Source organism: Streptomyces sp. NPDC057900, from assembly GCF_042887885.1.
Lineage (GTDB): Bacteria > Actinomycetota > Actinomycetes > Streptomycetales > Streptomycetaceae > Streptomyces.
Genome location: NZ_JBHVOI010000002.1, coordinates 830369 through 886634, shown reverse-complemented (window position 1 = coordinate 886634; position 56266 = coordinate 830369). Strand labels below are relative to the sequence as shown.

Annotated in this window: 52 protein-coding genes (2 of these 52 cut by a window edge); 19 read left to right on the top strand and 33 right to left on the bottom strand. The window is 70.1% G+C overall.

Translation table 11 applies throughout. The features are described 5' to 3' along the window. Positions 1 to 619, top strand: the 3' portion of a protein-coding gene (locus ACFVQ0_RS11380; RefSeq protein ID WP_390086782.1) for an SAM-dependent methyltransferase. Its footprint begins 197 nt before the window's first position; 619 of the gene's 816 nt are visible here — the last part of the coding sequence; its start codon lies off the left edge, out of view; its stop codon occupies positions 617 to 619. Between the two features lie 559 nt (positions 620 to 1178). Here ACFVQ0_RS11380 and ACFVQ0_RS11375 read toward each other — a convergent pair. Both ACFVQ0_RS11375 and ACFVQ0_RS11370 read right to left on the bottom strand, forming a co-directional pair. Continuing rightward, positions 1179 to 1535, bottom strand: a complete 357-nt coding sequence (locus ACFVQ0_RS11375; protein ID WP_390086780.1) for a hypothetical protein — start codon at positions 1533 to 1535, stop codon at positions 1179 to 1181. Positions 1536 to 1545: 10 nt separating this feature from the next. Beyond that, entirely contained in the window at positions 1546 to 1854 is a 309-nt protein-coding gene (locus ACFVQ0_RS11370; protein ID WP_390086778.1) for a hypothetical protein, read from the bottom strand. Between the two features lie 327 nt (positions 1855 to 2181). On the opposite strand from ACFVQ0_RS11370, the gene ACFVQ0_RS11365 reads away from it, so the two are divergent. After that, positions 2182 to 3858, top strand: a complete 1677-nt coding sequence (locus tag ACFVQ0_RS11365) for an Eco57I restriction-modification methylase domain-containing protein (RefSeq protein ID WP_390086776.1) — start codon at positions 2182 to 2184, stop codon at positions 3856 to 3858. 13 nt (positions 3859 to 3871) lie between these two features. Then, a complete protein-coding gene (locus ACFVQ0_RS11360) occupies positions 3872 to 4615 on the top strand; it encodes a PaeR7I family type II restriction endonuclease (RefSeq protein WP_390086774.1) in 744 nt (247 codons plus the stop codon). A gap of 68 nt (positions 4616 to 4683) precedes the next feature. Here the strand turns inward: ACFVQ0_RS11360 and ACFVQ0_RS11355 are convergent, their stop codons facing one another. Continuing rightward, positions 4684 to 4983, bottom strand: coding sequence for a hypothetical protein (locus ACFVQ0_RS11355; protein ID WP_390086772.1), 300 nt, complete (start codon positions 4981 to 4983; stop codon positions 4684 to 4686). A gap of 662 nt (positions 4984 to 5645) precedes the next feature. On the opposite strand from ACFVQ0_RS11355, the gene ACFVQ0_RS11350 reads away from it, so the two are divergent. From ACFVQ0_RS11350 to ACFVQ0_RS11340, 3 genes are all read left to right on the top strand, one after another. Continuing rightward, on the top strand, positions 5646 to 5786 hold the full coding sequence (locus ACFVQ0_RS11350; RefSeq protein WP_390086770.1) for a hypothetical protein: 141 nt from the start codon (positions 5646 to 5648) through the stop codon (positions 5784 to 5786). Between the two features lie 245 nt (positions 5787 to 6031). Continuing rightward, on the top strand, positions 6032 to 7015 hold the full coding sequence (locus tag ACFVQ0_RS11345) for an ArsR family transcriptional regulator (RefSeq protein WP_390086768.1): 984 nt from the start codon (positions 6032 to 6034) through the stop codon (positions 7013 to 7015). 143 nt (positions 7016 to 7158) lie between these two features. Beyond that, complete coding sequence (locus tag ACFVQ0_RS11340) at positions 7159 to 7620, top strand: hypothetical protein (protein ID WP_390086766.1); 462 nt, start codon at positions 7159 to 7161, stop codon at positions 7618 to 7620. Positions 7621 to 7715: 95 nt separating this feature from the next. Here ACFVQ0_RS11340 and ACFVQ0_RS11335 read toward each other — a convergent pair whose 3' ends face one another. The 14 genes from ACFVQ0_RS11335 to ACFVQ0_RS11270 form a co-directional block, all read right to left on the bottom strand. Further along, the gene (locus tag ACFVQ0_RS11335) at positions 7716 to 8363 is read right to left on the bottom strand and encodes an OmpA family protein (RefSeq protein ID WP_390086764.1); all 648 of its coding nucleotides are present in this window, start codon (positions 8361 to 8363) and stop codon (positions 7716 to 7718) included. An 8-nt stretch (positions 8364 to 8371) separates the two neighbouring features. After that, positions 8372 to 8986 carry a hypothetical protein gene (locus ACFVQ0_RS11330; protein ID WP_390086762.1) on the bottom strand — a complete coding sequence of 205 codons (615 nt, stop codon included), beginning with the start codon at positions 8984 to 8986 and terminating at the stop codon, positions 8372 to 8374. A gap of 39 nt (positions 8987 to 9025) precedes the next feature. Beyond that, positions 9026 to 9640, bottom strand: a complete 615-nt coding sequence (locus tag ACFVQ0_RS11325) for a pilus assembly protein TadG-related protein (RefSeq protein WP_390087765.1) — start codon at positions 9638 to 9640, stop codon at positions 9026 to 9028. A gap of 53 nt (positions 9641 to 9693) precedes the next feature. Then, positions 9694 to 9924, bottom strand: coding sequence for a hypothetical protein (locus ACFVQ0_RS11320; protein ID WP_390086761.1), 231 nt, complete (start codon positions 9922 to 9924; stop codon positions 9694 to 9696). A 210-nt stretch (positions 9925 to 10134) separates the two neighbouring features. Further along, positions 10135 to 11205 carry a response regulator gene (locus tag ACFVQ0_RS11315; protein ID WP_390086759.1) on the bottom strand — a complete coding sequence of 357 codons (1071 nt, stop codon included), beginning with the start codon at positions 11203 to 11205 and terminating at the stop codon, positions 10135 to 10137. A gap of 14 nt (positions 11206 to 11219) precedes the next feature. Beyond that, entirely contained in the window at positions 11220 to 12575 is a 1356-nt protein-coding gene (locus tag ACFVQ0_RS11310) for a sensor histidine kinase (protein WP_390086757.1), read from the bottom strand. Between the two features lie 50 nt (positions 12576 to 12625). Next, the gene (locus ACFVQ0_RS11305; protein ID WP_390086756.1) at positions 12626 to 13510 is read right to left on the bottom strand and encodes a DUF5936 domain-containing protein; all 885 of its coding nucleotides are present in this window, start codon (positions 13508 to 13510) and stop codon (positions 12626 to 12628) included. A gap of 16 nt (positions 13511 to 13526) precedes the next feature. Next, positions 13527 to 14465 (bottom strand): type II secretion system F family protein, encoded by a 939-nt coding sequence (locus ACFVQ0_RS11300; RefSeq protein ID WP_390086754.1) that lies wholly within the window; start codon positions 14463 to 14465, stop codon positions 13527 to 13529. A gap of 10 nt (positions 14466 to 14475) precedes the next feature. Beyond that, entirely contained in the window at positions 14476 to 15813 is a 1338-nt protein-coding gene (locus ACFVQ0_RS11295; RefSeq protein ID WP_390086753.1) for a CpaF family protein, read from the bottom strand. A gap of 45 nt (positions 15814 to 15858) precedes the next feature. Further along, positions 15859 to 16230 (bottom strand): TadE/TadG family type IV pilus assembly protein, encoded by a 372-nt coding sequence (locus ACFVQ0_RS11290; protein ID WP_390086751.1) that lies wholly within the window; start codon positions 16228 to 16230, stop codon positions 15859 to 15861. A 3-nt stretch (positions 16231 to 16233) separates the two neighbouring features. Beyond that, positions 16234 to 16695, bottom strand: coding sequence for a TadE/TadG family type IV pilus assembly protein (locus tag ACFVQ0_RS11285; RefSeq protein ID WP_390086749.1), 462 nt, complete (start codon positions 16693 to 16695; stop codon positions 16234 to 16236). 15 nt (positions 16696 to 16710) lie between these two features. Then, positions 16711 to 17982: a CpaE family protein gene (locus ACFVQ0_RS11280; protein WP_390086747.1), complete on the bottom strand. Its 1272-nt coding sequence runs from the start codon at positions 17980 to 17982 to the stop codon at positions 16711 to 16713. A gap of 7 nt (positions 17983 to 17989) precedes the next feature. After that, a complete protein-coding gene (gene cpaB, locus ACFVQ0_RS11275) occupies positions 17990 to 18697 on the bottom strand; it encodes a Flp pilus assembly protein CpaB (protein ID WP_390086745.1) in 708 nt (235 codons plus the stop codon). A gap of 122 nt (positions 18698 to 18819) precedes the next feature. Then, positions 18820 to 19686, bottom strand: a complete 867-nt coding sequence (locus ACFVQ0_RS11270; protein WP_390086743.1) for a hypothetical protein — start codon at positions 19684 to 19686, stop codon at positions 18820 to 18822. A gap of 602 nt (positions 19687 to 20288) precedes the next feature. Here ACFVQ0_RS11270 and ACFVQ0_RS11265 point away from each other — a divergent pair. After that, on the top strand, positions 20289 to 22022 hold the full coding sequence (locus ACFVQ0_RS11265) for a chitinase (RefSeq protein ID WP_390086741.1): 1734 nt from the start codon (positions 20289 to 20291) through the stop codon (positions 22020 to 22022). A gap of 75 nt (positions 22023 to 22097) precedes the next feature. Here the strand turns inward: ACFVQ0_RS11265 and ACFVQ0_RS11260 are convergent, their stop codons facing one another. Genes ACFVQ0_RS11260 through ACFVQ0_RS11250 form a run of 3 tightly spaced genes read right to left on the bottom strand, consistent with a single transcriptional unit; the run spans position 22098 to position 25740 of the window. Beyond that, on the bottom strand, positions 22098 to 22985 hold the full coding sequence (locus tag ACFVQ0_RS11260; protein ID WP_390086739.1) for an ATP-binding cassette domain-containing protein: 888 nt from the start codon (positions 22983 to 22985) through the stop codon (positions 22098 to 22100). Next, complete coding sequence (locus ACFVQ0_RS11255) at positions 22982 to 24802, bottom strand: dipeptide/oligopeptide/nickel ABC transporter permease/ATP-binding protein (RefSeq protein WP_390086737.1); 1821 nt, start codon at positions 24800 to 24802, stop codon at positions 22982 to 22984. Before ACFVQ0_RS11255 ends, ACFVQ0_RS11260 begins: the two co-directional genes overlap by 4 nt. Beyond that, positions 24799 to 25740 (bottom strand): ABC transporter permease, encoded by a 942-nt coding sequence (locus tag ACFVQ0_RS11250; protein WP_390086735.1) that lies wholly within the window; start codon positions 25738 to 25740, stop codon positions 24799 to 24801. Before ACFVQ0_RS11250 ends, ACFVQ0_RS11255 begins: the two co-directional genes overlap by 4 nt. A 258-nt stretch (positions 25741 to 25998) precedes the next feature. Between ACFVQ0_RS11250 and ACFVQ0_RS11245 the strand changes: the two genes are divergently transcribed. Further along, positions 25999 to 26652, top strand: coding sequence for a TetR/AcrR family transcriptional regulator (locus tag ACFVQ0_RS11245; protein ID WP_390086733.1), 654 nt, complete (start codon positions 25999 to 26001; stop codon positions 26650 to 26652). On the opposite strand, the gene ACFVQ0_RS11240 is transcribed toward ACFVQ0_RS11245, so the two are convergent. Further along, the gene (locus tag ACFVQ0_RS11240; RefSeq protein ID WP_390086731.1) at positions 26642 to 27565 is read right to left on the bottom strand and encodes an SGNH/GDSL hydrolase family protein; all 924 of its coding nucleotides are present in this window, start codon (positions 27563 to 27565) and stop codon (positions 26642 to 26644) included. The two genes, ACFVQ0_RS11245 and ACFVQ0_RS11240, sit on opposite strands and share 11 nt — an antisense overlap. A gap of 259 nt (positions 27566 to 27824) precedes the next feature. Here ACFVQ0_RS11240 and ACFVQ0_RS11235 point away from each other — a divergent pair, with 259 nt between their 5' ends. Continuing rightward, a complete protein-coding gene (locus tag ACFVQ0_RS11235; RefSeq protein ID WP_390086729.1) occupies positions 27825 to 30149 on the top strand; it encodes a glycoside hydrolase family 3 C-terminal domain-containing protein in 2325 nt (774 codons plus the stop codon). Further along, complete coding sequence (locus tag ACFVQ0_RS11230; protein ID WP_390086727.1) at positions 30142 to 31359, top strand: serine hydrolase domain-containing protein; 1218 nt, start codon at positions 30142 to 30144, stop codon at positions 31357 to 31359. The genes ACFVQ0_RS11235 and ACFVQ0_RS11230 overlap by 8 nt, the downstream gene beginning before the upstream one ends. A 93-nt stretch (positions 31360 to 31452) precedes the next feature. Here ACFVQ0_RS11230 and ACFVQ0_RS11225 read toward each other — a convergent pair whose 3' ends face one another. After that, positions 31453 to 32031, bottom strand: coding sequence for a TetR/AcrR family transcriptional regulator (locus ACFVQ0_RS11225; protein ID WP_390086725.1), 579 nt, complete (start codon positions 32029 to 32031; stop codon positions 31453 to 31455). A 4-nt stretch (positions 32032 to 32035) separates the two neighbouring features. Beyond that, the gene (locus tag ACFVQ0_RS11220) at positions 32036 to 33310 is read right to left on the bottom strand and encodes a glycoside hydrolase family 1 protein (protein WP_390086723.1); all 1275 of its coding nucleotides are present in this window, start codon (positions 33308 to 33310) and stop codon (positions 32036 to 32038) included. Positions 33311 to 33502: 192 nt separating this feature from the next. Between ACFVQ0_RS11220 and ACFVQ0_RS11215 the strand changes: the two genes are divergently transcribed. Beyond that, on the top strand, positions 33503 to 35113 hold the full coding sequence (locus ACFVQ0_RS11215; protein WP_390086721.1) for a family 20 glycosylhydrolase: 1611 nt from the start codon (positions 33503 to 33505) through the stop codon (positions 35111 to 35113). A gap of 81 nt (positions 35114 to 35194) precedes the next feature. On the opposite strand, the gene ACFVQ0_RS11210 is transcribed toward ACFVQ0_RS11215, so the two are convergent. The 5 genes from ACFVQ0_RS11210 to ACFVQ0_RS11190 form a co-directional block, all read right to left on the bottom strand. Continuing rightward, positions 35195 to 36724 (bottom strand): ABC transporter substrate-binding protein, encoded by a 1530-nt coding sequence (locus ACFVQ0_RS11210; protein WP_390086719.1) that lies wholly within the window; start codon positions 36722 to 36724, stop codon positions 35195 to 35197. 370 nt (positions 36725 to 37094) lie between these two features. Further along, positions 37095 to 38570 (bottom strand): GntP family permease, encoded by a 1476-nt coding sequence (locus tag ACFVQ0_RS11205; protein ID WP_390086717.1) that lies wholly within the window; start codon positions 38568 to 38570, stop codon positions 37095 to 37097. A gap of 125 nt (positions 38571 to 38695) precedes the next feature. After that, a complete protein-coding gene (locus ACFVQ0_RS11200; protein WP_390086715.1) occupies positions 38696 to 39106 on the bottom strand; it encodes a RidA family protein in 411 nt (136 codons plus the stop codon). 6 nt (positions 39107 to 39112) lie between these two features. Continuing rightward, complete coding sequence (locus ACFVQ0_RS11195) at positions 39113 to 39871, bottom strand: IclR family transcriptional regulator (RefSeq protein WP_390086713.1); 759 nt, start codon at positions 39869 to 39871, stop codon at positions 39113 to 39115. Then, positions 39868 to 40908: a sugar kinase gene (locus tag ACFVQ0_RS11190; RefSeq protein WP_390086711.1), complete on the bottom strand. Its 1041-nt coding sequence runs from the start codon at positions 40906 to 40908 to the stop codon at positions 39868 to 39870. Before ACFVQ0_RS11190 ends, ACFVQ0_RS11195 begins: the two co-directional genes overlap by 4 nt. A gap of 160 nt (positions 40909 to 41068) precedes the next feature. Here ACFVQ0_RS11190 and ACFVQ0_RS11185 point away from each other — a divergent pair, with 160 nt between their 5' ends. Next, a complete protein-coding gene (locus ACFVQ0_RS11185; protein WP_390086709.1) occupies positions 41069 to 42403 on the top strand; it encodes an amino acid deaminase in 1335 nt (444 codons plus the stop codon). A gap of 138 nt (positions 42404 to 42541) precedes the next feature. Then, the gene (locus ACFVQ0_RS11180) at positions 42542 to 44152 is read left to right on the top strand and encodes an amidohydrolase family protein (protein ID WP_390086707.1); all 1611 of its coding nucleotides are present in this window, start codon (positions 42542 to 42544) and stop codon (positions 44150 to 44152) included. Here the strand turns inward: ACFVQ0_RS11180 and ACFVQ0_RS11175 are convergent. Further along, positions 44149 to 44991: a siderophore-interacting protein gene (locus tag ACFVQ0_RS11175; protein ID WP_390087763.1), complete on the bottom strand. Its 843-nt coding sequence runs from the start codon at positions 44989 to 44991 to the stop codon at positions 44149 to 44151. The genes ACFVQ0_RS11180 and ACFVQ0_RS11175 overlap by 4 nt on opposite strands. 91 nt (positions 44992 to 45082) lie before the next feature. Here ACFVQ0_RS11175 and ACFVQ0_RS11170 point away from each other — a divergent pair, with 91 nt between their 5' ends. After that, positions 45083 to 45913 (top strand): TetR/AcrR family transcriptional regulator, encoded by an 831-nt coding sequence (locus tag ACFVQ0_RS11170; protein ID WP_390086706.1) that lies wholly within the window; start codon positions 45083 to 45085, stop codon positions 45911 to 45913. Positions 45914 to 45923: 10 nt separating this feature from the next. Here ACFVQ0_RS11170 and ACFVQ0_RS11165 read toward each other — a convergent pair whose 3' ends face one another. Then, positions 45924 to 46091 carry a DUF5670 family protein gene (locus ACFVQ0_RS11165; RefSeq protein WP_024494983.1) on the bottom strand — a complete coding sequence of 56 codons (168 nt, stop codon included), beginning with the start codon at positions 46089 to 46091 and terminating at the stop codon, positions 45924 to 45926. A gap of 120 nt (positions 46092 to 46211) precedes the next feature. Here ACFVQ0_RS11165 and ACFVQ0_RS11160 point away from each other — a divergent pair, with 120 nt between their 5' ends. After that, the gene (locus tag ACFVQ0_RS11160) at positions 46212 to 47057 is read left to right on the top strand and encodes a DUF1206 domain-containing protein (RefSeq protein WP_390086705.1); all 846 of its coding nucleotides are present in this window, start codon (positions 46212 to 46214) and stop codon (positions 47055 to 47057) included. A 102-nt stretch (positions 47058 to 47159) separates the two neighbouring features. On the opposite strand, the gene ACFVQ0_RS11155 is transcribed toward ACFVQ0_RS11160, so the two are convergent. Beyond that, the gene (locus ACFVQ0_RS11155; protein ID WP_390086704.1) at positions 47160 to 48053 is read right to left on the bottom strand and encodes a serine protease; all 894 of its coding nucleotides are present in this window, start codon (positions 48051 to 48053) and stop codon (positions 47160 to 47162) included. A gap of 615 nt (positions 48054 to 48668) precedes the next feature. Between ACFVQ0_RS11155 and ACFVQ0_RS11150 the strand changes: the two genes are divergently transcribed. After that, entirely contained in the window at positions 48669 to 49880 is a 1212-nt protein-coding gene (locus tag ACFVQ0_RS11150) for a pyridoxal phosphate-dependent aminotransferase (RefSeq protein WP_390086702.1), read from the top strand. A 104-nt stretch (positions 49881 to 49984) separates the two neighbouring features. Then, positions 49985 to 50377 (top strand): hypothetical protein, encoded by a 393-nt coding sequence (locus ACFVQ0_RS11145; RefSeq protein ID WP_390086700.1) that lies wholly within the window; start codon positions 49985 to 49987, stop codon positions 50375 to 50377. A gap of 67 nt (positions 50378 to 50444) precedes the next feature. Here the strand turns inward: ACFVQ0_RS11145 and ACFVQ0_RS11140 are convergent, their stop codons facing one another. Next, complete coding sequence (locus ACFVQ0_RS11140) at positions 50445 to 52544, bottom strand: hypothetical protein (RefSeq protein WP_390086698.1); 2100 nt, start codon at positions 52542 to 52544, stop codon at positions 50445 to 50447. 184 nt (positions 52545 to 52728) lie between these two features. Then, on the bottom strand, positions 52729 to 54555 hold the full coding sequence (locus ACFVQ0_RS11135) for a phosphoenolpyruvate carboxykinase (GTP) (protein WP_390086697.1): 1827 nt from the start codon (positions 54553 to 54555) through the stop codon (positions 52729 to 52731). A gap of 211 nt (positions 54556 to 54766) precedes the next feature. On the opposite strand from ACFVQ0_RS11135, the gene ACFVQ0_RS11130 reads away from it, so the two are divergent. Both ACFVQ0_RS11130 and ACFVQ0_RS11125 read left to right on the top strand, forming a co-directional pair. Further along, a complete protein-coding gene (locus tag ACFVQ0_RS11130; RefSeq protein ID WP_390086695.1) occupies positions 54767 to 55468 on the top strand; it encodes a hemolysin III family protein in 702 nt (233 codons plus the stop codon). A 154-nt stretch (positions 55469 to 55622) separates the two neighbouring features. Then, positions 55623 to 56266 carry the beginning of an MFS transporter gene (locus ACFVQ0_RS11125; RefSeq protein WP_390086693.1) on the top strand. The gene runs 874 nt beyond the window's last position, so the window shows 644 of its 1518 coding nt (coding positions 1–644); the start codon lies at positions 55623 to 55625; its stop codon lies beyond the right edge, outside the window.

Here is a 56266-nt window from a genome sequence, read left to right as displayed (position 1 = left end):
GGCCCAGGAACACGGCATCCGCCAGTGGCTCGACATCGGCACCGGCATCCCGACCGAGCCCAACCTGCACCAGGTCGCCCAGTCGGTGGTGCCCGAGGCCCGCGTCGTCTACGCGGACAACGACCCGCTCGTCCTCAAGTACGCGGAACGCCTGATGCGCAGCACGGCGCAGGGACGCACGACCTATATCGAGGCCAACGTCAAGGACCCCGACGCGTTGATGGACGCGGTGCGGGAGTCGGAGGTCCTGGACTTCGAGCGACCCATCGCCCTCTCCCTCAACGCGCTCATGCACTTCATCACCGAGCCGAACGACCCGTACGACATCGTCCGCCGGCTGCTCAGCTCCCTGCCGGTCGGCAGCGCGCTCGCGATGAACCACTGCACGCCCGACTTCGACCCCGTCACCTGGAACAAGGTCGCGGAGGTCTACACCGGCTCCGGGACACCTGTGCAGTTCCGCTCACGCAAGGACATCAGCCGCTTCTTCGACGGGCTCGACGTGATCGAACCCGGCCTCTGCTGCTGCCACCGCTGGCGTCCCGCCGGACCGGCCGACGGGACGGAGCCCAAGGACGCCGAGATCGGCCTGCTGGCGGGCGTGGGCATAAAGCGCTGACGGCACCGTGGGCCGGCCCGCCAGCCCGGTCCGTCCTGGGTCACGGGGGTGTCCAGGACGGAAGGTCGGCTGGGGCAGTCACGTCATGCGTCACGCCGATGGCGACCGGGAGGACGGCGAGGCGGGAGCGGCGTCCGCGGAGGGCTCCCGCCGCTTGTCAGCCGGGAATCGACGTCGTCAGGTACCACTGCTGGTCGGGATTGCCGGGGCCGTACTGATTCAGGTACGCGTTCCCCTGAGTGTCCGAATCCAGCGCGTTGCCTCCCGGGCTGAAAGACGGACCGTGCCGGACTCGAATACCTCGTCCCAGAAGTCTTTCCGCAGGGCCGGGTCTCCACATAGAGGGAGAAGGCGTTCTGCGGCCGCAGGCATCGGGCCATGCTCATGTTCTTGAGCTGGATCTTCCCGTTGACGACCTTGTGGTCCCGACGCTGGCTGGCTGCGGTGATCGAACAGGACGCGAACTTCGCACGCATACGCATGTGACCTCTTTCTTCGGCGAATGAAAGATGATGCAGCAAGTTAATTCCCTACACTGGCCCCTGGCGCTAACGTTTCACTAATGCCTCCCGGATACGAAAGAATGGGACCGGCGATACCCATGCCCGAATTGCGGGCACTGTCTCGAAATCATCTTTCCTTGGGCGCCGCTCCTCAGATCCAGCCGCGCTCGCGGGGCGCGAAGCGCAGCCTGGAAGCGGTTGTCGGCATCGAGTCTGCCAATGAGCCGGGCCACGTACTTGCGGTAGGTCCGCAGCGCCATGTTGAGCCGACGGACCCCTGTCTCGTCCTTGTCGACGAGATACAGGGTCCGGAGGATCTGCCGCTCGATCTCGGTGAGGGAGGGAAGCGCCTCATCGGGAAGTTCCTGCGAGGCCGCCCACATCAGCTCGAAGAGCAAGACCACAGTGCTCACCAGGCCGGGCTCACGCGTCAGGAGCGCCCGCGAGCCGTGTGGTGGGGGTCGATCGGGGGAGGGCCACGGCCCTATCGCAGATGATCACGCGCTCAATGGGGTACGCGGAGACGCGGATCTCCGCGCCACGGACCATGAGCTCCCTCAGATACGCGAGGGTCGTCTCGTCCTGCAGGCAGGCCGAAGCCATCAGTGTCCGCATCTGCACTCCCCGGCGCAGGATCCGCAGATCGACCGGACGCGAGATCTCGATCGACTCCGGGGAGAGGACGCCTACCGGGTTGGTCGTCAGGTTCTCGGTACGCGCGAAGAAGGTCACCTCGTCGATGGCACTCCGTACGGCTTCCAGGCCCTCGACCTACTGGGCCGCCGGACCGCCCTGCCCTGACACGTACGGGGAGACATCTGCCGTGGAACGTCCGTCAGGATGCTCTGGTTGAGGCTCAGGTCCTGGATCAGCCGTCGACAGAGACCCACCCTCCGCCCCTACCGGCCGACTGCGGATCTCGCAGTGGCCGCCTCGTGCACCCGGCGCTAGTGCCGGCTGAGGGCGAACGCCGCTCTGCGCTCCGAAAGAACTTGCCCCACCACGTACAGCTGCCCTGACGGAACCTGTGGCCGGAATCCTCCCTAGTAGGCTCGGAACGTGGCTACCCCTCTGTTCCTCGACACGGACCTACATAACCTTCCCAACCTCCCCGTGGAGGCCGTGGAACACGGTGAGGTCTTCACACGACGCTGGGTGGTCGACCTTGCCCTCGACCTCCTCGGTTACACCGCGGACAAGGACCTCACCGAGGTGAGGCTTGTCGAGCCCGCCTGTGGTGCTGGTGCATTCCTGGTCGCGATCGCTTCGAGGATCAGTTCGTCCTGCCGCGCGCATAACCGCCCCATCACGGATGCGCTCGCCGCAGTTCGCGCCCTGGACCTGTTGGACCGCAACGTGCTGCGGAGCCGCGCGACTGTCGAAACTCAGTTGGTGGCCGAGGGATGGCCGGCAGAGGAGTCACGGAAGGTGGCTGCAGCCTGGGTCGAACAAGGTGACTACCTACTACAAGCCGACGTCGGCAATCGAGCTGACTACGTAGTCGGCAACCCTCCATACATCCGCCTCGAAGATGTTCCCGATGCCCGGATGGCTGCATACCGTCAAGCCTGTACCACAATGGGTGGCCGAGCAGATATCTACGTCGGCTTCTACGAAGTTGCGCTACGGAGCCTCACCCCCGGGGGACGGCTCGGATTCATCTGTGCGGACCGCTGGATGCGGAACCAGTACGGTCGTAGCCTCCGGCAGATGGTGCGCAGCCGCTTCAGCATGGACGTGGCGCTAGTTATGCATGACGTAGACGCCTTCGAGGATCAAGTTTCGGCCTATCCGGCCATCACCATCATCTCCAACCGGACTCAAGGCCACGCAGTGGCAGCAGACACCACCCGGGAATTCGGCAGCGCGCAGGCCCCAGACTTTGTTTCCTGGTGTGCACAGAACTCCTCGGAGTCGATCACCACAACGGCATTCCGAGCAGCCCGCATGCCTAACTGGTTTCCGGATGAGGGTTCCTGGCCAGCCGCCTCCCCCTCCAGGCTGGCGGTACTCGAGGAACTCACAGAACGCTTCCGACTACTGGAAGACGGCAAGACCGGCACTCGGGTCGGCATCGGCATTGCCACCGGCGCCGACAAGGTCTTCCTCACGGCAGACAAGGGGCTCATCGAGAGCGACCGACTCCTCCCCATGGCCATGGTCCGCGATACGACTAGCGGTGTCCTCGACTGGCACGGCACATATCTGGTCAATCCATGGACAGCCGAGGGCCGTCTCGTCGATCTTGCCGCGTATCCCCGCCTCGCCTCGTACTTCGAGGAGCATGGAACCGCGCTACGGAAGCGCTACATCGCGACCAAGCAACCTGATCGCTGGTACAAGACGATCGACAAGGTCGATCACCGCCTGATTGGCCGTCCAAAGCTGCTGTTGCCGGACATGAAACTGACGATCCATCCGGTCCTCGATGAAGGCGGACTATACCCTCACCACAACCTGTATTTCATCGTCTCAGAAACCTGGGACATGCACGTTCTCGGCGGTCTGTTGCTGTCGAAAGTTGCCGAGGCTTTCGTAGAGGCGTACGCAGTCAAGATGCGGGGGGGGACGATCCGCTTCCAGGCTCAGTACCTCCGCAAGATCCGCGTGCCCGATCCGCTGGCGATCAGCGAGAGCGACCAGGTCGCACTCAGGGAAGCCTTCAACAAGCGCGATGTACAGGCTGCCACTGAAGCTGCTCTGCGTGTCTATGGGCTCGCCGAACTGCCTGACTAGAAAGGAACGGATCTTGACGGTCACCCGCCAAGACTTCGAGGACGCCATAGCTGCGTACTGGGATGCCAAGAAAACTCAGAGTGAGCTTTCCGTCATCAAGGACGCCGTGGGAGCGGGAACGGCTGGCTCAGTGCGAGGAGGTAAGCATTTCGACCATATCGCTGCTCTACTCGCCAAGTTCTTCCTCGACGCCGGCTACGCACCGGAAGACATTCGGGTAAACAAGCAGCAGGGGCTGGAGCTTCCTGGGTACTACCGACCCCAAAAGCAGTGGGATCTCGTAGTAACCCGCGGCAACACCTTGGTTGCGGCCTTCGAGCTCAAGGCCCTGGGCGGGCCTTCATTCGGAAACAACTACAACAACAGGGTCGAGGAAGCACTGGGCAGCGCCGTGGACCTGCGTCGTGCTGCACTCGCCGACGCCTTCCCTGGCGAGAGGCCATGGCTCGGGTATTTCTTCATCATGGAAGATCACCCCAAGTCCCGCAGCCCGGTATCGGTCCGGAAGGGGCCCTTCCCCGTTGAGCGAATCTGGCTGGGGAAATCCTATCAGGATAGATTCGCCATCTTCTGCGAGCGCCTGATGGACGAGGGACTTTACGACTCCGTCTGCTATATCTCGTCCTCAAAGGACGAGACGAAGCCTATCGAGCTCGTCACAAGCCTGGACTGGCGCCACTTCTCGGCAGCGATCAACGCTCGCATCAAGTACCTGGAGGACCTAGGGCTCCCTGGCCCTGATCAAGGCACGCTGTAGCTGTAACCGCCTCGCGGCGCCACCGGATTTGGCGCCGCGATCCACCTTGGTGGGCCTGCCGGGAACCTTCACTCCGATGAGGAGTCCCGACCTTTGCCGCTCGTCACATCACCAAGTGCGCCGATGAGTATTTTTAGCTCGCGCGGACTTTCATCGCAAGCAATCTCCGCTGATTCAATCAGCGCCTTAAGACCCTCCAGAGAGGATGTACTGCGAACGTAATTCACTATCCCAACCCAGTAGCCAATCGTCCCCGGAGCACCTCCGACATAAATCTCCTCGGGCAGCTTTGCACTGTCCAAGAACTCGTAGGCCTTAGTCTTCACGGGAAAAAGGGACAAAAGGGAGGCAGATATTGCCAGCTGCATGATATCCAGCCAAGCTGTACCGTCGAGCTCCGGGGCAGCCGCGGCTGCGTCCGAGTCAACCCGCAGACTTCCCCTCCGAGGCAGCAGCGCCCACGGGCCATCCCTGCCATGAGGTTCCCGCACTCCAGGTGGTTTGACCTCAGGCGCCGCCTCCAACGGCCTCTCTCCACCGCCCCCCGAAATCACCCGGGCAGCAGAAACCCACAACTCGTGGAGCCGAGAAACCTCTTCTTCCGGGTTCCGGCCAGCTAGCTCGGCAAGTTTATGTGCTAGATGGTCAACGAGTTCCGACCCAGGCAGGTCTGGCCTGCGGAAGGCGGCATGGATAGTGCTCTTGCTCTTGATGCGGTCTGCTGGCGGTCCTGCCATATCTGGACAACTCGGCCACCCAGCCAGCAAATGCAGCTCGTGCAGAGCTTCGTTAAGTTCCCTGAGAGCGCCCGGGGGGAGCCCCGGCTTCTGCAAGGCCCTGGCCACGACATACCCCCGACCGTCCGACACCGTCCAGAAACGTCCAGCAATACTCGCACGATGTCCAAACATGTGCTCGGGCGCCCCGATGCGTCGAAAAGCGGCCTCACACGTCCTGACCCGTCAGGGAGGGGTGACTGTAGGTGCAGGGCGCCCAGCCGAGGGCGCACGACCTGGAGGATCTCGAAAGCATGCCGAAGAATTCCCCTTCCGAGAAGGCCACCTTCAAGCGGTTGATCCGTACCGCGCTGTTCGCATCCGTGCGTGGGGCGGCGTACACCACAGGCGCTGCCATCGTGACGGCGGCCGCCTTGTGGCTGCAGAGCCTGTAGCTACTGGACTTGAACTCTCGCACCGGCCAAGTGGCGGGATCGCCATGCCTCCCGGACGCTCGCGACGACGCCGAGCGGCCGGGCTATGGACGTAGCTGCCGCTGGACAGCGGGCGCACTCAGCGATCACGAGAGAGCGGGATCCCGGGTGCACCCAGATGAGGCATGTGGCCGGGAATAACCTTGCTTGGGGCGTTCTGCGCAATAAGGCTCGTTGCGAACACTGCCGGCCGACGGAGGCAAGCCGTGCTGCGCATCCACTTCACCAGCGACGATCTGACGAATGTCCGCATAGCCCGTCACCCCGACCCGCTGTGGGAGATCGTGTGCAGCGTGAGCCGCCTGCAGACCCGTGACGGCGCCGCCCTCTTCGACCCGTGGAGGCGGGCGGCCGTCACGTTGGTCCGGCGGGGCGGAGCGGCCCGCGAAGCCGCGGCGGCACTGCGCAGCCTGGTGCCGTACACCGGATACTTTCCGGACTTCCTCACCCCGGCCGCAGAGGACCCCACCGAGGATCTCCACTCCGGTATCGACCAGGTGCTGACAACGCCACGCCCCCGCCTCAACGAGGAGTTGACTCTGCTGGCGACGGACGGCGCACACCCGTGGACGGGAGCCGAGCTGGCGCGCGGAGATGTCACGGCCCTGAGGGCACTGCGCGGACATCTACGCACGTACTACCGGGAGTTCATCGCACCGATGGACAGCCGCATCGGCGCGGCCACGGCGGCAGACGTGTCCCTGCGTACCCGCGCCCTGATGGACGGCGGAACGCGGGCGCTGCTCCACACGCTGCGGCCGATGGCGAGTTGGGAGCCACCCGTGCTGACGGTCGACTATCCGGTCGTACGCGATCTGTACCTGAACGGGCGGGGACTGCTGCTGATTCCGTCGTACTTCTGCTGGAGGCGCCCGGTGGCCCTGGCGGACGACCGGCTGCGACCCGTACTCGTGTACCCGGTCGACAGCCCCTTCTCGCCCCCGTCCGCCCACCAGTTGTCGCTGTCCCACCTGCTGGGTTCCACACGTGCCGCGCTCCTGTACGAGGCCGCCGTGCGCGTCTGCCCGACCACCTCCGAGCTCTCCGCCGCGACGGGCATGTCCCTGCCGACGGTCAGCGAGCAGCTGGCCGTGCTGCGGGACGGCGGACTGCTCGTGAGCCGACGCGACGGAAAACGTGTCCTGCATGCCCCAACACCGCTGGGTTTCCGCCTCCTTGACTGCACCTGACACCCCACAGCACGGCTGACATTTCGGCTGGAACCGAAACCCAGCACACCCCGTCCCCCGGCCGCTCCATGCTGATCCCCGCGGGCGCACACACCGCGCAACCGGGCAAACAGCGAAGAGAGGGCACAGACCAGATGAATCTCATGAAACGCCTCGGCACGACCGCGGCCGTGGCCACACTGCTGGCGGGCACGCTGCTGAGCATGACGGGCCCCTCCGCGGCAGCACAGGACAACGGACTCCGCGAGGTCAACTCCACGGTCGCGTCGGTCATGGGTGCGGACGTGGCGGCCAAGGGTCGCCGGATCGATGCGACCACCATGGACTACAACGGGTTCACCGCACGGAAGGCCGTCCAGGGTCAGGCACTCAACTGCTCCTACGAGCACCTGTGCATGACCGTTCGCGGTACGGAGTTCTCCTACTACACCTGCCAGTTGTGGACAGTCTCCAACTGGTACGGCACGGGCCCCTGGATCAACAACCAGACCCCGGGGACGGTCGCCAAGTTCTACGGGAAGTCGGGCAACAAGCTGTGGAGCTCGACCGCGTACAGCTCCGGCACAGCGAAGTGGGACCCGGTGTGGTCCCTGCGCCCCTGCTGACCCGGACCGGGTAGCCGAACACATTGGCAAAGGGCCTGCACCCGAGGGGTCGGGTGCAGGTACCGGGCCCCTCAGCCCCCGGTCCGGCGGTCAGGTCAGGAGGAGCCTCCGCGCGGGAAGGAGACCTCGACGCGGCGGTTCTTCTTCCGGCCCTCCTCCGTGCTGTTGTCGGCGATCGGGTACTGCTCTCCGTAGCCGCGGATCTCGAAGGTGACGGACGCGTCGAGCTGACCGGACAGCACCTTGTTGACCGCATCGGCACGCTGCTTCGACAGCACGTCTCCGTGGGCGGAGGAGCCGAGGTTGTCCGTGAAGCCGAATACCCGCACCTTGGTGGCGTTCTGCTTCTTGGCCTCAGCAGCGATGCCGGCGATACGCGAGTTGGCCTCGGCGCTCAGTTTCGCGCTGTCCTTGCCGAACAGGACCTCTGCCTGGAGGGCGAACTTGATGTCCGCGTTGGTGTCCTCGCGGCGCTCCTCCCCGCCTTGGTCCTCGACCACTTGGATGATGTCGAGGACTCTGGCCGGAGCAAGCTTGCTACCCTCCGGCATCTTGAGGTCGGGGTCGTTCCCGTCCACCTCGACCGGTGGCGTTTCCGAGGCTTCCGTTCCCGGAGGCACGCTGGGACCGTCATTCGCCTGTGCCGCCCCTGCGCCGAAGACCGACACACAAGACAGCAGGAAGGCAGTGACGACAATTGTTCCCGCGGCCTGCCTCGGCTGACGCGATGATGTGTAGGTCATGTCAGACATCATCCAGAGATCTTCAGTGAAGTGGTCGCAAACGTCGGCAGAGTGAAGTCAACCTCGGTCGTCGTGCTCGGCGGCGCCGGGAACTGCATGAACACCGGAGTGGATTTGCCGGGCTGGACCGCCGACATGTCCGATGTGCAGAGGCATCGGCCGTCCGTGTCACGGAGAATGTAGTAGCGCTTCTTGCCCGTCTTGTCCACCAGCGTCGCGCCGGCGACGGAGTTGAGATTGCTGTTCACGATCGTCGTCTCGGTGCCAACCCAAGCGGAGGGGTTCACGGGTGTGTCGCCCTTGTTCGTCAGATCTCCCTGCACGGTGACGAACCCACCCGAGTCGCGCTTCACCTGATTGATCACGAGCAGCATTCCCTTGTCGCCCCTGACCTGAGCCAGGTTCGCATCCGGGTCCACCTGTTCCCCGGCAGCGGTGTCCTCCTTCGCACCCTTGTCGCCGTCGGTGCCCTCGTCGGAAGACTTCGAGGACGACGACGTTCCGGGGCCATTCGCGCCCCCGCCGTCGTCGCCGCCGCAGCCGGTGACGAAGAGAGCCAGGACGGCCGCCATCGAGGTGGCCGCCACTGCCCTTCGGGACTTCGTGGTGCGGCGAATACTCATGGGCTCAGGATCCTTTACTCGTCTGCTCATCGTTCGCTGTCAGTCGTCGATCAGATGCACGGAGAAGATCAACTTGCCCAGTCCGTCGAGCGGATTCTTGTCGGCCAGGTCGATCGTGACATCCCGCCCCCCGTCGCAGCGGAACTCGAACGAGCCGGGCGCGTCCTCCGAATCGTCCTTGCCCTTGTCGTCCTTGTCACTGTCCTCGTCCTGACCCGATTCGGGCGTCTCGGGAGCGGACTTCAAGGAGCAGCGGAATTCGATCACCGCTGTGGCCGAAGCCGTGGCGTGGTCGTTCTTGGTCGAAGGGATCACTGAAGGACCCACGGTGTAGCGAGTCCTGACCTTGGCGGTGACTCTGTCCTGCCAATACCCCGGCCGCCAGTAGAAGTCGGTGACGTCCGACCGGTTCTTGGACGCGAGCCGAACAGCTTCTGACTCCCCTGCTCGGAAATACTGGTAGCCGCTCAAGAAGTCGTCCAGGCCGTTGGGGTCACGAAGGGCCTGGAGGAACGGCAGTTCCAGGTCGTCGCGGGCTTGCTGGGCCGCGGCGAGTGCGGCGGCGTCGGCGGCACCTTGGGCTCCGTTGCGAGCGGCCGCAGCCTGACCGACCGCAAAGAAGGCGAACGCGAGGAAGAGCAGGCCCGCCACCATCACAATGTAGATGGGGAAGGCCTGCCCTCGGTCTCTCGGGTCCCGCGCGGCCACTAACCCGCCTTGACCTGCTCCACCAACTTGGTGATACGCGTAGTGATCGCCGCTCCGATCCCCGAAGCCACCATCCCGCCGATGATCGCGACGACCACCAGGATGATGCCGAGGTACTCGAACGCCGTCTGGCCGCGGTCCGCGGTCTCGTAGCGCTTCTGGATCCTCGATACCGCGGTGTTGGCCCAGCCGTTGATGCGGACGGCGGTCTTCAGGGTGATGTTCGACATGGTGTTCCCCTCCGGATTCGGCCGACCGATTGCCGGCGGGCTCGCACGCTGCTTCGTTGTCGCTCCCGGTACCGGCTTCCTCCTGGCCGGTGCCGTGAGTGACGGGAGAAACGTACGGCGGAACGACCTGTCCGCCAGAGGGTCCCAGGGCCCATTCCCGGGCCCAATCACCCAGCTGGGTCCAGCGTTTTCCGTTCCGGCCCGGCATGGCTACCTGCCTCCTTGCGTGCCGGGGCCCGGGGTGGGGGCCGTGCCGAGCCAGCGGGCTATCGCCTCGCTCCGGCTGGTGCTGTGGAGCTTGGTGAAGATCCGGTTGATGTGGTTCTTCACCGTCTTCTCGCTGATGAAGCAGGTGGCGGCGATTTGCTGGTTGCTCATTCCCGACGCGATCAGCTCCATGACCTCCACCTCCCTCGAACTCAGCCCGTGCTGCGGCCTGTTAGGGGCTGCGACCGGGCCCCCGTTCATTGAAGACTGTCCCATACTTAATTGCACATGCGAAAGCCCCTGTGGTTGCTGTGCGGGGCGAATCGCAGGTGGCGGCGTCGGTGCGGGCGTTCCCGGCCGGGGGGCGTGTGCATACGCACCAGGGACGGGGGCGGCGCTCTCGTAGCCGGGTAGCCGGTAGGGAACGCCCGTGGTCAGGGCGGATCCGAGGCCCTCCGGGAGGGGGGCGGCCTGTGGTCCGGGGTCCTGGCGCATGTGGGCCAGCAGGGCGTCCGCCGCCGTGGCGGTGAAGTGCGCGCGGCCGCTCCTCGTGTCGCGTACGGCCTGTACGAGCTGGTCCGCCGTGAACTCGCCGTGGACCAGGTAGCCGCTCGCGCCCAGGCGCAGCGCCTCATGGACGACTTCGCTCTCGCGGCTGTAGGTCAGCATCATCACGGGGGCGACCCGCACCAGGTGCGGCAGGGCGGATATGCCGTCCACGCCGGGCATCCGGACGTCGAGCAGGACGACGTCGGGACGGTGGCGCAACGCCATCTCGTAGGCCTGGCGGCCGTCCGCCGCCTCCGCCGCGACCTCTATGTCCTCGCGTCCGGAGAGCAGGGCGCCGAGGCCGGCCCTGACCACCGGGTTGTCGTCGGCCACGACCACCCGCAGCAGGCCGGTTGCCGGTGGGAAGGCGGGGAGGGGGGTGGGGGGCGCTGTCTGTCGCGGGGCGGGGAGGCCCGGGGAGCCGGCTTCCGAATTCATGGGCGTGGCGTGCGAGGACGTGTGCTGGGAGGCGTGGTGCCGCGCGTCCCAGTTCCGGCCGGCGGCGTGCGAGATCTCGTCCGGCATGGTGCGGCCTCCTCTCAGAGAGCGGTACTTCGGGGGGAATGGTGGGGGGAATGGTGGGTGGAGTCGTGGGTGGGCGGTGCGGGGGACAAGGTCTTCAGGGGCAGCTCCAGGCGGACTTCCGTGCCGGTCGCCGCCTCGCCCCTGCCGATCCGTATGCGTGCGCCGATGGACGCGGCGCGTTCGACCATGCCGACGAGGCCGAAGTGGCCGGCCCGTTGGAGGTCGTCGAGCGTGGTGCCCGCCGGGAGGCCCTGCCCGTCGTCGTACACGCTGACGCGCAGTAGGCCGCCCTGCACGCCGGCGAGCACGGTCACACAGGAGGGGTGGGCATGGCGCTGCGCGTTCTCCATCGCCTCGGAGGCGATGGTGAGGAGCTGACGGCCGACCGCCTGGGGCACCGCCGGTACGGGCGTCTCCTGGAGGGTTTCGAAGGTGGCGGCGAGGTTGTGGCGGCGGGTGAAGTCGGCCGTACGGGAGCGGAGTTCGGTCATGATGTCCACCCCGCCGTCCAGGCCGTGGTCCCGGCGGAGGTCGGAGAGGAGCTCCCGTGACTCGGCGGCGGCGCGGCGGGCGGAGCGGGCGACCAGTTCCGCCTGGTGCTTGACCGTGAGGGGGTCCATCCGGTCGGCGGAGTGGGCCAGGCCGTCAGCGGCGAGGGCCAGGCCGTGCAGGGTCTTGGCGACCGAGTCGTGCATCTCGCGGGCCAGCCGGGTGCGTTCGGTCACCACGGCCTCGCTGACCGCGAGCCGGGCCCTGGTCTCCGTGAGGGCCTGGCTCGCGGTGCCGAAGCGGAGCAGCAGGTTGCGCAGGGTGACGCCGACGGCCCCGGCGATCACGCAGAATCCGGGGAGGAGGAGCGCGGTCGCCTCGCTGCCGTCCAGCTTCGGGTCGGCGCCGTAGACGACGAAGATGATCACCGTCTGGAGCGCGGTGAACACCGCGGAGCCCCGCCAGCCGTAGACGAGCCCGGCCAGCAGCGGCGTGCAGACCGTGACGTACGCCAGGGTGGATTCCGGTGTGGCCGTGATCAGGAGCAGGGCGCCGAAGCAGGCGTCGACGCCGATCAGCCAGCGGTGGCGCAGGAAGATGGGGCCGAAGCGCTCCCAGTCCCGGAAGAGGACGTAGGAGCCCATGAAGGTGACGACGATCGCCGCGCCGATGAGCCAGGTCGCCGGGCCAGGCGCCGTGCGGCCGATGGCGAACGGTGTCGCCATGGCGATCATCGCGAGCCGGAAGCCGAAGACCTGGCGGCACATGGCCTGGAGGGCGTTCAGCTGGATCGCGAAGGCCGGGCGACCGGTGGGGTTGGCGAGCGCCTGGCGCACGTCGTTCGCGGGGTCCGTCCGCGGGTCGCTGAGTGGGAATGCCATGGCCTGTCACCTCCGCCTGCGCGTGTCGCTCATCATCCTCGTCATGCGGGTCATCCGCCGAGGAACGAGAAGTCGACGTCGGCCCCGTACACAAATCCGACCGTCAGCAGCAGCAGGGTGCCGGGGAGCAGGAAGGTGGTGACGGCGAAGGTCGCCTTCGGGACGGCCTTGGCCGCCTTGCGGCGGGCGTTCTGGGCGTCCGTGCGGCGCATGTCGTTGGCGATCTGGATCAGCGTCTCGACGATCGGCGCACCGAGTTCCTCGCCCTGCTGGAGTGTCGTCACGAACATCGCCACCTGCTCCGAGTCGTTGCGCCTGCGGAGCTCCTCGAAGGCCTGGCGGCGGCTGACGCCCATGTCCATCTGGCGCAGGGTGATGCGGAGTTCGTCGGCCCAGGGGCCCTCGTACTTCTCCGCGACGCGTTCCAGTGCCTGCCGGAAGCCGAGGCCCGCGGAGACGACGACGGCGAGGACGTCCAGGAAGTCGGGGAGCGTGCGCTCGATGTGGTCCCTGCGGACCCGGACGGCCGACCAGATGCCGACCTCGACCCAGAAGGCGCCGAACGCGACGAGCAGGACGGCGAGGAAGAGCTGCCCGCGCATCAGCATCGTCAGGGCGCCGAACGCGCCGAGCGCCCCGTAGACGGCGCGGCGGGCGGCGTACCGGTCGATGGTGAGCCCGCCGGGGTTGCCGGCCATGTCGATCTGGCGGCGCTTCTTGCCGACCGCCTTGGCGCCCATCATCCTGAGCACCGCGGGGGCCCACCGCATGCCCATCCGGTCGATGACGGAGCCGACCGCGCCGGTACGGGTGGAGCCGACCTCCAGGGCGATGGCGAGGTCGCCGGGGAGCTTGGCGTCGGCCCGGTACATCCGGATGCCGGCGATCGTGCCGTACACGGCGAGACCCACGACGAGTGCGAGCAACAGGTCCATGTCCGCTCTCCTCCCCTCAGACGTCGATACGGGACAGGCGGCGGATCACGACGAATCCGATCGCGTACAGGATGAGCGCGACGACCACCGCGACCTGGCCGATCAGCGCGCCGGTCATCCGGTCCAGGGCGCCCGGCATCACGGCGTTCATCAGGAGCATGGCGGCGAAGCCGAAGCCCGGGACGGCGTACGCCGTGACGGTCACCTGCGAGAGCTGGGTCTTGACCTCGCGCCGGGTCTCCTTGCGCTCCTCCAGCGTCTGGGTGAGGTTGCGCAGCGAGCTGACGACCATGCCGCCGGCCCGGTTGGACAGGACGAGGGTGGTGACCAGGACGACGAGTTCGCGGGAGGGCAGCCGCTCGGTCAGCTCGCTCAGCGCGTCGTCCAGGGATTCGCCGACGTCGAGCCGGCGTGCGACCCGGGCCAGTTCCTCGCCCGCGGGGTCCTCCAGCTCCTCCGCCGCCATGGCGAGCGCGGTGCGCAGGGCGAGTCCGGCCTGGGTGGCGTTGGCGAGGATGCGGGAGAGTTCGGGGAGCTGGTTGATGAAACGGTCGGTGCGCTTGGTCCGCTGCCAGTTCAGGAAGGCGTTGGTGCCCCAGAGGCCGATCAGGGCGGCCACCGGGCCGAAGAAGGAGGCCAGGACGGAGGAGGCGGCCAGCCAGAGCCCGGCCATGGCGACCAGCGCGTAGACGACGAACTCGCCCGGCGTGATGTCCAGGCCGGTGGCCGTCAGCTTCAGCTCGATCCTGCGGCCGAGACCCGTCCTGCGCAGCCGCCGGTCGACGCCCTGGAAGCGGCGGTGGCGGCCGGCGGACGGCAGCTGTCCGGGGTGCGAGAGGCGGTCGAGGAGGGCGTCGCGGTCGGCCTTCCCGCCGGCGTACGCGTGCAGACCCACGACGCCGAGTACGCCGCAGACGAGGGTGACGCCAATCGTGAGGAGGGCGAGATTGGTCATGGCGCGGTACCTACTTGGCCTCTCGGGTGGCGAGCTGTTCTTCGGACGTGGCGACCCCGAAGGCCTGCGGGATGGGCTGGCCGGCCATGTAGAGGCGTTCGGCGGCCTTCCGGGGCAGCGGGAGGTACTCGAAGTGGCCGTGGACCCGTCCGTCGGCGCCCATGGGCCGGGCGTTGAAGCGGGCCACGCTGACGATCCGGTAGTTGTCCCGGCCGTGCGAGTCGAGCACGGCGATCTCGGTGACCTTACGGGTGCCGTCGGCGTGCCGGGTGAGCTGGACGATCACGTCCACGGCGCTGTTGATCTGGTCGTGCAGCGCCTCGAAGGGGATCTTGATCTCCGACATCGAGGCGAGTGTCTGGAGGCGCATCAGCGCGTCCTCCGCGCTGTTGGCGTGCACGGTGGCCAGGGAGCCGTCGTGGCCGGTGGACATCGCCTGGAGCATGTCGAGCGACTCGCCGCCGCGGACCTCACCGACGATGATGCGGTCGGGGCGCATGCGCAGGGAGTTGCGGACCAGGTCGCGGATGGTGACCTGGCCCTTGCCCTCGACGTTCGCGGGCCGGGACTCCAGCCGGATGACGTGGTTCTGCTGGAGCTGGAGTTCGGCGGAGTCCTCGATGGTGACGATGCGCTCGTTGTTCGGGATGAGTCCGGAGAGCGCGTTGAGGAGGGTGGTCTTCCCGGTGCCGGTGGCACCGGAGACGATGATGTTCAGCTTGGCCTGGACGAGCCCGGAGAGCAGGAACAGCATCTGCTCGTCGAGCGAGCCGAAGCTGATCATCTCCGGGAGGGTGAAGGACCGGGGGAACCGCCGGATGGTGAGCGTCGCGCCGGTCAGCGAGAGCGGCGGAATGATCACGTTGACGCGCTCCCCGCTGGGGAGGCGGGCGTCGACCATCGGATTCGACTCGTCCACCCGGCGGTTGACGGTGGAGACGATGCGTTCGATGGTCTGCATCAGCTGTTCGTGCGAGCCGAAGCGCATCGGGAGCTGTTCGACCTTGCCGCTGCGCTCCACGAAGATCTGGTCGGGTCCGTTGACCATGATCTCGGTGATGGACGCGTCCTCCAGGAGCGGTTCGAGGATGCCGAGGCCGAGTGCCTCGTCGACGACCCGGCGGATCAGCTGGGAGCGCTCGACGGTCGACAGGACCGGGCCCTCGCGGCTGATGATGTGGCCGAGTACGCGCTCCAGGCGGGCCCGCCGGTCGGCCGCGGCCAGCGAGGACATCTCCGCGAGGTCGATCTCCTCAAGCAGCTTGGCCCGGTAGGAGGCGACCATGTGGCCGTCCTCGCGGCCTCCCGCGCGTTCCTCGGGGGCGGTGATGCGTGCCCGCAGACTCATGGTGCCAACTCCTCGGTCCGGCTTGCTGGTGGTGCGGTGCGGGGCTCAGTCGCGCGGCATGGTGGAGCTGCGGGTGGCCTTCCCCAGATGGAGGCCGGGGATGATGCTGGGGATCGTCACGTGGGCGGTGTACGTGACGTCGTCGGTACGGGTCGAAGAGCCCCAGCGCAGGCCGTCCGCGAGCCAGCCGCTGATGGCGCTCGCGCCGGCCTGTTCGGGCGATCCGGCCGTCGGGCCGTCCTGACCGGCCGTGCGGGCGGCGACGCGTGCGGCGGTGCCCGCCTGGTTCACGGTGTACGCGGCGATGCCGAGCTGGATGGCGCAGAGGCCGACCAGCAGCAGCAACGGGATGAACCCCAGGTACTCGATGGCGACCTGTCCGCGCTCACGACGGGACCCGCGCCTGATTCCGGTCATCGTTCAGCCCTCCTTCACCGAAGCCGCTTCGCCGGTGACCGTCGGCCCCCAGTCGAGTACGCCGGGCACCAGGACGGGCACGGCGAGGTGGACCCTGGCCCGGTAGAGGCCGGAACCGCTCACTCCGCACTCGATGGAGCCGCCCCGCCAGGCGTCGGGCAGGTCCTCGTTCGCCGCCTGCGAGCAGGCGGCGCCGCGGTTCCCCTGCGCCCCGCCCCCGGCCCGCGCCCCCATGTCCGCCGCGTTGCTCGCCAGGGTGAACGTGTAGCCGTACAGGGCGCACTGCCAGAGCAGGACGAGCAGCAGAATGATCAGAGGCGTCACCCCGACGAACTCGATCGCGGTCTGCCCGCGGTCGCGGTCGCGGCGGCGACGCCTCCTGCCTAAGGCTGTGCCCCTGCCCGCGCTTTCGCCCGTACCGCTGCCCGTGCCGGTGTCCGCCGTCGCCGTCCGCGTCGTTGCCATGGATGCGCCCGCCCCTCAGTCGGTTCTGCCACGGCCGGCGATCTCGCCCCGCCTGCGCGGACGGCCGATCGAGCCACGGTCGCCCCGGTACTTCTCCCGGCCCGCCTGGGCGGCGGGGAGCTTCACCAGGCCCAGCTCTCCCGCCAGCGCCCAGAGCGCCTGTTTCACCACGCTCTTCTGGTCGAGTTCATGCATCCGTCCGGCGTCGACGGCACTCTGGAGTTCCTTGAAATTCGCGGGAATCGGCGTTCCGGCCAGCCGGGTCCCGGTGATCTTCTGGATCAGCGCCGGCTGGATCTCGGTGTTCCGGTTGAACCGGTTGACGACCGTCGTGGTCTCCTCCGCCTTGCGGATCTGGAGCCGGTCCCACATCCGTACGATGCGCTTCGCACCGCGTACCGCGACCACGTCCGGGGTGGTGACCAGCAGGGCGGTGTCGGCCATCTCGATGGCGGCGGCGTTGGCACCGCTCATCTGGGCGCCGCAGTCGATGATCAGGATCTCGTACCGCGAGCGCAGCGCGCTGACGATCTGCCGGGCCGCACGGTCGCTGACCTCCTCGCCGCGCTCCCCCTCACCGGGGGCGAGGAGCAGCGCGATCCCGGTGCTGTGGCTGAACACCGCGTCGGACAGGACGCGCGGGGAGATGTCGCTGATCGCGGCCAGGTCGACGATGGAACGGCGGAACTGGACGTCCAGGTACGAGGCGATGTCCCCGGACTGGAGGTCCATGTCGACCAGCGCGACGGTCCGTCCGGAGGCCTGGGCGGCGAGGGCGAGCTGCACCGCCGTGACGGTGGTCCCCACTCCGCCCTTGGCGCCGCTGACCGTCACGACGGTGCCGCCGGGTCCGGTGAAGACGTCGCCGCCCGCGCCGAGGTGCCGGCGTACGCCGACGGACCACTGGGCGGCGGACTGGACCCGGTTGATCAGTTCCTCGTAGCCCAGCGGCAGGGTGGCCAGACCGCGCGCCCCTGAGTCCATCGCGGCGGAGAACAGGCTGGGGCTCGCGTCGGCGGTGATGAGCACCACCCCGACGGCGGGGAAGCGCAGGGACACCTCCCGGATCAGCTCCAGGGCCGGCACCGGTCCGATCCGCTCGTGGACCAGAACCACCTCGGGCAGCTCGTCGAGCGATTCCCCGGCGAGGCGGGCGAGGGTGTCGATGAGCTGGGTCGAGTCACCGACCGGCGCGGCCGGTTCCGCGTCGGGGAGCTGGCTGAGCAGGGTGGTGACGGATCTGGCCGCGTCGGCTTCGCCGACGGCCGGGAGGATCCTCGTGGTCATCCGATCCTCACTTGTCCTTGTCGAGCGTGTACGTGCGGTCGCCCGGACGGATGGTGCTGTCGCTGCCGGGTGCGATGAGTGCGAGGCGTACGTGCTGCGCGAACGATTCCGCGTACGCGATGCGCTGGGTGTCCAGGGTGTTCAACGCGAAGGTGATCGGCACCGCCTCCGTGGCCTGGCTGCCCTTGCCGTCGCGGCTGGGGTCCAGCGGGGTCAGCTTGCCCACGTCCAGGACCTTGGCGTTGGAGACGATGACCTTGGACTGGGCCGGTTCGCCCTCGCGCTCGCCGGCGAAGGTGGCGTAGACGTTGACCGTGGCGCCGGAGGTGATCTTCCCGGCCACCCCGGTGGCCGCGTCGATCATGATGGCGATCTCCTGCTCACCGGGTTTCAGGGCGGGCCGCGCCTGCATCATGTCGGACTGGAGGAGCGAGCCCTTCTTGAGCGTGGTCAGGGCGATCTTGCCGCTGACGTCCGAGAGGTCGGTGACCGCGTTGGCCGAGAGCCACCGCTTGGGCATCGACACCTTCTCGAACCTGTCCGGGGTCAGGCCGGTGAAGGGAGGGATGTCGCTCTTCAGCCGGTAGGCCGAGACCTCGGGTCCGACCTTCGAGTTCACGTCACTGATCACCGAGAGCACACCGGCGAAGGCGCCGAAGGCGCACAGGACCGAGAGCAGCAGGAGTATCACGCCACGGCGCTGTCGGGAGTTCATGGGCCGGACAACCTCGTTCGGGTCGGATGTGTGGGGGGCTGACGGGGGAAGGGAGCGGGTGCGCGGCACGCGGTGGGCGTCCGGACCGCGAGGGGAGCCGCGGAGGAGGATTCCGCGGTTCGCTACGGCCGCGGCGGTGCGGGCGCCCCTTGGTTCATGACGCCGGACACGGGCATTCGGGTCTCGGTGGCGGGAAGGGGCGAGGAACAGAAACCGCAGCGATCACCGATCAGCTCCATTCCGCACCAGTGACATGTCACGCGCCTTACTGAGGACACGAGTTGATACAGGACGGAGATATCGGGAAGGTAGGCGGCAAATTCGATCAGCTTCCCGGTTCCCCACCACCGGGGGGATTGAGCGGGCAGCTTTGCGTCCTGAATCGCCTGCACCTTCCAGGCGGGCGCCAGGGTCTGCCGTACCCAATCGGACTGCAACTGCCCCTGGGCGACCTGAAGATGGGTGTCGAACTGTGGCCCCGCCAGCGGCTCCGCCGACGGGCCGACCTTGACGAGCTGCGGATTAGGCCCGGCCAGTACGGCGAACTGGGATCCGGGCACCCAGGAATGGGCGTGGGTCTTCAGACTGACGGGGACGCGGTCGAACCTGGTCACCGAATTCAGCAGGGCGCCCGCGTGGATGTAGTGGGACAGAAGCCGCACGGAGGAGGCGATCACTCCAGGGCTGAAGTCGCAGACGGACAGCTGCCGTAACTGCCTGGCCAGCACGGCCACGCCCAGCGGCGGCAGATCCACCTTGAGCAGCGCGATGCGGTCGCTCTCCAGCACCGAGCGGACGGCGTGCAGCCGCTGTTCGTGAGCGAGCGCGATTCCTGTCGGGTACACAGCGATTACGTACCCGTGCCGCTCCAGCATCATGTGCATGTCGCCGATCGCCAGATCCATCGCCTGGTCGTCGGGCGACTGGAGCAGGGCCGCCGTCGGCGTCTGCTGGTCGGTCGGCGGCAGGACCAGGTCGGTGCTGGTCACTGCTATTGCGGTCGGCACGCTGTTCCCCGTTCGGCTCCGGTCGGCGTCGCCTTGACGTCGGCCGCAATCGCTGTTGCTCCGCGCTTCCGCCTCAGCCCCTTCTCCAGCACTTTAACCGTGTCCCACACGGCAGAAACACCCAAAGGAAGGCGACAACAGCACCACTCTTCCACCAGCGGCACAACACTCCCGTACGAAATCGGACCAAACCGAAGCTTGTTAACTTCCGTACCACTGCGGAGGGTTACTGTCAGGCATTCCCATTTCCGTACCGCTGGAATTCATTTGCGCACGTCAATGTGGATCTTGACATGTCCTCGCCATAGAGAACGCGACAGGAACCGTCACTGTCCGGCCCCGCGGCTCACATCACCCGTGAGGGGGGCGCACGCCGGGCGGCTGATTGCCATCCACGGCTGGACGTCGTGCGCGGGCAGCCGTCGCCGCACCGCCTCCGACAGCCTTCGCTGCCAGAGGTCTTGACAACTTGATTGGTCTGGACCAGTTTATCGGCCAGCGGTGGCCACCGTTCCTCGATTCCACACCCCCGACATCCCCGTGTCGCTCCCCCGCCATCCCCAACTCCCCCACGGAGGCAGCAAGTGGAACGTTCCCCCGTCACCAGCAGAAGAGGGCGCCGTACCCGTCAGGCGCTGGGTGCCACCGTGGCCGTCGTCGCGGCCGGCGCCCTGACCGTCACCGGCCTCGTCAGCACCGCGCAGGCCGCCGACGTCAACGTGGCCAAGAACGCGGGCTTCGAGTCGGGCCTCGCCAACTGGACCTGTTCCGGCGGCTCCGGTGCCATCGTCTCGTCCCCCGTGCACGGCGGCACCTCCGCCCTCAAGGCCACCCCGGCCGGCCAGGACAACGCCCAGTGCACCCAGACCGTCGCGGTGAAGCCCAACTCGACGTACGCGCTCAGCTCCTGGGTCCAGGGCGGCTACGCCTACCTGGGCGTCAGCGGCACCGGCACCACCGACGTCTCCACCTGGACGCCCGGCTCCAGCAGCTGGTCCCAGCTCTCGACCAGCTTCAAGACCGGGGCGAACACCACCTCGGTCACCGTGTACACGCACGGCTGGTACGGCCAGTCCGCCTACTTCGTCGACGACCTATCGGTGAGCGGCCCCGACGGCGGCGGCGGCACCGACCCCGGCCCGACGATCCCCGCCGCCCCGGCCGGTCTCGCGGTCGGCACGACCACGGCCTCCTCCGTCTCGCTGTCCTGGAACGCGGTGTCCGGCGCGACCGGCTACACCGTCTACAAGGACGGCGCGAAGGCCACCACCACCACCGGCAACTCGGCCACCGTCACCGGGCTCACGGCCAACACCGCGTACCAGTTCACGGTGACCGCCACCAACGCGGCCGGTGAGTCCGTCAAGTCGGCTTCGGTCAGCGGCCGTACGGCCGTCGGCGGCGGCACCGACCCGGGTGTCCCGTCCACCTCCGTGCCCAAGCACGCCGTCACCGGCTACTGGCAGAACTTCAACAACGGCGCGACCGTGCAGAAGCTCAGCGACGTGCCCGCGAACTACGACATCATCGCGGTCTCCTTCGCCGACGCCACGGCCACGCCCGGTGCCGTCACCTTCAACCTGGACTCGGCGGGCCTGAACGGCTACACCGTCGACCAGTTCAAGGCCGACATCAAGGCGAAGCAGGCGGCCGGCAAGAACGTCATCATCTCGGTCGGCGGTGAGAAGGGGTCCGTCTCGGTCAACAGCGACGCCTCCGCCACCAACTTCGCCAACTCGCTCTACTCCCTCATCCAGGAGTACGGCTTCAACGGCGTCGACATCGACCTGGAGAACGGCCTCAACTCCACGTACATGACGAAGGCGCTGCGCTCGCTGTCGCAGAAGGCGGGCTCCGGTCTCGTCATCACGATGGCCCCGCAGACCATCGACATGCAGTCCACCTCGGGTGAGTACTTCAAGACGGCGCTCGGCATCAAGGACATCCTCACCGTCGTCAACATGCAGTACTACAACAGCGGTTCGATGCTCGGCTGCGACGGCAAGGTCTACTCGCAGGGTTCGGTGGACTTCCTCACCGCGCTCGCCTGCATCCAGCTGGAGGGCGGCCTCGACCCCTCGCAGGTCGGCCTCGGTGTCCCCGCCTCCACCAGCGGCGCGGGCAGCGGCTACGTCGCCCCCTCGGTCGTGAACGCGGCGCTGGACTGCCTCGCCAAGGGCACCGGCTGCGGCAGCTTCAAGCCGTCGAAGACCTACCCCGGTGTGCGCGGCGCGATGACCTGGTCGACCAACTGGGACGCCAAGTCGGGCAACGCCTGGTCCAACGCGGTCGGCCCGCACGTGCACGGCCTCCCGTAACCTCCCGCGGTCCCGCACCACGGGACCCGCGTCCATGACCAGCAGCGCCGCCGCTCCCCCGGCGGCGCTGCTGCGTCAGCCGGACGTGTGAGCCGTGCCCCGCGCCGCCGCGCCGCCGCGCAGTTCGCGGCGTCTGCGCTGTTCCGCGACGTCGGTGACCGGCGCGGACAGGAGCAGGGTCCGGGTGTACGGGTGGTCGGGCGACCGGGTGATCCGGTCGGCGTCCCCCGTCTCCACGATCTCGCCCCGGTGGATCACGGAGACCCGGTGGCTCATGAAGCGGACCACGGACAGGTCGTGGGAGACGAAGAGGTACGAGACTCCGGTCTCCTCCTGGATCTCCAGCAGGAGTTCGAGGACCGTGCGCTGCGTCGTCAGGTCCAGGGCGGAGACCGGCTCGTCGCAGACGACCAGTCGCGGCCGGAGCGCCAGGGCACGGGCGATCGCCACCCGCTGGCGCTGGCCGCCGGAGAACTCCCGGGGCAGGCGCCGCGCCGCGTCCGGGGGCAGCTGGACCCGGTCCAGCAGCTCCCCGACCCGCCCGCGGGCCTCCCGGGCGTCGACGCCCTGGCCGATCAGCGGCTCGGCCAGCGTGTCACCGACGGTCAGGGAGGGGTTCAGGGAGGTGTACGGGTCCTGGAAGATGACCTGGAGGTCGCGGCTGAGGGCACGGCGGCGGGCCCGGCCCGCGGTGTCGATGCGTTCGCCGTCGAAGGTGACGCTGCCCGACCGGACGGGGACGAGTCCGAGGACGGCCCGGCCGATCGTGGTCTTGCCCGAGCCCGACTCACCGACCAGGCCCAGGGTCTCGCCGGGCCGGACGGTGAGGCCGACGCCCTTGAGCACCTCGGTGCGCGGGGCGCGGCGGCCCTTGCCGGGGAACGAGACGCGCAGGTCCCGCACGTTCAGCAGGGCGTCCCCGTCCGCCTCTGGGGGATGTACGGCAGTTGCGGCGGTGGTCATGCCGGGGTGCTCCTCGCGTCTCGGGGCTGCCAGGGTGCCCGTGCGGGGGCGTCGTCGAGCACGGCGTCGAGCAGTGTGCGGGTATAGGGGTCGCGGGGGGCGTGCAGGACCTGTTCGGTGTCGCCGGTCTCCACGATGCGGCCCGCGTTCATCACGGTGACCCGGTCGCAGACGTCGGCGACGACGCCGAGGTTGTGGGTGACCAGGAGGACTCCGAGGCCGCGCTCCCGCTGCAACCGGCGCAGCAGGTCGAGTACCTCGGCCTGCACGCGCACGTCCAGGGCGGTGGTGGGTTCGTCGGCCACCAGGAGTTCCGGGTCGCAGGACATCGCCCCGGCGATGAGTACGCGCTGCGCCATGCCGCCGGATATCTCGTGCGGGTAGCGGCGCATGACCTGCTCGGGTTCGGGGATCTCCACGAGCCGCAGCAGGTCGACGGCGCGGCGGGCGGCCTCGGCGCGCGGGATGCCGAGGACGTAACGCATCGGTTCGGTGAGCTGGCTGCCGATGGTGAAGGCGGGGTCCAGGTTGCTCATGGGTTCCTGCGGGATGTAGGCCACCGTGCGTCCGCGCAGCGCCCGGTGTGCGCGTTCGGGCAGTCCGGCGACCTCCTGGCCGGCCACCAGGACGCTGCCCCGGCTGATCCGGCCGCCCTCGGGGAGGATGCCGAGTACGGAGAACGCGGTCTGGGTCTTCCCGGAGCCCGACTCACCGACGAGGCCGACGATCTCGCCGGGCCGGACGTCGAGGTCGATGCCGTGCACGACCTCCTTCTCCGTGCCGTCCGGACGGCCGTACGCCACGGCGAGGCCCCGGATCGAGAGCAGCGGTGCGCGGTCGTCCGCACCGGCGGCCGGGTCCGGGGCGGCGACGGGCGCGGGTGCGGCCGGATCGCGCCGCTTGCCGGGTGTGCGGCGCCTCGCGGGTTCGCCGGTACGGTCCTCCAGCACATCGCGCAGGGCCGTCGCCAGGAGCACCAGCGCGCCGTTGGTCAGGCCCAGCGCGAGGCCGGGCCAGAGCAGCAGCTCCGGTTCGCGCTGGATGTTCTGGAACGCCTCGTTGAGCATGGCGCCCCAGGTCGCGGCGGATCCGCTGCCGACGCCCAGGAATTCGAGCCCGGCCTGCAGCCCGATGGCGAGCCCCGCGACGAGCGCGACCTGGATGATGATGGGGCCGCGCACCACGATCAGCACGTGGCGGGCGACGATGCGGATGTCGGAGAGGCCGGAGACCTTCGCGGCGTCGACGTACAGCTCGCCGCGGACGTTGGCGACGATGCCGCGCACCAGGCGGAAGAAGCTCGGCGCGACCAGGACGCCGAGCACCACCATCAGGACCCAGACGTTGGGGCCGAGGATGGCGCGGGACGCCAGCAGGACGACCATGGCGGGAAGCGCCATGACGAGGTTGACGGCCCAGCCCGCGACGGCGTCGAACCGCCCGCCGCGGTACCCCGCGAGCAGCCCCGACGGCACGCCGAGGAGCAGGGCGATGGCCAGGGCGATGAGCGCGCCGCCGAAGGTGTTGCGTCCGCCGTACAGGATGCGGGAGAGGATGTCGCGGCCCGCCGAGTCCATGCCGAGCGGGTGACCGGCGCTGGGGCCCGCGAAGGCGTCGCCGAGCGAGGAGACGCCCGGGTCCTGGGGGGCGAGCAGCGGGGCCAGCAGGACGGCCGCCACCAGGAGCAGCAGGACGGTGAGGGAGACCGCGCCCAGGGGGTTGCGCAGCAGGCGGCGCGGGATGCCGCGGGGGCTGCGGGCGGGGCCCGGACGGGCCGCCGCGGGCGTGGCCGGGGCGGCGGGGAGGTTGTCGCTCATGCGACCCTCGCCTTCGGGTTGAGCCAGCCGATCAGGATGTCGACCAGGAGGTTGATCAGGACGACGCCGACCACGGTGAGCATGACGAGCGCCATGATCACGGGGATGTCGCCGCGGGTGGTGTAGGTGACGGTCATGCCGCCGATGCCGGGGAGCGCGAAGATCTGCTCGACCAGCACCGCGCCGCCGAGCAGCCCGACGAACTGCATGCCGAGTACGGAGAGCGCGGGTGCGGAGGCGTTGCGCAGTACGTGCCTGAGCACGATGCGGGAGGCCGGCAGGCCGCGGGCCCGCAGGGTGCGTACGTAGTCCTGGCGCAGCACGTCGACGACGGCGCCGCGCACCTGCTGGGAGACCCCGGCGACGGAGGCCACCGACAGGGCGAGCACCGGCAGGGTGATGGTCGAGAGCCAGTCGCCGGGTGACTCGGTGAACGGGACGTACCCGATGGCGGGGAACCAGTTCAGCCGGACGGCGAAGACGAGGACCAGCACCAGCGTGACCAGGAAGCCGGGCAGGGCGTATCCGACGACGCCGAGGACCTGCACCACCCGGTCGACGGCACCGCGCCGCACGCCCGCCCAGACGCCGAGCAGGAAGGAGACGACGGCGGTGACGAGGGTGACGCCGAGCATCAGGCTGACCGTGACGGGCAGCCGGTTGGCGATGGCCTGGGTGACGTCCTCGCTGGTGAACCAGGAGGTGCCGAAGTCGCCGCGTACCGCGTGGGAGAGCCAGTCGGTGTACTGCGCGATCACGGGGCGGTCCAGGCCGAGCGAGGCGTTCTTCGCGTCGATGGCGCTCTGCGACGCGCCCTGGCCGAGGAGTTGGCGGCCCACGTCCGTGCCGGGGATCGACAGCAGCAGGTAGGAGAGCAGGGAGATGACGACCAGGAGCAGGACTCCGGCGGCGATTCTGCGGGCGATGAAGATCAGCATGAGTCTCGGTATCCGTGACCGGCGGCCGGATCGGCCGGGGTGATGCGCGTCCGGCCGGGGCCCGCGTTCGGCGGGGCCGTGCTCGGCGCGTGGGAGGCCCCGCGCCGCTTCGGCGGCCGGGGGACTGGGGCGACCCTACCCGCAGAATTAACCAGTTGGTAGGTTTCGCTCGCAGGAATTTACCACCTGGTAAGTTCAGGGCAGTCCGGACCGGGGCCGAAAGCGCACCCGGCCCGACCGCCCCCGGAGGGAAGCCCGTTGAGCCAGGAGCCCCGGACGAAGGGCGAGCGCACCCGCGCCCGCATCCTCGACTCCGCGACCGAACTGTTCTCCCGTCACGGCTTCACCGCCGTCTCCCTGCGCGAGATCGCCACGCACGCGGGGCTCACCCACGCGGGAGTGCTCCACCACTTCTCCGGCAAGGAGGCCCTCCTGCTGGAGGTGCTCAGCCTGCGCGACCGCAACGACGCGGCACGGCTCTTTCCCCGCCTGCTCGATCCGGAGGCGCCGGAGCCGCCGCCCGGCGAGCGGCTGCGCCGCCTCATCGGTGTGATCGTGCGCAACAGCGGCACCCCCGGTCTCGTCTCCCTGTACGCGAGGCTCTCGGCCGAGGCCTCGGAGCCCGGCCATCCGGCCCACGACTACTTCGTGCGGCGGTACGCGCGGCTGCGCACCGAGGTCGCCGCCTTGCTGGCCGCCCTGTTCGATGCCGCGGAACCGCCGGTGCGGGCCGATCCGTCCCGCACCGCCCAGCAGTTGCTGGCCCTGCTGGACGGGTTGCAGGTCCAGTGGCTGCTGGAGCCGGACGCGGTCCTGATGGAGGAGCTGGTACGTGACTTCCTCGCCCGGTGCGGACTGCCCACCGCCGGAGCCGCCCCGTCGGGGCCGGGTCCGGACCCGGTCAGCGACTGATCGCCGCGAGGACCGCGGCGGCGGTGCTCCGGTGCCCGGCGGCGTTGGGGTGGAAACCGGCGGCGCTTTCGGTCTCCTTGGGCTCGATGTACCGCACCCCGTCCGCCGCGCAGGCGTCGTGGCCCACCGACGGCTTGTAGGCGTCGACGTAGGTGGCGCCGTAGACGGCCGCCTGCTCGGCGAGCATGGAGTTGAGCTGCTTGGTCTTGTCCCGTATCCACGGGAAGTCGCCGGTCGCCAGCGGGATCAGGTCGCGGCAGGCCGAGCCGTCCTCGGGGAAGATCGCCGGGTAGCCGACCAGGAACACCTCGGCCCGTGGGGAGCGGGTGTGGATCTCCTTGAGGACCGCCTCGATCTTCGGTCCGGTGGCGTTGATCCGGGAGCGGACCTCGTCCGTACCGAACAGGGTGAAGCTGGTCCTGCACGGGGCCCCGTCGGGTGCCAGGTAGGCGACCAGGACGCAGCGGGTGAGCAGGCCCGTCAGGTCGAGGTCGTTGCCGCCGATGCCCAGGGTGACCAGCGTCGTGTCCGGCCGCAGGGCGTCCAGCTGGGCGGGGGCGGACCCCTGTCGCCCGGTCATATGCGTGGTGTCGGCTCCCGCGCAGGTCACGTCGGTGACCTGGGCCGCGTGGATCGCCCCGGCGACCAGGGACGGGTAGTTCCGGCTGGAGCGCCCGCAGTTCAGGTCCGTCTCCTCTGGGATGCCGAGGCCGGAGCTGTAGGAGTCGCCGAGCGCCACGTACCGGGGCGCGGGGGCCACCGAGGCGGTACGGGCGGACAGCGCGCGGTCGCCCGGGTGCGCCGCCGCGGGACCGGCGGCCGCCATGCCGAGCAGCCCGGCGACGGCCAGTACGGCCCCCGCCCCCGCGGCGGACCGGCGGACCGGGCGGGCCCGGCGGACGGCCTGCCTCACGGACCGGGGCAAAGAACGGTGCAGCGGCATTGCCGTACCTCTTCTCGTCACGGGCCCGGAGGTCCGGGCCTCTGCGGGGCGGCGCCCCGGAATCCGAAAACCGTATGGCGATCGGTTTTAGTCGTCAAGACTCCGGACACCGACAGCCGCAACCCCGCCGACCGCGACCCCGGGTACCTTGACAGCGAAAACCGATCAACTTACGTTTTTTGTGTACCGATGCTTCCAGCCACCTCGAAACCGTGAACGGGCAGGCCGTATGACCCAGCAGAACCACTCCCCAGCCGCCGCCTCGTCCCCCGGCCCGACCCTCGCCGAGAAGGCGTCGCTGACCAGCGGGGCGGGGGACTTCGTGACCGAGGCGGCCGCGGGCGTACCGGCCGTATCGGTGTCCGACGGGCCGCACGGCCTGCGGCTGCCCAAGGAGAGCGGCGACGGCGGCCAGCTCGATCTGCACAGCGCCGCCCCCGCCACCTGCTTCCCGCCGGCCGTGGCGCTCGGCAGCAGCTGGGATCCCGCGCTCACCGAGCGGGTGGGCGGCGCCCTCGCCGCCGAGGCCCGCGCGCACGGCGTCCACGTACTGCTGGGACCTGGCATCAACATCAAGCGGTCGCCGCTGTGCGGGCGGAACTTCGAGTACTTCTCCGAGGACCCGCACCTGACCGCCGAGCTGGGCGGCGCCATGGTGCGCGGGCTCCAGGAGGCCGGGGTGGGCGCCGCGTTGAAGCACTACGCGGCGAACAACCAGGAGACCGACCGGATGCGGGTCAGCGCCGACATCGACGAGCGCCCGCTGCGCGAGATCTACCTCCGCGCCTTCGAACGCATCGTCCGCCGCGACCGCCCCTGGTCCGTGATGGCCTCCTACAACGCCGTCAACGGTGTGCCGGTCAGCGAGAACCACCGGCTCCTCACCGACATCCTGCGCACCGAGTGGGGCTTCGACGGCATCGTGATGTCCGACTGGGGCGCGGTCCGCGACCGCGTCGCCGCCCTGCGCGCCGGACTGGACCTGCAGATGCCCGCCACCGGCGGGCGGACCGACGCCGAGGTCGTCGCCGCCGTCGAACGCGGCGAACTCGACGTCGCGGTCCTCGACCTCGCGGTGGAGCGGCTCACCCGCTTCGCCCACCGGGCCACCGCCGCCGCCCGGACCGATGGCGGGGCGCCGCCCCACGAGGCCCATCACCGGCTGGCGCGGGAAGCGGCGGAACGGTGTGTGGTGCTGCTCAAGAACGACGCGGAGCTGCTGCCGCTGGACCCGCGGACCGGCAGCGTCGCCGTCATCGGCGAACTCGCCCGCACCCCCCGCTACCAGGGCGCGGGCAGCTCCCAGGTGACCCCGACCCGGCTGGACGTCCCGCTGGACGGCCTGCGGGAGGCGGCCGGGGGGACACGGGTCGAGTTCGCCGCCGGTTACGCGCTGCCGGGCGGCGAACCGGAGCGGGACGAGGCCTCGCTCACCGAGGAGGCGGAGCGGCTCGCCGCCTCCAGCGACACGGTGCTGCTCTTCCTCGGCCTGGCCGCGCAGGACGAGTCCGAGGGCTTCGACCGCGACCACATCGATCTGCCGCCCGCTCAGCTCCGGCTCCTGGAGCGGATCGCCGCAGTCAACCCGAGGGTCGTGGTGGTCCTGTCCAACGGCGGTGTGGTCCGCACCGCGCCCTGGCAGGAGCTGGCCCCCGCCGTCGTCGAGGGGTGGCTCCTCGGACAGGCCGGCGGCAGTGCGCTGGCACGGGTGCTGTTCGGCGCGGTCAATCCCTCGGGCCGGCTCGCCGAGACGATTCCGCTGCGCCTTGAGGACTCCCCCTCGTATCTGTCCTTCCCCGGCGAGGAGGGCCATGTCCGTTACGGGGAGGGCGTGTTCGTAGGCTACCGGGGATACGACGCACGGCGCGCCGAGGTCGCCTTCCCGTTCGGGCACGGCCTGTCGTACACGACGTTCGGATACTCCGGACTGACCGTGGACACCGCCCCCGGCGGTTCGCGGTTCGAGGTACGGGTCCGGGTGGCCAACACCGGGAAGCGGTCCGGGCGCGAGATCGTCCAGATCTACGCCCGGGGACCGCTGGACAGCCAGGTCGCCCGCCCCGAGCGCGAACTGCGGGGCTTCGCGGCGGTGGAGCTGGAGCCGGGCGAGTCCCGCGAGGTCCGCGTCGTGGTGGACCGCGACGACCTCGCCCACTACAGCGAGCGCGAGGGCGGCCGCCATGTGGAGGGCGGTACGTACACCTTCGAGGCCGCGGCCTCCTCCCGGGACATCAGGCTGTCCGTGGACGTTCCGGTGCAGGGCGACCCTTCGCGGATCAGGCTGACCGGGCGCCACACCCTCGCGGAGTGGTTCGGGCATCCGGTCGGCGGGCCGCTGCTCATGGCGCGGTTCGCCGGTGGCGGCGAGGGCGGTCAGGGCTCGGCGGCGATGGCCGATCCGGTGATGCGCCGCTTCCTTGCGGGCATCCCGCTGGATGTGATCGCCGAGTTCCCGCAGGGCAGCCTCACGCCGGAGGACGTGGCGGCGCTGACCGCCCGGGTGGCGGCGGCCGGGGACGCGGCGGACGAGCGGGCGGACGGCAGCGGTGCCTGAGGACGGCGCGGCCGTCGACGGGCGCGCCGCCGCCGGGTGGGAGGGGGTGGTGGAAGCGTTCGCCCGGGGGCAGGCAACGGACCCCGGTGCGGCCCAGCTGACCGTGCACCACCGCGGCCGGGTCGTCGTCGACGCGTGGACGACCGGGCGGCCCGACGGCGGGCGCACCCACGGCCCGGACTCCGTGGGGGTGCTGATGTCCGTGACCAAGGGCCTGGTCGCCGTCTGCGTCCACCTGCTCAGCGAGCGCGGGCAGCTCGATCCGGACGCGCCCGTGGCGCGCTACTGGCCCGAGTACGCGGTCCGGGGCAAGGAAGGGACGACGGTCGCCGATCTGCTCACGCACAGCGCGGGGCTGCCCTCGTTCACCGCGTCCCCGGCGGACGCGGCAACCGTCGATCTGCTGGACCGGGAGGAGTGCGCGGCGCGGCTCGCGGCATCGCGGCCGCTGTGGCGGCCCGGCACCGCCGCCCTCTACCACTCGCTCACCTTCGGGCATCTGGCCGGTGAGATCGTCCGGCGGATCACCGGGAGCACGGTCGGGGAGTTCTTCGCGGCCGAGATCGCCGCACCCCTGGGCCTCAGCCTGTGGATCGGGCTGCCGCCGGACGAGGAGCACCGGTTCGTACCCCAGCACTCCCCCGCACCGTCGCGCACGGACGACGCGATCACCGCGCTGCTCGCGGCCCTCGGCCTTTCCCGGGACGAACCGCTCGCCCTGGCGCTGATGGCCTCGACGACCGAACTGACCCGTTTCACCGACGCGTTGGGCACCCGAGCGGGCCGCGCCGCCGAGGTCCCCGCGGCGGGCGGCATCGGCGACGCCCGCTCGCTGTCCCGGCTCTACGCGGCCGTGATCGGGCACGTCGACGGCGTACGGCTGCTGTCGCCGCTCACGGTGGAGCGGGCGTGCGCGCCCCGCACCGACCGGCTGCCGCCGCCCGCGCCGCTGGTCCGCCCCGCGGACGCCGACCCGAGCCGCTTCGGGCTCGGCTTCGAACTCCCGCGCCGCGGACTGCCGATGCTGGGTGAGGGGTCCTTCGGCCACGCGGGGGCGGGTGGCCGGCTGGGCATGGCCCACCCCCGGAGCGGCCTGGCCGTGGGCTACACCTGCACGGAGATGTCATGGACGGGGACCGGACCCGATCCCCGCTGGGTGCCGTGGACGCGCGCGATCCACGAGGCGGCCGGAACGGCGCGCGGCGGCTGACCCGGGCGTGACGAGCGACGGGGCGTCGCGGCGATGACCGCTGCGACGCCCCGCCCGTGTGCCCGGCCCGAGCACGGGGCCCGGGGCCCGGCGTCAGTCCCCCGGCCTCGGGGCCAGCAGCGCCATCACGTCGTCGATCGGCTGCTCCATGGACGTCGAACGGTCGATCAGCCACTGCAGCTGGATGCCGTCCGCCACCGCGATGAGCAGCACCGCGAGGCGCTCCGGCGGGATGTCCGTACGCATCTCGCCCTCGTCCATCCGCCGCTGAAGGTACTCCGCGACGCGCTCGCGCAGGGTCGGGTAGCGGTCGGCGAAGTGGGCGTGGGCCGGGTGCTCCGGATCGCTGGCCGCCGCGGACATGGAGACGAACAGCTCCACGAGACCGGGTGTGCTCGCGCCCTCCCGGATGATCTCGCGGTAGGCCTCCGGGCCGGCCCGCTCCCGCTGGCGTTCCCGCGCCGTCTCGTCACGCACCCGCAGGACCTGGGTGAGCAGGTCCTCCTTGGAGTCGAAGTAGTGCATGAGGCCCGGGAGGCTCAGATTGCACCGGGCCGCGACCTTGCGGAGGGAGGTGCCGCGGTATCCCTCGGCGGCGAAGATCTCCAGAGCGGCGTGCAGGATCTCACCGCGCTTCGCCTCGCCCTTCTCGTAAGGACCTCTTTTTGCCATGCCGTCAGCCTAGACGGAGGGCCGGTACGCCCGCCGGGGCGCCGGGTATGCGCCGGGAGCGGGCCAGGGCCCCGAGCCAGTGGGCCGACTGCTTCGGGGTGCGCGCGAAGGTGCGCGGATCGACCGCGATCAGCCCGAACGTCGGCCGGTAGGTGCCCCATTCGTAGTTGTCCAGCGCGCTCCAGTGGAGGTAGCCGCGCACGTCGATGCCGTCGCGCATGGCGTCCGCGAGGCTCGCGAGGGCGCGTGCGGTGTAGGCGATGCGCCGCTCGTCGTCCCCGGTGGCGATGCCGTTCTCGGTGACGAGGATCGGGATGCCGGGCAGCAGCCGGGCGGTGTGCCGGACGGCCTCGCCCAGCGCCTCCGGGTAGAACTCCCAGCCGGTCAGGGTGGTCTCGGCCCCCTCGGGGACGGGCAGCGGTCCGCCGGGGCCGATGAGGTGCCGGGTGTAGGCCTGTACGCCGATCCAGTCGTCCTCGCGCGCGGCCTCCAGGAACACGTCCTCGCGCGGGCGGGCGTAGGCGTCCGCCGTCCGCCGCGCCCCGGGCTCGGCCTGGTACACCTGGTTGGCCACGGTCCAGCCGACCTGGAGGCCGAGGTCTGCGGCCTTGAGGACGGTGCTCGCGGCGCGGTGGGCGCGGATGAGGGACTGGGTGATGTCCGCCGCGGGCTCGACGGCACCGAGGCCGCCGGCCGCCGCGCCGTTCTCGCCCGCACCGGCGGCCCCGCTCCAGCCGTGCTCGGCGGCGTGCCGCCGGATGGCGTACATCAGGGCCACCATGTTGGGCTCGTTGATGGTCGCCACGTGGCGTACCCCGGCGCGCAGGACGTCGAGCGCGGTACGCGTGTAGGCCGCGAAGAGTTCCGCCGCGTCCGGTGCGGCCCAGCCGCCGTGCTCCCCGAACCAGCGCGGGGAGGTGAAGTGGTGCAGGGTCACCACAGGGGTCAGCCCGCGTTCGAGCGCACCGCGCACCATGGCGCGGTAGTGCGCGACGGCCGCCTTCGACACCCGGCCCCGCTCGGGCTCGATGCGCGCCCATTCGATGCTGAAGCGGTAGGCGTTGAAGCCGAGGTCCCGCAGCAGGTCCATGTCCTCGGGCCAGCGGTGGAAGCTGTCCGCGGCGTCGCCGCTCGGCTCGGTGACGAAGGTGTCGGAGCTGTTCTCCAGGGCCCACCAGTCGCTGGACACGTTGTTGCCCTCGACCTGGTGGGCAGAGGTGGCGGCTCCCATCAAAAAGCTTTCCGGCAGCACGAGTTCGGACTCGGCCGAGGGCTTCATACAGTCACCTCTAAAAAGCGTTCGTTGATCGGTTTTCATGTTAGCGTACAGGCGGCGCCGGTCCGGGAGGAAGAGGCGCCGGGTCACCCGCGAAGCCCGGACCCGGCCCGGGAACCCGGCGGCACCGAAGCGCCGCACCTGACGAACCGGCGTCCGGGCCCCGGGCTCCCGGACCGGCCGGTGGAGGAATCCATGAACGCCGTCATCCCCCGCCCCGCCGCACGGGCCACCCCGGACGGCGCCCCCGCGCTCGCGGTGGCCGGACCATGGCGCGTCCGCGCCGACGACGACCGCCTGACCGGGGTCGCCGAGACGGTCCGCGCCCTGCTGGAACCCCATCTCGGCGCACGCCCGCTCACCGAGGACGCGTCGGCCGCGCACGGGAGCGAGATCCTCCTCCTGCTCGACGGAACGTCCGTACCGCCGGTCCTGACCCTCGGCACGGACCCTGCGGGCGGCACCGAACCCGCCGACGAGGCCTACGCCCTGACGGTCGGGGCGCGGGGCATCACCTGCCGCGCCCGCACCCCGCAGGGCGTCTTCCGCGCGGCCACCACCGCCGTCCAGCTGATCGCGACCGCGCCGCCCGGCGGGACGATCGACGCCCAGGAGCTCACCGACGCACCGCGCTACGCCTGGCGCGGCCTCCTGATCGACCCGGCCCGCTGCTTCCTCACCCCCGCAGAGGTGCGCGGCATCATCGACCTCGCCGCCCTCTACAAGCTCAACGTGCTCCATCTGCACCTCACCGACAACGAGGGCTGGCGCCTGGAGCTGCCCTCGGTCCCGGCCCTGACGCGGGGGCAGACGGACGCGGACGGGCAGCGGCTGTTCTACACCGCGGACGAGTACCGGGACCTCCAGGCCTACGCGGCCCAGCGCCACATCACCCTCGTGCCGGAGATCGACCTGCCGGGGCACTGCGCCGCCCTGCGCGCGGCCCTGCCCGGCCTCCCGCCGGCGCCCGCGCCCGAGTCGGCCCGCGGCTTCCCCTTCGTACCGCCGCTGGACCTGACCGACCCGGACACCCACGCGGCGGTGTCCGCCGTGTTCGCCGACGTCTGCGCCCTGACCACCGGCCCCTTCGTCCACATCGGCGGTGACGAGGCGGTCGGCATCACCGACGCGTGCTTCGTCGCGGGCGTACGCGAACTGCGCGCACTCGCCCGGAAGTCCGGCAAGCGCCCGGTGTCCTGGCAGGAGGCCTCACGGGCGGGGATCGGGCCCGAGGATCTCGCCCAGTTCTGGGTCGACGTCCCGATGATGGACCTGCCCGGCACCCCCGAGGAGCTCGCCGCCCGGCCGGACCTGCTCGCGGCGGGCATGACCATGGAGTTCGCCTCGGCCCTCACCTCGTTCTTCGCCCCGTCCGACGACGACACCGAACGGATCCTGGCGGGCGGCGGGCGCGTACTGCTGTCCCCGCAGTCGCACCTCTACCTCGACCGGCGCTACTCGGCCGAGGTGACTCCCCCGCACCGGGCCCAGGACGCGGAGCGCCTCGGCTTCCCCACGTACCGCCCCCGCAGCGTGCGCCACACGGCCTCCTGGGACCCCGCCTCGCACGGCATCCCGGACGACCGGATCGCGGGCGTGGAGGCGACGGTGTTCGGGGAGACCCTGACCGGCCTCGACGACCTGACCACGCTGCTCCTGCCGCGCCTGGGCTCGGTCGCGGAAGCCGCCTGGTCGGGGCGGGCCGCCGCGTGGGAGGAGTACCGCCACCGCCTCGCCCGGCACGCGCGCGTGTGGCGGGAGCGGGGACTGGCCCACTTCGACGCCCTGGACGTCCCCTGGGAGTGATCCACCCGCGCACGGCATGACGGAAGGCGCCCTCCCGGAGCGGGGAGGGCGCCTTCCGTCATGCCGTGCGCGACGCCGGTGTCAGGACGCGGCGGGCGTGTAGTTGTAGATCGACGGCACAGCCATCCCGGACTGCGTGCGGACCTTCACGTCCTTGCTGGACACCACCAGGAACGTCGAGCGGTAGAAGGGCACGAACCACCCCTCCTCGACCAGGTGCCTGTTCAGGGCGCGCGCCGCTCCGTCGGCCCCGGCGCCGCCCGCCTGGACCTGCGGCAGCAGCTTCTTGACCGTCGCGTCGGTGGAGCCGAACAGGTTGAACGTGCCGGGGGCCACCAGGTCCTGGATGGTGATCCAGTCGGTCGAGGGCTGCCCGATGTTCATGACCATGGCGGAGTAGGCCCGGTCCTTGTAGATCTTCTGGAGGGCGCTGCCCCCGTCGAGCTGCTCCCAGACGACCTTGACGCCGACGGCCTTCAGGTCCGTCTGGACCGAGGCGGCGAGCGCGTCGTTGACGATGGCGGTGACCCTCGGCAGCTTCAGCGTGAACCCCTTGGCGTAACCGGCCTCGGCCAGCAGCTGCTTCGCCTTCGCCGGGTCGTGCGCGTAGAAGGTGTCCAGGCTCTTGTCGTACGCCTTCGTCCCGGTGCCGAAGATCTGGTCGGTCGCCGCACCGCGCCCCTGGCGCAGCTTGTCGAGCATCGTCGTGCGGTCCAGGGCGTAGTTCAGCGCCTGCCGCACCTGCGGCTTGCGCAGCGCCGGGGTCAGCGCGCCACCTCGGTCGAAGAGCAGCAGGCCCTGGAAGTCGAAGGAGTGCTCGATCCTGGTGAGGCTCCGGTCGGACGCGACGGAGGTCTGCTGGTTGGCGTCCTGGAGGACGGCGCTGTCGATCTGGCCGGTCCTGAGGCCGTTGACGACGGCGGTCTCGTTGTCGAAGACGCTGATGGTGAGGGTCTTGTACGGCAGCTCGTCGCCCCAGTAGCCGCCCTTGCGAGCGAATACGTACTTGTCGCCGATCGCGGTCCTGGCCTTGTCGAGGGTGTACGGGCCGGTGCCGACGGGCGTCGTCCTGAGCGATCCGTCCGCGAGCTTCGCCGGGCTCGCCATCAGGCCGGCGGCGTCGCTGAGGTAGAAGAACATCGCCGGGTCGGGAGCCGAGAGCTGGAGCGTCACATGCGTGGCGTCCTGGACCGTGACGGACTTGAGGGCGGCGAGATTCTTGGCCGCGCCGCCACCGCCCTTCTGGAAGTGCTCCAGGTTCGCCTTGACCGCCTCGCCGTCGAAGGCGTTGCCGTCGCTGAACTCGACGCCCTCGCGCAGGGTGAGCGCCAGCCGCGTGCGGCTCTTGTCGTAGGTCCACTCGGTGGCGAGCATCGGCTTGAACGTACCGTCCGGGTCCCGCTTGAGCAGGGTGTCGTACACCGCCTGGAAGTAGGGCAGTGCGCTGCCGATCGCATCGGCCGGGTCCAGACTCTGCGCGGACGTCAGGGTGGCGATGTCGAGCTCCGAGGCACCGCCCTTCGCCACGTCGCCGCCCCCACAGCCCGTCAGCACCAGGGATGCCGCGGCGGCACAGGCCGCCCACGCCCCGGCCCGGGTGGAAATCCTCATCTTGTACTCACTGTCTGGAGGGCCGGGCAGCGATGTCGCCCGGCGGGAACGTCAGGGCAGCCGGACAGCACGTCCGGCCGACGGACTCTTCGACTTCGAAAACCATAATGTGATCGGTTTCTGGGCGTCAATGGACCGGCCGGAGAAGTCGGGGCGGAATCGGCAGCGCCCAGGCACGGGGTGTCGCCGCCGCGGCAGCGAAAAAGCCGCGCGGGCCCGGCCGGTCAGCCCGGCCGGGCCCGCGCGGTGGAGGACCGCCCTCCGGGGCGGTTCCTGCGAAAGGTTCTAGGGCGCGTTTTGAAAGTAGCGTCGTCCGCCGCGAGCGTGCGTGCCAGGCGCCGCCGGGCAGACGGGACTTTCAGAACACGCCCTAGATCACCAGACTGAGCAGCGCCGCGACCACGAAGCCGGTGACGGACAGGACCGTCTCCAGCACCGTCCAGGACTTCAGGGTGTCGCGCTCCGAGATGCCGAAGTACTTCGACACCATCCAGAAGCCGCCGTCGTTCACGTGCGAGGCGATGATCGAACCGGCCGAGATCGCCATGATGATCAGCGCCAGATGCGGCTGCGACATGCCCTGGCCCTCGACGAGCGGGACGACGATGCCCGCCGTGGTGACGATGGCGACGGTCGCGGACCCCTGCGCGATGCGCAGCACCGCGGAGATCAGCCAGGCCAGCAGGATGACCGGCAGGCCGACGTCGTTGAAGGTGTCCGCGAGCGCGTCGGCGATGCCGCTGTTCTTGAGCACGGCGCCGAAGATCCCGCCCGCGCCGACGACCAGCAGGATGTTGCCGACCGGCTTGAGGGAGGAGGTCGACACCGATTCCAGGGACTTGCGGGACCAGCCGCGCCGGATGCCGAGCAGGTAGTACGCGAGCAGCAGCGCGATCGTCAGGGCGACGAACGGGTGGCCGAAGAACTCGATGACGGAGCGGAGGGTCGAGGGGTCCAGCGCGATGGAGGAGAACGTCGCGGCGAGGATCAGCAGCAGTGGGGTGCCGATGATCCCGAGCACGGTGGAGAGCGCGACCGGGGCCTCCTGCGGGGTGACCCCGGCGGCGCGCTGTTCGGCGACGACGGCGGCCTTGGCCTCCTCCGCGGCCTCGACCATGTCCTGCGGGACGTCGACGAAGATCCGCTTCCCGATCCAGGCGGCGTAGCCCCAGGCGGCCAGTACGGACGGGATGCCGACGAGGGCGCCCATCAGGATGACCCAGCCGAGGGAGACGTGGAAGAGGCCCGCTGCGGCGACCGGTCCGGGGTGCGGCGGCAGGAACGCGTGGGTCATGGACAGACCCGCCAGCAGCGGCATCGAGTACAGCAGGATCGACTTGCCGGACCGCTTCGCGGCGGCGTACACGATCGGCGCGAGGACGAAGATGCCGACGTCGAAGAAGACCGGGATACCGAAGATCAGACCGGTCAGGCCCATGGCGAGCGGGGCGCGCTTCTCACCGAAGAGGTTCAGCAGACGGGCACTCAGCACCTCTGCTCCACCGGAGACTTCGAGGATCGCGCCGAGCATCGTGCCGAGGCCGATGATGATCGCGACGTGGCCGAGGATGCCGCCCATGCCGGATTCGATGATGGAGACGGCGGCGGAGCTCTGCACCGTACCGAAGAGCTCGGTGACGGAGAGTCCGGCGCCCAGGCCGACGGCTATGGAGACGGCGAGGAGTGCGACGAACGGCTGGAGCCTGACCTTGATGATCAGGAAGAGGAGGAGCGCGATCCCGAGGACGGCGACGGTCAGGAGACCGGCCGTCCCGTCTATGAGGAGGAGGAGTCCACCGGTGTGGGGTGGCGTCTCGACCGGTGGGGGGCTGGCGGCGAGCTGCATGGGTAACTCCGTTGTCGTCCATGGGGCTTGTGGGTAGGGGGGAGCGCGACAGGGCGCCCCGGTGGGGCGGGGCGCCGTGCCGTGCGTGGTGGTGCGGTGGTGCGGGTGCAGCAAGGGGATCAGGATCAGCCGAGGACCGCGAGGGCGTCGATCTCGATGAGCAGGCCCTTGGGCAGACCGACGTAGACCGTCGTACGGGCGGCGGGGGCGGCCTTGAGGTTCTGCTCGCCGAAGTAGGCGTTGTAGATCTCGTTCATCTCGGCGAAGTGGTCGACGTCCGTGAGGTAGACGCGCATCATCATCACGTCGTCCCAGCTCGCGCCGCCCTCCTCCAGGATCGCCTTGACGTTGGCGAAGGTCTGGAGGGTCTGCTCGCGCAGGGTGGGACCGGCCGGGGTCGGGGCCTGGCCCTCCACGGCGGGCAGGAAGCCGACCTGGCCGGCGACCTGGAGGATGTTCCCCTTGCGTACCCCGTGCGAGAACTTCGCGGGCGGGGCGGTGTGGGTGCTCGGGGTGAGGGGGGTCTTGTCGGTCATCGCTGATCAGGCTCTCTTGGGTCGGGTGGTGCCGGAGTACTCCCGGCTGATGGTGTCGGCGGTGCGCCGCACCAGCGGGAGCAGGGTGAGGAGTTCCTCCGCCGTGACGACCACGTTCGGCGCGGAGACCGACATGGCGGCGACGACGCGCCCGTCGGCGCCACGGATGGGGGCGCCGACGCAGTTGATGGACTCCTCGTGGCCGCCGAGGTCGGTGGCCCAGCCCTGTTCGCGTACGGCGGCGAGCTCCTTGAGGAACGCGGCGGCGCCGGGGGTCGAACGGGACGTGTACATGGGGTAGTCGAGCTTCTCGGCGACGGCGCGCCGTTCCGGCTCGGACAGATCGGCGAGGAGCAGCTTGGCCACGGCGGCGACGGTGATCGCGACGGGTTTGCCGATCCGGGAGTACATCCGGACCGGGTAGCGGCTCTCGACCTTGTCGATGTAGAGGACCTCGTTCTCCTCGTACACCGCGAGGTGGACGGTGTGTCCGCAGCTCTCGTTGAGTTCGGCGAGGTGCGGGTGGGCGATCTCCCGGACGTCGAGGTTCTCGACGGCCTCCTGGGCGAGCGCGAAGAGCCGTGCGCCGAGCCGGTAGCGCTGGTCCTGCTGGCGGTAGACGAGTCCGTGCTCGTGGAGGGTGCGCAGGAGCCGCAGCGCGGTGGACTTGTGGACGTCGAGCCGCTCGGCCACCTGCCCGAGGTCGGCGGGTCCCTGCGCGAGCAGCGGCAGGATGCTCAGCGCCCGGTCGACGGTCTGGCTCATGTCGTACGTACCTCCTGGTCGTCCCCCGTCCAGCCGGGGCCGAGACGCAGTCTCCCCCAGGCGGTGTCGTCGAGGGCCACCAGGCGGTCGGCCCGGTCGCGGGCGGGCGGGTCGGTGAGGTCGCCGGGGACGGTGAGGGCGGCGGCGGCCATCAGGTGGCCGTGCCGGGCCCGGTCGCGGACGGGCAGTCCGCGCAGGGTGGCGGAGAGGAATCCGGCCGCGAAGGCGTCGCCGGCTCCGACGGGCGCGACGACGTCGACGCGCAGCGCGGGCACCTCTGTGACGGTGTCGCCGGCGATGACCGTCGCCCCCTCGGCGCCCCGCTTCACGACCAGGACCGCCGGTTCCGGGAGCGCCGCGCGGATCGCCTCCGCGCCCACGATCCCCCAGGCCTCCTCCGCCTCGTCCTCCCCGACGAAGACCAGGTCCGCGCCGCGGGCCAGCTCCAGCAGGACCCGGGGGGAGGCGTCGCCGCCCCGCCACAGTCCGGGCCGGTGGTTGACGTCGAAGGAGACGAGCGGGCGGCCGGGGCGCGGGGCGGTCAGCTCGCGCAGCAGCGTCAGACAGTCGGCGGAGAGCGCGGCGGTGATGCCGGACAGGTGCAGGACCCGGCCGGCGAACAGCGCCTCGTGCGGCACGTTGGCGGGGGACATCGCGGAGGCGGCGGAGCCGGCCCGGTAGTACGCCACCTCGTGGACGTCGGCCGCGCGGTCCGTCGCCGTGCGGAAGTAGATGCCCGTGGGCCGGTCGGGGTCGCGCCGGACGGCGGAGGTGTCGACGCCGTAGCCGGCGATCGTGTCGACGAGGTGGTCACCGAAGCCGTCCGCCCCGACCCGGCTCACCCAGGCCGCCCGGTGTCCGGCCCTGGCGAGCGCGCAGGCGACGTTGGACTCGGCGCCGCCGATGCCCCGGCCGAAGGACGGCACGTCGGCGAGGCGCCCCGGCTGCGAGGGCAGGAACGTCACCATGGACTCGCCGAGGCAGACGACATCCGTGGTCGCTGCGTCGGCGGCGGTCCTGGCCGGGGTTCCGGACACTCGGGGCTCCTCTTGGTCTGCGGGCGGCACCGGTTCTCACCATTGACCGGGCGTCGGCTCGGATGTTAGACAGCCCTGAGCGATATGCGCAATGGGTGTTGCATATGCTGCAACGTAACAGTACGACGATGACGACCTACTTCGATCGAGGAGGCACCCCATGGCTGCCGAGGCTGCCGACCGTCCCGTGGCCGGGCTGACCGGTCCGGCCGGGCTGACCGGACTCGCCGGACTCGCCGACGAGCGGGTCGACCACCGGTTCAAGGCGCTCCCGCCCGACGCGCAGGGGCTGACCGTGGCGGCGCTGGCCGCCGAGCGGCGCTCCCTCTTCACCGGCGGGTTCACCACTCCGGTGCTCGCCCTGTCGGCCGAGTCCGTCGAGCACAACCTCGCCCTGCTGGAGACGTACGCCGAGCGCCACGGCCTCGCGTTCGCCCCGCACGGCAAGACGTCGATGTCCCCGCAGCTGTTCGCCCGCCAGCTGGAGTACGGCGCGTGGGGCATCACCGCGGCGGTGCCGCACCAGGCGCGGGTCTACCGGGCCTACGGGATCCAGCGGATCTTCCTCGCCAACGAGCTCGTCGACGCCGCCGCGCTGCGGTGGCTCGCGGGCGAGCTGGACGCCGACCCCGGGTTCCGGTTCGTCTGCTACGTCGACTCGGTGCGCGGCGTCGAGCTGATGGACGAGGCCCTGCGCGCGGCCGGTGCCTCCCGCCCGGTCGACGTCGTCGTGGAGCTCGGCGCCGGCGAGGGCGCCCGCACGGGGGCCCGTACCGAGGCCGACTGCGCCGAGGTCGCGGACGCGGTCGGCGAGGCCGGGAGCCTGCGCCTGGTGGGCGTCGCCGGTTACGAGGGCGAGGTGCCGCAGGCCTCCGGTGAGCGGGTACGGGACTGGCTGCGCCGACTCGTCGCGCTGGCCGCGGAGTTCGACGCGCGGGGACGGTTCGCCGCGCTGGAGGCCGGTGAGCCGATCGTGATCAGCGCGGGCGGCAGCGCGTGGTTCGACGCGGTGGCGGACGTGTTCGCGGAGATCCCGGAACTGTCCTCCCCCGTACTCAAGTTGCTCCGCTCGGGGGCGTACGTCTCGCACGACGACGGCCACTACCGCCATCTGACCCCTTTCAACCGGGTGCCGGAGGAAGGCGCCCTGGAGCCCGCCTTCCGGCTCTGGGCGCAGGTCGTCTCCCGCCCCTCCCCCGGGCAGGCGTTCCTCAACGCGGGCAAGCGGGACGCGGCCTACGACCTCGACCTGCCCGTGGCGCAGGTCGTGCGGTCCGGGCGGGACGGCTCGGTCCGCGAGGCGTCGGGGATCGAGATCACCGGACTGTCCGACCAGCACGCCTGGGTGCGGACGGCGGACGGGGCCGAGCTGGAGGTCGGGGACTGGGTGGGGATGGGGCTCTCGCACCCCTGCACGAGCTTCGACAAGTGGCAGCTGATTCCGCTGGTCGCGGCGGACGGCACGGTCACGGACTACATCCGCACGTTCTTCTGATCCCCTGCGGGGTGCCCCACCCCACCCCACCCCGCCCCTTCCCGTAACCGGGGCTCCGCCCCGGGCCCCGCGCCTCAAACGCCGGCGAGGCTGAATACGCAGCCCCACCGGCTCGGCCGGGTATCGAAAGGCACCCCCATGGACCTGGTCATCCGCGACGCGCGCGTCATCGACGGCACCTCCGCCCCCTCCTACCGCGCCGATGTCGCCGTCCGCGACGGCCGGATCGCGGAGATCCACCCGGAGCGCGCCCCCGGCCCCCGCCCGTCCGCCGCCCGGACCCTGGACGCCGACGGGCTCGCCCTCTCCCCGGGCTTCATCGACATGCACGCCCACAGCGACCTCGCGCTGCTCCGCGACCCCGACCACAGCGCGAAGGCCGCACAGGGCGTCACCCTCGAAGTCCTCGGCCAGGACGGGCTGTCGTACGCCCCGGTGGACGACCGCACCCTGGCGGAGGTCCGCCGCTCCATCACCGGCTGGAACGGCGACGGCAGCGACATCGACTTCGACTGGCGCACCGTCGGCGAGTACCTGGACCGGCTCGACCGCAACTTCGACGGGCAGGGCATCGCCGTCAACGCCGCCTACCTCATCCCGCAGGGCACCGTCCGGATGTACGCGGTCGGCTGGGACGACCGCCCCGCCACGGAGGCCGAGCTGACCCGGATGAGGGAGCTCGTCGCCCAGTCCATGCGCGAGGGCGCCGTCGGCATGTCCTCCGGACTCACCTACACCCCGGGCATGTACGCGGACGACGCCGAACTCACCGAGCTCTGCCGGGTGGTGGCCGAGCACGGCGGCTACTACTGCCCCCACCACCGCTCCTACGGGGCGGGCGCGCTGGGCGCGTACGAGGAGATGGTGCGGCTCACCCGCACTGCGGGCTGCGCCCTGCACCTCGCCCACGCCACCATGAACTTCGGTGTGAACGAGGGGAAGGCGCCGGAGCTGCTCACCCTCCTCGACCGGGCCCTGGACGCGGGCGCCGACATCTCCCTCGACACCTACCCGTACACCCCGGGCTGCACGACCCTGGTCGCCATGCTGCCGAGCTGGGCGAGCGAGGGCGGGCCCGGATCGATCCTCGCCCGGCTGGCCGACGAAGCGACGGCGGCGCGGATCCGCCACGACATGGAGGTCGTCGGGGCGGACGGCTGCCACGGCGTACCGATCGAGTGGGACCGCATCGAGATCTCCGGCGTCAGCGTGCCCGGCCTCGACTCCTACGTCGGCCGTACGGTGGCCGAGTCCGCCCGGCTGCGCGGCGAGGAGCCCTGGGTGACCGCGCGGCGGGTGCTCCAGGAGGACCGGCTCGGCACGACGATCCTCCAGCACGTGGGCCACGAGGAGAACGTCCGGCAGATCATGCGCCACCGGGTCCACACCGGTGGCAGCGACGGCATCCTCCAGGGCGACAAGCCGCACCCGCGCGCCTACGGCACCTTCCCGCAGTACCTCGGCCGGTACACCCGGGAGCTGGGCATCCTCGGTCTGGAGGAGTGCGTCGCCCACCTCACTTCCCGTCCGGCGGCCCGGCTGCGGCTGGCCGACCGCGGGCTGGTGCGCGAGGGCTACCGGGCGGACCTGGTCCTCTTCGACCCGTCGACGGTGGCGGCGGGCTCCACGTTCGAGGAGCCGCGCACCCTGCCGTTCGGTATCCCGCACGTACTGATCGACGGCCGCTTCGTCATCGAGGACGGCAAGCGGACCCAGACCCTGGCCGGGCGCTCCGTGCGCTCCGTCTAGGGAGTCTCCGCCGCCCGTTCCGCCGCCCACGCGAGGTCCTCCTCCGTGGGCGCGTCGTCCTGGGTGAGCGCCCGCCGCCAGTAACCGCTGAACTCGACGGCGGATTTGGGCAGTCCGCGCTCCTCCACCAGATGGCGGCGCAGCGCCCGGACCGTACCGGCCTCGCCCGCGAGCCAGCCGGCCGTATCGCCGTCAGGCAGTGCGGCGGACCGGACCGCGTCCAGCAGCGATCCGCCCCGGTCCCGGTGCACCCAGCGCACCGTCACCTCGGCCGCGCTGTCGAACCGCTGCTCCTCGGCCGCGTCGGCCACCTCGGCGCAGACCGTCGCCCGCGCCCCGGCCGGCAGGGCTTCGAGGATCGTCCCGATGGCCGGGAGCGCCGACTCGTCACCGGCCAGCAGCAGGTGCCCGGCCCGGGGCAGCGGCCTGGCGTACGCGGAGGACGGGCCGACCATGCCGGCCACGTCCCCCGGCCCGGCGGTGCGGGCCCAGCGGGTGGCGGGTCCGTCGTCGCCGTGGAGCACGAAGTCGACGGCCATCAGGCCGGAACCGGGGTGGTACGAGCGGACGGTGAAGCTCCGCATGAGCGGCCGCTCCGGTTCGGGGATCGCGAGGTACGCCTCGTACCAGCGCATGCCGTAGGTGTCCTCGGCGTCCGGCTCGGGCAGCCGGGGCACGCGCTGCCCCGGCCTCGGGAAGCAGAGCTTCATCTGCTGATCGGGCCGGTCCTCCATGAGTGACGCCAGCGCGTCCCCGGAGAAGCTGATCCGCAGCATCCTCGGGCTGATCCGCTCGACACTCTCGACCCGCACGTACGACACAGCCAACCCCTGCACCACCACGCGAAACCAGCCTCTCACCGGTGCTTTGATACTTTACGCCATAAGGAATTACCGTTCCGAAGTTACTTTACGGCGTAAGGAGTCGCAAGTGGTGGTCTATGCCGGGCGGGGCGATGCCCGTCGGTCGATGTCGCTGCTGTGGCGCTCGGCCGCACCGCGCGAGGAGGGTGCGGCAGCCGGTCCGGGGCCCAGGCCGGGGCTGACGGTCGACGCGATCGTGACCGCCGCGATCGCCGTGGCGGACGAGGACGGCATGGCCGCGCTGTCGATGCGGGCGGTGGGCGAGCGGCTCGGGCGCACGGCGATGGCGCTCTACACCTACGTCCCCGGCAAGAGCGAGCTGCTGGACCTGATGTACGACGCGGTACACGCGGAACTCCCCGCGGGCCGTGCCGGATCGGGCGACTGGCGTACGGATCTGACGGACTGGGCGCGGGACACGCTCGCGTTCTACCTGCGCCACCCCTGGGTCCTCCAGGTCTCCCAGGCCCGTCCGGTGCTCGGCCCGCACGAGTACGCCGGACTGGACGCGCTCGTGCGCCTCCTCTACGGCACCGGGCTCGACGCCGGGGTGCTGCGGCGCCTGGTCGGGACGCTGTTCCACTTCGTGCGGGGCGCCGCGCGGACCGTCGCCGACGCGCGCGAGGCGGCGTCGGCGACGGGGCGGGCGGACGAGGAGTGGTGGTACGCCCGCTCGGCGGCGCTCCTGGAGCTGGTCCCGGACTTCGCGGACCGCTACCCGGAACTGAGCCGGATGGAGCGGGAGTCGGCGCGGCCGGAACCGGCCGGGGACGAGGCGGTGCCGTATCCGGAGCGAGAGGCGCGGGAGACCTTCGACGCGGGACTGGACGTCCTGCTGGACGGCGTCGAAACCGCCGTCCGGCGAGCCCGGCAGGCAGGGCGCACGGACACGCCCTGACCGCCTCGGTTCACCAGCGGTACCAACGGCCGCGACTGGTGCCGGAACCCGACCGCAGGAGAAATCCCAGCAGCCACAGCACCAGCAGGATGCCGGCGATCCACCAGAGCAGATTGAGCGCGAACCCGGCACCGAACAGCAACAGAACGATCAGAAGAACGACCAGCAGGGGGACCATCTCTATCAACCTCCGGAAAGCCGGGTGCCCAGGGGCCGACGTTCCACACCCCGGCACCCGAACTCCTTCCTGGCCGCGGCGGAATCGTTTCCCGATCGCTCTCCCGGGCAACCGGAGGGCATGAATACATCTGCGGCAGCACAAAGAGGCAAAGGGAAGGCTCGCCAGGCCGGCGACAGCAAAGCGGTCGAGGTGGGCGGACGCGCGGGGTTCATCGCTCGCGGAGTGATCTATTTCCTGGTCGGTTTCCTCGCGCTGCGGATCGCCTTCAACGGCGGGGGCAGCAAGAAGCAGGCCGACCGGGGCGGCGCCCTCTCGGAGATAGCCCAGAAGCCCTTCGGCTCGGTCCTGCTGTGGGTGCTCGGGATAGCCGTGGTGGGCATGGCCCTGTGGCGGCTGTCCGAGGCGCTGTTCGGGGCCCCCGGGGAGGACGGGGACAAGGCCTCCAAGCGGCTCATATCGGCGGGCCGGGCCGTGTTCTACGGCTTCGTCGCCTACTCGATCCTGTCCTTCGCCGCGGGCAGCAAGAGCAGTGGCAGCGGTTCCAGTGACTCGAAGTCCCAGGACGTGACGGCGAAGGTACTGGACCTGCCGGGCGGCCGCTGGATCGTGGGCATTGCCGGTATCGTCGTAGTCGGCGTGGGCCTGTGGATCGCGGGCCGGGCCGTGATGCGCAAGTTCCACAAGCATCTGCGGATGGAAGCCATGTCGCGGGTGCAGCGGCGCGGGGTCGACGTGGTCGGAATCTTCGGTGGCCTCTCGCGAGGGATCGTCTTCGGAGTCGCCGGCGGATTCGCCGTGTCCGCCGCGCTGAAGGCCCGCTCCAGCGAGGCCAAGGGCATGGACGACACCCTGCGCTCCTTCGCCTCGACACCGGCCGGGCCGTGGCTGCTGGCTCTGATCGCCGTCGGCCTGGCGGCCTTCGGCCTCTTCTCCTTCGCCAACGCCCGCTGGCGCAAGATCTGATGCACGGGTGGGGCGGAGTGTCAGCTGCCGCCCACCCCGCCCCACCCGGTCCACGAGACCGCCCGGCCGTCTCAGGCCGGGCGGTTCGTCGTGTCCGGGCCGTTACGGCTTCGGCAGCTCACAACCCGCCGCGTTCAGGTTGAACTTGTTGCCTGCCCCGATGCACGGCACGATGCCGTACGTCTCCTGGGCGTAGTTGATGCCCTCGCGGACCGTCACCTGGCCGTTCTCGTCGACCTCGCACGGATTGTTGTCCGTGCACTCCTGCCCGTCCTCGTTACCGGTGTTGTTGACGGCGACGACCTTGCCGGTGGCGTTGTCGATCACCGGGGAGCCGGACGTGCCGCCGATGGTCTGGCAGGCGGAGGTGTAGCGGACCGAGTCCTTCCAGGTCCACTCGCCCTCCTTGAGGCGGTAGACGAACCCGTCGACGTTGCAGCTGTACGTGCGCTTCCAGTACCCGGACGCCACGGTGATCGCCTTGCCCTGCACCGGGTGCGCGGTGTCGAGCTCCAGCGCCTTGATGCCGTACTTGCTCTCGATCTGGGCGTACGTGGAGGTGAGTTGGTACACCGATATGTCGGTGTCCGTCATCGTTCCGTACGCGATCTTGCTCGCCCGCACCGTGCCGAGGTTGCCGCCGGAGGCGTTCAGCAGGGTGAAGCTGCGGGTGGACGGCTGATCCTTCACGACCTCACCGGGCCCGGGGAATCCGGACTCCATGCAGTGCCCGTTGGAGAGCACGAGCGCGGGATCGCCCGACTGGGAGCCGGGCGTACGGACGACCGATCCCGAACAGTTGCTGAGCGCCACGGTTCCGGCGAAGCCGACCGCCTTGGCCCTGGCCTTCGCCCGGACCGCCGTGTGACTCGATGACGCTGCCGCCTTGACCGTGCTGGGTGCTGTCGCGTCGTGGCTTGTGGCCGCGGTCGCGGGCGCCGTGCCGGCTCCGAGGAGCAGCACGGCGAAGAGCGCACCGACGAGAGGCTTTTTCATGTGGGGGTCCCCTCAAGTGACCTGCGCAGAGCGTGTGGGGCCTCTGCGACCGAAGTTCTTCCGGTTTTGACATGCGCATGTTTGCGTATCGAGAGGGGTCGCACAAGGGGGCGCTCCGCCAAGTGCGGGGTGCGCCTGCCCGGTGGGTGGGGGCGGTGCCCCTCCGGGGAGACTCCTCGGAAATGGCGTGTTCACCCGGGACCGAGAGGGACCCGGGTCGTACGCCATTCCCTGCGGGGACGCCCCCGCACGTCCCCACCCCGGCATCAGTCGCGTCTGCACACCGGCACACCTGCTGTCGCAGACGCACGGCAGGCGCCCCACGGAGCACCCGCACAAACAAGCCCGTCCGGCGATTGAGGACGGAACCCCGCACCAAGGACCAGGCGCACCCCGCGGTGAAGCCTCCGTGGCGCATCTCACCCGCCCTGCTCCGTCACGCCCCGGCCCCACGCCTTTCCAAGCCCGGCCCCCGTCCGCGCCCAGCGTTCCCACGGTTCGCGGGCGGTGGGCACATGGGATGGAAGCCGGGCCGGGCGGACGGGGCGACCCGGCTGGGTCAACCTGCGGGGAAAGGCCGGGCACCCCGCGAAACACAGTCGTAAGCTCGCAGACATGCAGGTCATCCAGTCCACGAAGCTCGCCAACGTCTGTTACGAAATCCGGGGCCCCGTGCTGGAGGAGGCGATGCGGCTGGAAGCGGCAGGCCATCGCATCCTCAAGCTGAACACCGGCAACCCCGCCGCGTTCGGCTTCGAGTGCCCGCCGGAGATCCTTGAGGACATCCTGCGCAACCTCTCCGGGGCGCACGGCTACGGCGACGCGAAGGGGCTGCTGTCCGCGCGGCGGGCGGTGATGCAGCACTACCAGACCAAGGGGATCGACCTCGACGTCGAGGACGTCTACCTGGGCAACGGCGTCTCCGAGCTGATCCAGATGTCGATGCAGGCGCTGCTCGACGACGGCGACGAGGTGCTGGTCCCGGCTCCGGACTACCCGCTGTGGACGGCGTCGGTCTCGCTGGCCGGCGGCACGGCCGTGCACTACCGGTGCGACGAGCAGTCGGACTGGATGCCGGACCTCGCCGACATCGAGCGGAAGATCACCGACCGCACCAAGGCCATGGTGATCATCAACCCGAACAACCCGACGGGCGCGGTGTACGACGACGAGATGCTGCGCGGGCTGACGGAGATCGCCCGCCGCCACAACCTGGTCGTCTGCTCCGACGAGATCTACGACCGGATCCTGTACGACGGAGCGACCCACACCCCGACCGCGGCCATCGCACCCGACCTGATGGTCCTCACCTTCAACGGGCTGTCGAAGAACTACCGGGTGGCCGGCTACCGATCCGGCTGGATGGCGGTCTGCGGCCCCAAGGCGCACGCCACCTCGTACATCGAGGGTCTGACGATCCTGGCCAACATGCGGCTCTGCGCCAACATGCCCTCGCAGCACGCGGTGGCCACCGCGCTCGGCGGGCGGCAGTCGATCAACGACCTGGTGCTGCCGGGCGGCCGCATCCTGGAGCAGCGGGACGTGGCGTACGACCTGCTCACGCAGATCCCGGGCGTCACGTGTGTGAAGCCGAAGGGTGCGCTGTACCTCTTCCCGAGGCTCGATCCCAAGGTGTACAAGATCAAGGACGACCGGCAGATGGTCCTCGACCTGCTGCGGGCCGAGAAGATCATGGTGGTGCAGGGGACGGGGTTCAACTGGCCGGAGACCGATCACTTCCGGGTCGTGACCCTGCCCTCGACCGAGGACCTGACGGACGCGATCGGCCGGATCGCCCACTTCCTGGACGGGTACAGCCAGGTGTAGACGACGGGTGCGGGTGAGAGTGCGCACCATCCGATCGCGAATCCGGACAACTTTAGACTGAATCCAAGCTAGGATGGATCCACAGCAACACCAGGAGGCCATCCATGTACGAACCGATCCGCACCAAATCGGTCCACACACCGGCCGACCATGCCGACTTCCCGCACCGCACCCGCGAGGAAGAGCTGGACATCCAGCTCGCCGGACACCTGGCCGCACTCCTCGCGGTCACCGACGAACTGGGGCTCGGCGAGGCGGGCGACCGCATCGCCGAACAGGTCGCCCGGTTGCGCGGCACACCGCCCGCCCGGCACGCCGGTCTGAGCGAAACCCCCGCCCCGGCCCTGCACCGCCGCGCCCACGCCCTCGCCGGCCGCACCCTGGTGGTGGCGGCGTCCCGCGCCGACACGGCCGTCGCGATCCTCTCGGCCGAGCGCATGGACGCCCACACCGCGGCGCTCTCCGCCGACCCGGCGCACCTGGTCGGCGCCCTCTGACGGCCCCGGTCCACGTGCCGTAGAGGCGCGTGGACCGGGTGCCACCCATTACTCACGACGCAGTGCGTCAGTGCTTGCTCCGGGTCCGGAACCGGACCGTGGCGAGACCGGCCAGCAGCAGCAGTACGGCAGCGATGCCGATGCCCACCGTGGTGCTTCCGGTGTCGGCGAGATCACCGTGACCGCCGGGATTCATGTGGGACGGGTGGTGCCCAGACGGGCGGTCGTGCGTGGGGTGCGGGCCCGGACTCCAGCTCGGCCCGTGCGAATGCGTGGGGTGCGGGCCGGGGGTCGAGGTATCGCTCGGGCTGGGGCCAGGGGACCCGGTCGGGCTGGGGCTCGGGGAGTCCGTCGGGCTGGGGCTCGGGCTCGGGATCGTCACCGGGACCTCAACCGTGCAGGGCAGCTCGGTCGCCCCTTCCGTCGCGCACCGCGCGCCGGGCGTGTCCGAAGTGACCGCGTTGCCCAGGACCGCGTCACCCGTGTCCGGATCGTCGACGGTGACCGTGTAGGTGATCGTCGCGGTGGCGCCGGGGGCCAGTTCGCCGGACCAGTCGAGGGTGTTGCCGGTGATCGTCGCGGTGCCGGTGGTCGCGGTGGGACCCGCTGTGACCGCCGCGTCGTCGAGGACCCCGGACAGGTCGTCGGTGAGGTGGGCGGGGCTCAGGGTGGTCTCGCCCCGGTTGGCCGCCGTCACCGTGTAGGTCACGGTGTCGCCCGGCTCCGCGCTGGTCGGCGTGGCGCTCTTGGAGAGCTCCAGCACCTGCTCCATCTTCTTGACCGGCACGGAGGCGGAGGACTCGTTCGACGTCACGTCGTTCTCGTCGTGGGTGCCCTGGGCCGTCGCCGTGTTGGTGAAGGTGTCGTCGACGACATCGGCCTCCGTCAGGACGTGCGTCCCCTCGCAGACCATGGACGAGGTGCTGGAACCCATCGGGCCGAGGGTGTCGCGGGGGCAGACCACGTCGGTCACGGACGGATCGTCGACCTGGACGTCGTTGAGCACCGAGGTGCCGGTGTTCGTCACCAGGAACTGATAGTGCACCGTGTCACCGACCTCGAACGGCTCGGTCGCGGCGTTGTCCGGGGGTGCGACCGTCTTGACCAGGTTCAGCTGGTCGAGCGTGGTGACGGACTTCGCCTGGAGCCCGCGGATCAGGTGGGTGTCGATGCCGCCTCCGGTGGATCCGGAGAAGCCGAACTTGTACGTGGGCGGCGCGTCGGCCGTCATCTGCGTGGACAGCACGGGCTGGAAGCCCGCGCCGTCGTTGAAGTCGATCTCGACGGCCACGGTCGGCCGGGTGTCCGGGCTGACCGTGATGTGGACGGTGCGCTTGGCGGGCAGCGGGTCCGTGCCCTGGTGGCGGAGGCTGCCGGGCAGTGTGGAGACGAAGCCGGAGGGCTGGGTGCCGTCCGGCGTGATGGTGGAGTCGAGGTAGCAGTACCCGTAGTCGCCCTGCCCCGGACCCCGCAGGGTGACGGTGTCGGTCACCGGGAGTTCGCTGGTGACCGGGGACTTCTGGGAGTCGGGGCAGCCGTTGCCGCGCAGCTCCGCGTCGTTGGCGAAGTTGCCGTAGGCGTCGAGACCGACGCCGAGGTAGCCGCCGTTGACTCCCGGGTCCAGGTTGCGCTGTGCGTAGCCGAGCGAGCCGCCGTCCGCTCCCGCCTCCGTCAGGTTCACCGACCCGTCCACCAGGAAGAAGCCGATGCCGTCGGCGCCCGAGTCGTTGGTGCCGTACTGGTACTGCTCGAAGGTGACGTCGAGGCCGCCGTTGCCGGGCAGCGGGCGGTTGTAGAGCATCCCGCCGACCCGGTAGTAGTCGTGGTCCGTGAGCTGGAGCCAGCCCGGGGTCTCGCCGGGGGTGGGCACGGGCGGGGTCGTCTGGGTGGCGGGGTCGTCGCACGGTCCGACCTGGGACTCGTCGGCGGGCGGCTCCGCGGAGGCGCCGGTCAGACAGGCGTTCTCCAGCGGGACGAAGCCGGGGTCGGACACCGAGGTGCCGGTGAACGGTTCGTCGAGCAGGACCGACTCGCCCACCCGCGTCGAGGGTCCGGGCGCGGGGTCTGCGAGTCCGGGGGTGGCGGTCAGCAGCAGTCCCAGCGCGGTTCCCGCGCACGCCGTCGCCGCCACGGCCGGAACTTGGAGCAACCGTGTGTATCTACGCATGGCAGGAACCATATGAAGACCACATAAATACCCCACCGCCCTGCGGGCCGACACGCCGCACCTGGGGCCGAACGGCGGCGGCCCGCCCCGTCCCTTCGACGTGCGGGACGGGGCGGGCCGTGTCCTACGCGGTGCTGCCCGGCCGGAACAGACCGGCGCTCAGCCCGGGCGCTGGACCAGAACCTCAGCCCAGGCGCTGGACCAGGGCGCGGTACTCGTCCCACAGCTCCTTCGGCGTGTGGTCACCGAAGGTGTTGAGGTGCTCGGGGATCAGCGCCGCCTCCTCGCGCCAGACCTCCTTGTCGACCTTGAGCAGGAAGTCCAGGTCCGACTCGGAGAGGTCGAGGCCCTCGGTGTCGATCGAGCCCTCGGCCGGCAGGACGCCGATCGGGGTCTCGACGCCCTCGGCCTTGCCCTCCAGGCGCTCGACGATCCACTTCAGGACGCGGCTGTTCTCGCCGAAGCCGGGCCAGACGAACTTGCCGGCCTCGTTCTTGCGGAACCAGTTCACGTAGTAGATCTTCGGGAGCTTGGACTGGTCCGGCTCGTCCGCGCCGACCTTGATCCAGTGCTTCATGTAGTCGCCCATGTTGTAACCGCAGAACGGCAGCATGGCGAACGGGTCGCGGCGCAGCTCACCGACCTTGCCCTCGGCGGCGGCGGTCTTCTCGGAGGCGACGTTGGCACCGAGGAAGACCCCGTGCTGCCAGTTGAAGGACTCGGTGACCAGCGGCACGGCCGAGGCGCGGCGGCCGCCGAAGAGGATGGCCGAGATCGGCACGCCCTTGGGGTCCTCCCACTCGGGCGCGATGATCGGGCACTGGCCGGCCGGGACGGTGAAGCGGGCGTTGGGGTGGGCGGCGGGCGTCCCGGACTCGGGGGTCCAGTCGTTGCCCTTCCAGTCCGTGAGGTGGGCCGGGGCCTCCTCGGTCATGCCCTCCCACCAGACGTCGCCGTCGTCGGTGAGCGCGACGTTGGTGAAGACGGAGTTGCCCCACATGGTCTTCATGGCGTTGGCGTTGGTGTGCTCGCCGGTGCCGGGCGCGACGCCGAAGAAACCGGCCTCGGGGTTGATCGCGTAGAGCCGGCCGTCCTCGCCGAACCGCATCCAGGCGATGTCGTCACCGATGGTCTCGACGGTCCAGCCGGAGATCGTGGGCTCCAGCATGGCGAGGTTCGTCTTGCCGCAGGCGCTCGGGAACGCGGCGGCCACGTATTTCGACTCCCCGCGCGGCGGCGTCAGCTTGAGGATCAGCATGTGCTCCGCGAGCCAGCCCTCGTCGCGCGCCATGACGGAGGCGATGCGCAGCGCGTAACACTTCTTGCCGAGCAGGGCGTTGCCGCCGTAGCCGGAACCGTAGGACCAGATCTCGCGGTCCTCGGGGAAGTGCGAGATGTACTTGGTGGAGTTGCAGGGCCACGGAACGTCCTCCTGGCCCTCCTCCAGGGGAGCACCCAGGGTGTGGACGGCCTTGACGAAGAATCCGTCGGTGCCGAGCTCGTCGAGGACCGGCTGCCCCATGCGCGTCATGGTGCGCATGGAGACGGCGACGTACGCGGAGTCGGTGATCTCGACGCCGATCGCGGAGAGCGGCGAGCCGACGGGGCCCATGCAGAAGGGCACGACGTACATGGTGCGGCCGCGCATGGAGCCGCGGAAGACGCCCTTCTCCCCCACGAAGATCTCCCGCATCTCGGCGGGATCCTTCCAGTGGTTCGTCGGACCGGCGTCCTCCTCCTTCGCGGAGCAGATGAACGTACGGGTCTCGACCCGTGCGACGTCGCTCGGGTCGGAGGCGGCGTAGTAGGAGTTCGGGCGCTTGATCTCGTCGAGCTTGGTGAACGTGCCCTTGGCCACGAGCTCCCCGCACAGGCGCTCGTACTCGGCCTCGGAGCCGTCGCACCAGACCACTCGGTCCGGCTCGGTGAGGGCTGCGATCTCGTCGACCCAGGAGACGAGCTCCTGGTGGTTGGTGGGAACAGTGAGGGGAGCCGCGATGTCGCGCGCCACGATCGCTCCTTGATGAGGGTGTCTGTCTGGTAGGCCCCGTGGGGGCTGCGACCCGGATGCTTCTACCCTTTCGGATTTCCCCTGGCGCTCATCCGGTGCCGACCGCACTCATTTGATCATCCGACCGTTCCGCCCATATGTCCAGGGGGCCGCCCACGTGAGCATCGCCACTCATATCCGCAACCTACGGTGGCGTAGGTACGATGCGGGAATGACTGCTGCCGCTGCCGCCGCGCCCGAGCCCACCGGGCTGGAACCAGCCGGAACCGACCTCGCCGAGCTGAAGCCACGGATGCGCGGCTGGCTGCACGCCGGCATGTTCCCCGCGGTCCTGATCGCGGGCATCGTGCTCATCGCGCTCACGGACACCACCCGCGGCCGGATCGCCTGCGGGATCTACATCCTGACCGCGTGCCTGCTGTTCGGCGTGAGCGCCGTCTACCACCGCGGCACCTGGGGGCCGCGCGGCGAGGCGGTGCTGCGCAGGCTGGACCACGCCAACATCTTCCTGATCATCGCGGGCACCTACACCCCGCTGACCCTGCTGCTCCTCCCCCGCTCCACCGGGACCCCGCTGCTGTGGGCGGTCTGGGGCGCGGCGGTCGCGGGCATCGCCTTCCGGGTGTTCTGGGTCGGCGCCCCGCGCTGGCTCTACACGCCTTGCTACATCGCGATGGGCTGGGCCGCGGTCTTCTTCCTGCCGGACTTCATGCGGACCGGCGGGATCGCGGTGCTGGTACTGGTGGTCGTGGGCGGGGTCCTGTACAGCGCCGGTGGCGTCATCTACGGCATCAAGCGGCCGAATCCGTCACCGCGCTGGTTCGGTTTCCACGAGGTCTTCCACTCGCTGACCCTGGCGGCGTTCGTCGTGCACTACGTCGGCATCTCCCTGGTGGCGTACAGCCAGAGCTGAAACCCCGAGAAGGGCCGCGGCGTTCACGTCGCGGCCCTTTCCCGTGCCCGGACACTCCCACCTGCCCGAACACCGAGGGCACGAGACCCACATTGACACTCACCATCTTTTGAGAGTTACTGTCACTTGACTGTAACTCTCAAAGGAGTACGCCATGAACCGACGCTGGTGGGCCCTGGGCGCGCTGGTGGCGAGCACACTCGTCCTGGGCTTCGACATGACCATCCTCAACGTGGCGCTGCCGACCATGGCCGGTGAGCTCGGCGCCACCACCGGCCAGCAGCAGTGGATGGCCGACGCGTACGTCGTGGTGTTCGCCGCGCTGATGCTTCCGGCGGGTCTGCTCGGGGACCGCTTCGGCCGGCGCCGGATGCTCATCACGGGCCTCGGCATCTTCCTCGTCGGCTCGGTCGTCGGCACGCTCGCCACCGATGTGCCGGCCGTGATCGCGGCCCGCTGCGTGATGGGCGTCGGAGGCGCCCTCGTGATGCCGCTCGCCATGGCCGTACTGCCCTCGCTGTTCGGGGAGCCGAAGGACCGGATGAAGGCCATCGGCATCGTCTCGGCCGCCTCCGCGCTCGGCATGCCGCTCGGCCCGATCGTGGGCGGCTGGCTGCTCGACCATTTCTGGTGGGGCTCGGTCTTCGTGATCAACGTCCCGATGGTGGGCATCGGCATCACCGCCTGCGTGTTCCTGCTCCCCGAGACGCGCGACCCCGCGGCCCCCAGGGTCGACCTCGTCTCCACCGTGCTGACCGCCACCGGCCTCGGCGCCCTGATCTACGCGGTCATCGAGGC

Coding starts and splice junctions, on each gene's coding strand:
- ACFVQ0_RS11355 (WP_390086772.1), bottom strand. CDS start 4,983: ATGCAGCTGGCAATATCTGCCTCCCTTTTGTCCCTTTTTCCCGTGAAG.
- ACFVQ0_RS11350 (WP_390086770.1), top strand. CDS start 5,646: ATGCCGAAGAATTCCCCTTCCGAGAAGGCCACCTTCAAGCGGTTGATC.
- ACFVQ0_RS11340 (WP_390086766.1), top strand. CDS start 7,159: ATGAAACGCCTCGGCACGACCGCGGCCGTGGCCACACTGCTGGCGGGC.
- ACFVQ0_RS11335 (WP_390086764.1), bottom strand. CDS start 8,363: ATGACCTACACATCATCGCGTCAGCCGAGGCAGGCCGCGGGAACAATT.
- ACFVQ0_RS11330 (WP_390086762.1), bottom strand. CDS start 8,986: ATGAGTATTCGCCGCACCACGAAGTCCCGAAGGGCAGTGGCGGCCACC.
- ACFVQ0_RS11325 (WP_390087765.1), bottom strand. CDS start 9,640: ATGGTGGCGGGCCTGCTCTTCCTCGCGTTCGCCTTCTTTGCGGTCGGT.
- ACFVQ0_RS11320 (WP_390086761.1), bottom strand. CDS start 9,924: ATGTCGAACATCACCCTGAAGACCGCCGTCCGCATCAACGGCTGGGCC.
- ACFVQ0_RS11315 (WP_390086759.1), bottom strand. CDS start 11,205: ATGCCGGACGAGATCTCGCACGCCGCCGGCCGGAACTGGGACGCGCGG.
- ACFVQ0_RS11310 (WP_390086757.1), bottom strand. CDS start 12,575: ATGGCATTCCCACTCAGCGACCCGCGGACGGACCCCGCGAACGACGTG.
- ACFVQ0_RS11305 (WP_390086756.1), bottom strand. CDS start 13,510: ATGGACCTGTTGCTCGCACTCGTCGTGGGTCTCGCCGTGTACGGCACG.
- ACFVQ0_RS11300 (WP_390086754.1), bottom strand. CDS start 14,465: ATGACCAATCTCGCCCTCCTCACGATTGGCGTCACCCTCGTCTGCGGC.
- ACFVQ0_RS11295 (WP_390086753.1), bottom strand. CDS start 15,813: ATGAGTCTGCGGGCACGCATCACCGCCCCCGAGGAACGCGCGGGAGGC.
- ACFVQ0_RS11290 (WP_390086751.1), bottom strand. CDS start 16,230: ATGACCGGAATCAGGCGCGGGTCCCGTCGTGAGCGCGGACAGGTCGCC.
- ACFVQ0_RS11285 (WP_390086749.1), bottom strand. CDS start 16,695: ATGGCAACGACGCGGACGGCGACGGCGGACACCGGCACGGGCAGCGGT.
- ACFVQ0_RS11280 (WP_390086747.1), bottom strand. CDS start 17,982: ATGACCACGAGGATCCTCCCGGCCGTCGGCGAAGCCGACGCGGCCAGA.
- cpaB (WP_390086745.1), bottom strand. CDS start 18,697: ATGAACTCCCGACAGCGCCGTGGCGTGATACTCCTGCTGCTCTCGGTC.
- ACFVQ0_RS11260 (WP_390086739.1), bottom strand. CDS start 22,985: ATGACCACCGCCGCAACTGCCGTACATCCCCCAGAGGCGGACGGGGAC.
- ACFVQ0_RS11255 (WP_390086737.1), bottom strand. CDS start 24,802: ATGAGCGACAACCTCCCCGCCGCCCCGGCCACGCCCGCGGCGGCCCGT.
- ACFVQ0_RS11250 (WP_390086735.1), bottom strand. CDS start 25,740: ATGCTGATCTTCATCGCCCGCAGAATCGCCGCCGGAGTCCTGCTCCTG.
- ACFVQ0_RS11235 (WP_390086729.1), top strand. CDS start 27,825: ATGACCCAGCAGAACCACTCCCCAGCCGCCGCCTCGTCCCCCGGCCCG.
- ACFVQ0_RS11225 (WP_390086725.1), bottom strand. CDS start 32,031: ATGGCAAAAAGAGGTCCTTACGAGAAGGGCGAGGCGAAGCGCGGTGAG.
- ACFVQ0_RS11220 (WP_390086723.1), bottom strand. CDS start 33,310: ATGAAGCCCTCGGCCGAGTCCGAACTCGTGCTGCCGGAAAGCTTTTTG.
- ACFVQ0_RS11215 (WP_390086721.1), top strand. CDS start 33,503: ATGAACGCCGTCATCCCCCGCCCCGCCGCACGGGCCACCCCGGACGGC.
- ACFVQ0_RS11210 (WP_390086719.1), bottom strand. CDS start 36,724: ATGAGGATTTCCACCCGGGCCGGGGCGTGGGCGGCCTGTGCCGCCGCG.
- ACFVQ0_RS11205 (WP_390086717.1), bottom strand. CDS start 38,570: ATGCAGCTCGCCGCCAGCCCCCCACCGGTCGAGACGCCACCCCACACC.
- ACFVQ0_RS11200 (WP_390086715.1), bottom strand. CDS start 39,106: ATGACCGACAAGACCCCCCTCACCCCGAGCACCCACACCGCCCCGCCC.
- ACFVQ0_RS11195 (WP_390086713.1), bottom strand. CDS start 39,871: ATGAGCCAGACCGTCGACCGGGCGCTGAGCATCCTGCCGCTGCTCGCG.
- ACFVQ0_RS11185 (WP_390086709.1), top strand. CDS start 41,069: ATGGCTGCCGAGGCTGCCGACCGTCCCGTGGCCGGGCTGACCGGTCCG.
- ACFVQ0_RS11180 (WP_390086707.1), top strand. CDS start 42,542: ATGGACCTGGTCATCCGCGACGCGCGCGTCATCGACGGCACCTCCGCC.
- ACFVQ0_RS11165 (WP_024494983.1), bottom strand. CDS start 46,091: ATGGTCCCCCTGCTGGTCGTTCTTCTGATCGTTCTGTTGCTGTTCGGT.
- ACFVQ0_RS11160 (WP_390086705.1), top strand. CDS start 46,212: ATGAATACATCTGCGGCAGCACAAAGAGGCAAAGGGAAGGCTCGCCAG.
- ACFVQ0_RS11155 (WP_390086704.1), bottom strand. CDS start 48,053: ATGAAAAAGCCTCTCGTCGGTGCGCTCTTCGCCGTGCTGCTCCTCGGA.
- ACFVQ0_RS11150 (WP_390086702.1), top strand. CDS start 48,669: ATGCAGGTCATCCAGTCCACGAAGCTCGCCAACGTCTGTTACGAAATC.
- ACFVQ0_RS11145 (WP_390086700.1), top strand. CDS start 49,985: ATGTACGAACCGATCCGCACCAAATCGGTCCACACACCGGCCGACCAT.
- ACFVQ0_RS11140 (WP_390086698.1), bottom strand. CDS start 52,544: ATGCGTAGATACACACGGTTGCTCCAAGTTCCGGCCGTGGCGGCGACG.
- ACFVQ0_RS11130 (WP_390086695.1), top strand. CDS start 54,767: ATGACTGCTGCCGCTGCCGCCGCGCCCGAGCCCACCGGGCTGGAACCA.